The sequence below is a fragment of the Gordonia jacobaea genome (genome assembly GCF_965344965.1).
Lineage (GTDB): Bacteria > Actinomycetota > Actinomycetes > Mycobacteriales > Mycobacteriaceae > Gordonia > Gordonia jacobaea.
Genome location: NZ_CBDRLS010000008.1, coordinates 115,344 through 173,014, shown reverse-complemented (window position 1 = coordinate 173,014; position 57,671 = coordinate 115,344). Strand labels below are relative to the sequence as shown.

The 57,671-nt window shown below is 65.2% G+C and carries 51 protein-coding genes and 3 tRNA genes (2 of these 54 cut by a window edge); 19 read left to right on the top strand and 35 right to left on the bottom strand.

Features of this window, described 5'->3' with window-relative positions:
- On the bottom strand, positions 1-449 hold the 5' portion of the coding sequence (gene coaD, locus ACRVY7_RS22215) for a pantetheine-phosphate adenylyltransferase (RefSeq protein ID WP_049697062.1). Its footprint begins 40 nt before the window's first position; only the first 449 of its 489 coding nucleotides appear in the window; the start codon lies at positions 447-449; the stop codon falls past the left edge of the window.
- Positions 446-1,009, bottom strand: a complete 564-nt coding sequence (gene rsmD / locus ACRVY7_RS22210; RefSeq protein WP_431818668.1) for a 16S rRNA (guanine(966)-N(2))-methyltransferase RsmD — start codon at positions 1,007-1,009, stop codon at positions 446-448. The genes coaD and rsmD overlap by 4 nt, the downstream gene beginning before the upstream one ends.
- A 187-nt stretch (positions 1,010-1,196) precedes the next feature.
- Between rsmD and ectA the strand changes: the two genes are divergently transcribed.
- The 4 genes from ectA to ACRVY7_RS22190 all read left to right on the top strand — a co-directional run bounded on the left by ectA (position 1,197) and on the right by ACRVY7_RS22190 (position 4,710).
- On the top strand, positions 1,197-1,724 hold the full coding sequence (ectA, locus tag ACRVY7_RS22205; protein ID WP_064869826.1) for a diaminobutyrate acetyltransferase: 528 nt from the start codon (positions 1,197-1,199) through the stop codon (positions 1,722-1,724).
- A 267-nt stretch (positions 1,725-1,991) separates the two neighbouring features.
- Positions 1,992-3,263, top strand: coding sequence for a diaminobutyrate--2-oxoglutarate transaminase (gene ectB, locus ACRVY7_RS22200; RefSeq protein ID WP_431818667.1), 1,272 nt, complete (start codon positions 1,992-1,994; stop codon positions 3,261-3,263).
- Entirely contained in the window at positions 3,260-3,685 is a 426-nt protein-coding gene (locus ACRVY7_RS22195) for an ectoine synthase (protein WP_049697058.1), read from the top strand. Before ectB ends, ACRVY7_RS22195 begins: the two co-directional genes overlap by 4 nt.
- A gap of 140 nt (positions 3,686-3,825) precedes the next feature.
- Entirely contained in the window at positions 3,826-4,710 is an 885-nt protein-coding gene (locus ACRVY7_RS22190; protein WP_431818666.1) for a Sir2 family NAD-dependent protein deacetylase, read from the top strand.
- A gap of 30 nt (positions 4,711-4,740) precedes the next feature.
- On the opposite strand, the gene proB is transcribed toward ACRVY7_RS22190, so the two are convergent.
- The 17 genes from proB to ACRVY7_RS22105 form a co-directional block, all read right to left on the bottom strand.
- Complete coding sequence (gene proB / locus ACRVY7_RS22185; RefSeq protein ID WP_431818665.1) at positions 4,741-5,856, bottom strand: glutamate 5-kinase; 1,116 nt, start codon at positions 5,854-5,856, stop codon at positions 4,741-4,743.
- Positions 5,849-7,306, bottom strand: coding sequence for a GTPase ObgE (obgE, locus tag ACRVY7_RS22180; protein WP_431818664.1), 1,458 nt, complete (start codon positions 7,304-7,306; stop codon positions 5,849-5,851). Before obgE ends, proB begins: the two co-directional genes overlap by 8 nt.
- A gap of 152 nt (positions 7,307-7,458) precedes the next feature.
- Positions 7,459-7,722, bottom strand: a complete 264-nt coding sequence (rpmA, locus tag ACRVY7_RS22175; protein WP_005205054.1) for a 50S ribosomal protein L27 — start codon at positions 7,720-7,722, stop codon at positions 7,459-7,461.
- A gap of 64 nt (positions 7,723-7,786) precedes the next feature.
- Complete coding sequence (rplU, locus tag ACRVY7_RS22170) at positions 7,787-8,098, bottom strand: 50S ribosomal protein L21 (RefSeq protein ID WP_431818663.1); 312 nt, start codon at positions 8,096-8,098, stop codon at positions 7,787-7,789.
- 279 nt (positions 8,099-8,377) lie between these two features.
- Positions 8,378-11,851: a translation initiation factor IF-2 N-terminal domain-containing protein gene (locus tag ACRVY7_RS22165; protein WP_431818662.1), complete on the bottom strand. Its 3,474-nt coding sequence runs from the start codon at positions 11,849-11,851 to the stop codon at positions 8,378-8,380.
- A 450-nt stretch (positions 11,852-12,301) separates the two neighbouring features.
- Positions 12,302-12,718, bottom strand: a complete 417-nt coding sequence (gene ndk / locus ACRVY7_RS22160) for a nucleoside-diphosphate kinase (protein ID WP_049697450.1) — start codon at positions 12,716-12,718, stop codon at positions 12,302-12,304.
- A gap of 97 nt (positions 12,719-12,815) precedes the next feature.
- Positions 12,816-13,367 carry a hypothetical protein gene (locus ACRVY7_RS22155; RefSeq protein ID WP_431818661.1) on the bottom strand — a complete coding sequence of 184 codons (552 nt, stop codon included), beginning with the start codon at positions 13,365-13,367 and terminating at the stop codon, positions 12,816-12,818.
- Between the two features lie 268 nt (positions 13,368-13,635).
- Entirely contained in the window at positions 13,636-14,529 is an 894-nt protein-coding gene (locus ACRVY7_RS22150) for an undecaprenyl-diphosphate phosphatase (RefSeq protein WP_431818660.1), read from the bottom strand.
- Between the two features lie 101 nt (positions 14,530-14,630).
- Positions 14,631-15,062 carry a DUF4233 domain-containing protein gene (locus tag ACRVY7_RS22145; RefSeq protein ID WP_431818659.1) on the bottom strand — a complete coding sequence of 144 codons (432 nt, stop codon included), beginning with the start codon at positions 15,060-15,062 and terminating at the stop codon, positions 14,631-14,633.
- Positions 15,059-16,606: a bifunctional tetrahydrofolate synthase/dihydrofolate synthase gene (gene folC, locus ACRVY7_RS22140; protein WP_431818681.1), complete on the bottom strand. Its 1,548-nt coding sequence runs from the start codon at positions 16,604-16,606 to the stop codon at positions 15,059-15,061. The genes ACRVY7_RS22145 and folC overlap by 4 nt, the downstream gene beginning before the upstream one ends.
- A gap of 56 nt (positions 16,607-16,662) precedes the next feature.
- Entirely contained in the window at positions 16,663-19,311 is a 2,649-nt protein-coding gene (locus ACRVY7_RS22135) for a valine--tRNA ligase (RefSeq protein ID WP_431818658.1), read from the bottom strand.
- Positions 19,312-19,389: 78 nt separating this feature from the next.
- Complete coding sequence (mobA, locus tag ACRVY7_RS22130; RefSeq protein WP_049697049.1) at positions 19,390-20,025, bottom strand: molybdenum cofactor guanylyltransferase; 636 nt, start codon at positions 20,023-20,025, stop codon at positions 19,390-19,392.
- 103 nt (positions 20,026-20,128) lie between these two features.
- Positions 20,129-21,409: an ATP-dependent Clp protease ATP-binding subunit ClpX gene (clpX, locus tag ACRVY7_RS22125; RefSeq protein WP_049697048.1), complete on the bottom strand. Its 1,281-nt coding sequence runs from the start codon at positions 21,407-21,409 to the stop codon at positions 20,129-20,131.
- A 358-nt stretch (positions 21,410-21,767) separates the two neighbouring features.
- Complete coding sequence (locus ACRVY7_RS22120; RefSeq protein ID WP_005207743.1) at positions 21,768-22,457, bottom strand: ATP-dependent Clp protease proteolytic subunit; 690 nt, start codon at positions 22,455-22,457, stop codon at positions 21,768-21,770.
- A 60-nt stretch (positions 22,458-22,517) separates the two neighbouring features.
- On the bottom strand, positions 22,518-23,123 hold the full coding sequence (locus ACRVY7_RS22115; RefSeq protein ID WP_049697448.1) for an ATP-dependent Clp protease proteolytic subunit: 606 nt from the start codon (positions 23,121-23,123) through the stop codon (positions 22,518-22,520).
- A 272-nt stretch (positions 23,124-23,395) separates the two neighbouring features.
- Positions 23,396-24,790 carry a trigger factor gene (tig, locus tag ACRVY7_RS22110; protein WP_431818657.1) on the bottom strand — a complete coding sequence of 465 codons (1,395 nt, stop codon included), beginning with the start codon at positions 24,788-24,790 and terminating at the stop codon, positions 23,396-23,398.
- A 42-nt stretch (positions 24,791-24,832) separates the two neighbouring features.
- Positions 24,833-24,906 (bottom strand) — tRNA-Pro (locus tag ACRVY7_RS22105).
- Between the two features lie 271 nt (positions 24,907-25,177).
- Between ACRVY7_RS22105 and ACRVY7_RS22100 the strand changes: the two genes are divergently transcribed.
- The 3 genes from ACRVY7_RS22100 (at position 25,178) to ACRVY7_RS22090 (ending at position 26,543) form a co-directional block, all read left to right on the top strand.
- Positions 25,178-25,248, top strand: a tRNA-Gly gene (locus ACRVY7_RS22100).
- A 142-nt stretch (positions 25,249-25,390) separates the two neighbouring features.
- The gene (locus tag ACRVY7_RS22095) at positions 25,391-25,588 is read left to right on the top strand and encodes a hypothetical protein (protein ID WP_049697046.1); all 198 of its coding nucleotides are present in this window, start codon (positions 25,391-25,393) and stop codon (positions 25,586-25,588) included.
- A gap of 247 nt (positions 25,589-25,835) precedes the next feature.
- Positions 25,836-26,543, top strand: coding sequence for a L,D-transpeptidase (locus tag ACRVY7_RS22090; RefSeq protein ID WP_049697045.1), 708 nt, complete (start codon positions 25,836-25,838; stop codon positions 26,541-26,543).
- 78 nt (positions 26,544-26,621) lie between these two features.
- Here ACRVY7_RS22090 and sthA read toward each other — a convergent pair whose 3' ends face one another.
- Positions 26,622-28,082, bottom strand: a complete 1,461-nt coding sequence (gene sthA / locus ACRVY7_RS22085; RefSeq protein WP_049697044.1) for a Si-specific NAD(P)(+) transhydrogenase — start codon at positions 28,080-28,082, stop codon at positions 26,622-26,624.
- A gap of 52 nt (positions 28,083-28,134) precedes the next feature.
- Positions 28,135-29,112 (bottom strand): PE-PPE domain-containing protein, encoded by a 978-nt coding sequence (locus tag ACRVY7_RS22080; protein WP_431818656.1) that lies wholly within the window; start codon positions 29,110-29,112, stop codon positions 28,135-28,137.
- Between the two features lie 257 nt (positions 29,113-29,369).
- Between ACRVY7_RS22080 and ACRVY7_RS22075 the strand changes: the two genes are divergently transcribed.
- On the top strand, positions 29,370-29,513 hold the full coding sequence (locus tag ACRVY7_RS22075) for a hypothetical protein (protein ID WP_200903183.1): 144 nt from the start codon (positions 29,370-29,372) through the stop codon (positions 29,511-29,513).
- 120 nt (positions 29,514-29,633) lie between these two features.
- Here the strand turns inward: ACRVY7_RS22075 and ACRVY7_RS22070 are convergent, their stop codons facing one another.
- Both ACRVY7_RS22070 and ACRVY7_RS22065 read right to left on the bottom strand, forming a co-directional pair.
- Positions 29,634-30,437: an Fpg/Nei family DNA glycosylase gene (locus tag ACRVY7_RS22070; RefSeq protein WP_431818655.1), complete on the bottom strand. Its 804-nt coding sequence runs from the start codon at positions 30,435-30,437 to the stop codon at positions 29,634-29,636.
- An 83-nt stretch (positions 30,438-30,520) separates the two neighbouring features.
- Complete coding sequence (locus tag ACRVY7_RS22065; RefSeq protein ID WP_049697042.1) at positions 30,521-30,994, bottom strand: ribose-5-phosphate isomerase; 474 nt, start codon at positions 30,992-30,994, stop codon at positions 30,521-30,523.
- On the opposite strand from ACRVY7_RS22065, the gene ACRVY7_RS22060 reads away from it, so the two are divergent.
- Positions 30,968-32,023 carry a M48 family metallopeptidase gene (locus ACRVY7_RS22060; protein ID WP_200903182.1) on the top strand — a complete coding sequence of 352 codons (1,056 nt, stop codon included), beginning with the start codon at positions 30,968-30,970 and terminating at the stop codon, positions 32,021-32,023. The genes ACRVY7_RS22065 and ACRVY7_RS22060 overlap by 27 nt on opposite strands.
- A 59-nt stretch (positions 32,024-32,082) precedes the next feature.
- Here the strand turns inward: ACRVY7_RS22060 and ACRVY7_RS22055 are convergent, their stop codons facing one another.
- Positions 32,083-32,691, bottom strand: a complete 609-nt coding sequence (locus ACRVY7_RS22055; RefSeq protein ID WP_431818654.1) for a mycothiol-dependent nitroreductase Rv2466c family protein — start codon at positions 32,689-32,691, stop codon at positions 32,083-32,085.
- Between the two features lie 154 nt (positions 32,692-32,845).
- Between ACRVY7_RS22055 and pepN the strand changes: the two genes are divergently transcribed.
- The gene (gene pepN / locus ACRVY7_RS22050; protein WP_431818653.1) at positions 32,846-35,419 is read left to right on the top strand and encodes an aminopeptidase N; all 2,574 of its coding nucleotides are present in this window, start codon (positions 32,846-32,848) and stop codon (positions 35,417-35,419) included.
- Between the two features lie 22 nt (positions 35,420-35,441).
- On the opposite strand, the gene ACRVY7_RS22045 is transcribed toward pepN, so the two are convergent.
- Both ACRVY7_RS22045 and ACRVY7_RS22040 read right to left on the bottom strand, forming a co-directional pair.
- A complete protein-coding gene (locus ACRVY7_RS22045; RefSeq protein WP_049697038.1) occupies positions 35,442-36,134 on the bottom strand; it encodes a response regulator in 693 nt (230 codons plus the stop codon).
- A 5-nt stretch (positions 36,135-36,139) separates the two neighbouring features.
- Entirely contained in the window at positions 36,140-37,696 is a 1,557-nt protein-coding gene (locus tag ACRVY7_RS22040) for a sensor histidine kinase (RefSeq protein ID WP_387316114.1), read from the bottom strand.
- 172 nt (positions 37,697-37,868) lie between these two features.
- Here ACRVY7_RS22040 and ACRVY7_RS22035 point away from each other — a divergent pair, with 172 nt between their 5' ends.
- Positions 37,869-39,335, top strand: coding sequence for a cation:dicarboxylate symporter family transporter (locus ACRVY7_RS22035; protein ID WP_431818680.1), 1,467 nt, complete (start codon positions 37,869-37,871; stop codon positions 39,333-39,335).
- Positions 39,336-39,448: 113 nt separating this feature from the next.
- On the opposite strand, the gene ACRVY7_RS22030 is transcribed toward ACRVY7_RS22035, so the two are convergent.
- Together ACRVY7_RS22030 and ctaJ are read right to left on the bottom strand one after the other, a co-directional pair.
- Positions 39,449-39,949 carry a DUF5130 domain-containing protein gene (locus ACRVY7_RS22030; RefSeq protein ID WP_049697037.1) on the bottom strand — a complete coding sequence of 167 codons (501 nt, stop codon included), beginning with the start codon at positions 39,947-39,949 and terminating at the stop codon, positions 39,449-39,451.
- Complete coding sequence (gene ctaJ / locus ACRVY7_RS22025) at positions 39,936-40,184, bottom strand: aa3-type cytochrome oxidase subunit CtaJ (protein ID WP_049697036.1); 249 nt, start codon at positions 40,182-40,184, stop codon at positions 39,936-39,938. The genes ACRVY7_RS22030 and ctaJ overlap by 14 nt, the downstream gene beginning before the upstream one ends.
- A 204-nt stretch (positions 40,185-40,388) precedes the next feature.
- Between ctaJ and ACRVY7_RS22020 the strand changes: the two genes are divergently transcribed.
- Together ACRVY7_RS22020 and ACRVY7_RS22015 are read left to right on the top strand one after the other, a co-directional pair.
- Entirely contained in the window at positions 40,389-40,829 is a 441-nt protein-coding gene (locus ACRVY7_RS22020; RefSeq protein WP_049697035.1) for a globin, read from the top strand.
- A 91-nt stretch (positions 40,830-40,920) separates the two neighbouring features.
- Positions 40,921-42,921, top strand: a complete 2,001-nt coding sequence (locus tag ACRVY7_RS22015) for a glycoside hydrolase family 13 protein (protein ID WP_431818652.1) — start codon at positions 40,921-40,923, stop codon at positions 42,919-42,921.
- 6 nt (positions 42,922-42,927) lie between these two features.
- Here the strand turns inward: ACRVY7_RS22015 and ACRVY7_RS22010 are convergent, their stop codons facing one another.
- The 4 genes from ACRVY7_RS22010 to ettA form a co-directional block, all read right to left on the bottom strand.
- The gene (locus tag ACRVY7_RS22010) at positions 42,928-43,629 is read right to left on the bottom strand and encodes a DUF8010 domain-containing protein (protein ID WP_431818651.1); all 702 of its coding nucleotides are present in this window, start codon (positions 43,627-43,629) and stop codon (positions 42,928-42,930) included.
- Positions 43,626-44,087 carry an acyl-CoA thioesterase gene (locus ACRVY7_RS22005; protein ID WP_431818650.1) on the bottom strand — a complete coding sequence of 154 codons (462 nt, stop codon included), beginning with the start codon at positions 44,085-44,087 and terminating at the stop codon, positions 43,626-43,628. The genes ACRVY7_RS22010 and ACRVY7_RS22005 overlap by 4 nt, the downstream gene beginning before the upstream one ends.
- Positions 44,088-44,153: 66 nt before the next feature.
- The gene (locus ACRVY7_RS22000) at positions 44,154-48,956 is read right to left on the bottom strand and encodes an NAD-glutamate dehydrogenase (protein ID WP_431818649.1); all 4,803 of its coding nucleotides are present in this window, start codon (positions 48,954-48,956) and stop codon (positions 44,154-44,156) included.
- Between the two features lie 74 nt (positions 48,957-49,030).
- A complete protein-coding gene (gene ettA, locus ACRVY7_RS21995) occupies positions 49,031-50,707 on the bottom strand; it encodes an energy-dependent translational throttle protein EttA (protein ID WP_268760638.1) in 1,677 nt (558 codons plus the stop codon).
- 297 nt (positions 50,708-51,004) lie between these two features.
- On the opposite strand from ettA, the gene ACRVY7_RS21990 reads away from it, so the two are divergent.
- A complete protein-coding gene (locus ACRVY7_RS21990) occupies positions 51,005-51,862 on the top strand; it encodes a formylglycine-generating enzyme family protein (protein ID WP_431818679.1) in 858 nt (285 codons plus the stop codon).
- Positions 51,863-51,917: 55 nt separating this feature from the next.
- On the opposite strand, the gene ssb is transcribed toward ACRVY7_RS21990, so the two are convergent.
- On the bottom strand, positions 51,918-52,358 hold the full coding sequence (ssb, locus tag ACRVY7_RS21985) for a single-stranded DNA-binding protein (protein ID WP_431818648.1): 441 nt from the start codon (positions 52,356-52,358) through the stop codon (positions 51,918-51,920).
- A gap of 201 nt (positions 52,359-52,559) precedes the next feature.
- Between ssb and ACRVY7_RS21980 the strand changes: the two genes are divergently transcribed.
- Positions 52,560-52,636: transfer RNA gene (locus tag ACRVY7_RS21980), tRNA-Arg, on the top strand.
- 133 nt (positions 52,637-52,769) lie between these two features.
- Here ACRVY7_RS21980 and ACRVY7_RS21975 read toward each other — a convergent pair.
- Complete coding sequence (locus ACRVY7_RS21975) at positions 52,770-53,270, bottom strand: hypothetical protein (RefSeq protein WP_431818647.1); 501 nt, start codon at positions 53,268-53,270, stop codon at positions 52,770-52,772.
- A 101-nt stretch (positions 53,271-53,371) separates the two neighbouring features.
- On the opposite strand from ACRVY7_RS21975, the gene ACRVY7_RS21970 reads away from it, so the two are divergent.
- Positions 53,372-53,896: a GNAT family N-acetyltransferase gene (locus tag ACRVY7_RS21970; protein WP_431818646.1), complete on the top strand. Its 525-nt coding sequence runs from the start codon at positions 53,372-53,374 to the stop codon at positions 53,894-53,896.
- A 28-nt stretch (positions 53,897-53,924) separates the two neighbouring features.
- Here the strand turns inward: ACRVY7_RS21970 and ACRVY7_RS21965 are convergent, their stop codons facing one another.
- A complete protein-coding gene (locus ACRVY7_RS21965) occupies positions 53,925-55,172 on the bottom strand; it encodes a uracil-xanthine permease family protein (protein WP_431818678.1) in 1,248 nt (415 codons plus the stop codon).
- A 341-nt stretch (positions 55,173-55,513) separates the two neighbouring features.
- Here ACRVY7_RS21965 and ACRVY7_RS21960 point away from each other — a divergent pair, with 341 nt between their 5' ends.
- The 3 genes from ACRVY7_RS21960 to ACRVY7_RS21950 form a co-directional block, all read left to right on the top strand.
- Entirely contained in the window at positions 55,514-55,651 is a 138-nt protein-coding gene (locus ACRVY7_RS21960) for a hypothetical protein (RefSeq protein ID WP_160318061.1), read from the top strand.
- A 140-nt stretch (positions 55,652-55,791) separates the two neighbouring features.
- Complete coding sequence (locus tag ACRVY7_RS21955; RefSeq protein ID WP_431818645.1) at positions 55,792-57,504, top strand: ABC transporter ATP-binding protein; 1,713 nt, start codon at positions 55,792-55,794, stop codon at positions 57,502-57,504.
- 119 nt (positions 57,505-57,623) lie between these two features.
- Positions 57,624-57,671: the start of a PadR family transcriptional regulator gene (locus tag ACRVY7_RS21950; protein WP_431818644.1), read on the top strand. It continues 537 nt past the right edge of the window; the window shows 48 of its 585 coding nt (coding positions 1-48); it begins with the start codon at positions 57,624-57,626; its stop codon lies off the right edge, out of view.

Here is a 57,671-nt window from a genome sequence, read left to right as displayed (position 1 = left end):
CGGTGGATGTGCGGTGCGAGGTACGGCGACGCGTCGCCACCGAGCTTCGCCACCTCTTTGACCAGCGAACTCGAGACGTGGGCGAAGCGCGGATCGGTGATCATGAAGACCGTCTCGACGTCGGCGAGCTCGCGATTCATCTGTGCCATCGGCAGTTCGTAGTCGAAGTCGACGCCCGAGCGCAGCCCCTTCACCAGGACTCCGATGTTCTTCTCGGTCAGATAGTCGACGAGTAGACCGGTCCATCGGTCGACACGGACGTTGGGCAGATCGGCACAGTCCTCTTCGATCAACGCGATGCGCTCGTCGATGCTGAACAGTCCGTGTTTGTTGGGATTGACCACCACGAGAACCACGATCTCGTCGAAGGCCGACGCGGCGCGTTCGACGATGTACCGATGTCCCCTGGTGAACGGGTCGAAGGAACCTGGAATCACTGCGCTGCTCATGGCGTAAACCTACCGATCTCCACGCGCGTCTCTCCGTAGACCTTCGCCACGATGAGGTCGAACTCGTCGGGCCACGTCGGCGGCGACGATCGCGCATCGCGTTCGACGACGACGAGCGCGTCGGCCGCGAGCCAGCCGTCGGAGCTCAAGCGCTCGAGATCGGCCTCGACGTCTGCGGTGTCCAGCGCGTACGGAGGGTCGGAGAACACCAGGTCGAACGGCTTGCCTGCTCTCGATGCGGCAAGATACGACCCGACCGAGGAGGTCACCACGTCCGAGCGACCGGCCAGATCGAGCGAGCGCAGGTTCGCGGCGATGACCGAGGTGGCCCGCTTTCGACTGTCGACCAGGACGGCCGACGCCGCACCGCGCGAGAGGGCCTCGATCGCAAGCGCCCCCGAGCCCGCATAGAGGTCGAGGACGCGCGCGTCGTCGAAGTCGATGCGCGCGGCGAGCGCACTGAACAGCGCCTCGCGCACCCTGTCGGAGGTCGGGCGGGTGCCGTCGTCGGGCACGGTCAGCCGTCGCCCACCGAGAGCGCCTGCGATGATCCTCGTCATCGTTCGTATTCTGCTCGCGATACCCGCCCGACGAGAACGCCGGGTCTCGGCGTCCGACACCGACAAATCACACAAACGTGACCCCTATCACAATCAGGTGTTGAACAGCGCCGACGCCGGGGTTTCGGTGTCCGATTCCGACAGCAGCATGACTTCGCCGACACACATTGTTAACGTCAGGAACGTTATGAGCCCCTCCTCAACGAGAACGGCCCCATCAACTGTCCTGACGATCGACTATCGGACGCCGACGGTGTCCGACGGAACCAGACTCTGGGAAATTGCCTCGGATTCACAGGTTCTCGACGTCAACTCGAGCTACGCCTATGTGCTGTGGTGCCACGACTACGCCGACACCTCGATCGTCGCCGAAGTCGACGGCCGCGCAGTAGGTTTCGTCACCGGCTATCGACGCCCGGCTGATCCGTCGACCCTCATGGTCTGGCAGGTCGCCGTCGACGACGATTTCCGCGGCCACGGCATCGCAGCAAAGATGCTGCACCAGTTGTTCGATCGTGTCCGGCGCAGTTCGGTGGTGGCCATGCACACCACCATCAGCCCCGACAACGTTGCGTCCCAACGTCTTTTCGCGTCGGTCGCACGAGATCGCGGCTTGGACTTCGTTCGACGCGACCTGTTCGCCGTCGACGATTTCCCGGATGCGCACCAGCCGGAGGATCTCTACATGCTCGAGCCGAAGGTCGGCGAGCCCTAATACTTTTACCGCGGGGTTTTCTCACTGGCGGACGTGTTTCCCGCCGGTACGTTCTCGCTGGTAGCGGCTAACGCCGGCCTTCCGATGAACAGTCTTCGGCGAGACCATCCGCGACGGAGAGCCGTTGCGCCCGAACACAACCCGCACGCGTCGAACAGTGGCGCGCCGCGAGAGTGAACGCGTACATGCGCGTCCCCACAGCACTTCTCGAGAGCTTCGCTCCGAAGTGACTGTGGCACAGAGTTTTCCCACATTGGAGGATGCACGATGCAACTTCTCGACACCACCATCGACGACTCGGTCTTCACCCAGAACGAGTCCGAGGTCCGCAGCTACTGCCGCAACTGGCCGACCGTGTTCGGTCGGGCGCGTGGCTCGTGGATCACCGACACCGAAGGCCGCGAATACCTCGACTTCTTCGCGGGCGCAGGCGCCCTGAACTACGGGCACAACCATCCTGTCCTGAAAGAGGCTCTCCTCGAGTACATCTCGGCGGACGGCATCACCCACGGGCTCGACATGGCTACCGTCGCCAAGGGGCAGTTCCTGGAGACGTTCCACGACAAGATCCTGGCGCCCCGTGACCTCGACTACAAGGTCCAGTTCCCCGGACCGACCGGCACCAACGCCGTCGAGTCGGCACTGAAGCTGGCTCGCAAGGTCACCGGCCGCGAGTCGATCGTCAGCTTCACCAATGCTTTTCACGGCATGACGCTGGGATCGCTCTCAGTGACCGGCAACTCGATGAAGCGCGCAGGCGCGGGCATCCCGCTGGTGCACGCCACGCCGATGCCCTTCGACAACTACCTCGACGGCACCGTCGAGGACTTCAGTTGGTTCGAGCGTGTGCTCGAGGACTCCGGCAGTGGCTTGAACACCCCGGCCGCCGTCATCGTCGAGACGGTCCAGGGTGAGGGCGGCGTCAACGTCGCGCGCGCCGAGTGGCTGCGTGGGCTCGCCGAGTTGTGCAAGCGCCGCGACATCCTGCTCATCGTCGACGACGTCCAGATGGGCTGCGGGCGTACGGGTGAGTTCTTCTCGTTTGAGGAGGCGGGCATCAAGCCCGACATCGTCACCATGTCGAAGTCGATCAGCGGTTACGGACTGCCGATGGCGCTCGTGCTGATCCGTCGGGACCTCGACGTCTGGGCGCCCGGCGAGCACAACGGCACGTTCCGCGGCAACAACCCCGCGTTCATCACGGCCACCAAGTCCATCAACGAGTTCTGGTCCGACGACCAGCTCACTCGCGACGTCCACCGCAAGGGACGCCAGATCGATGAGGTCTTCTCGACGCTGTCGGAACGCCACGAAGGCTTGTCGACGCGAGGACGCGGCATGGTGCGCGGCCTCGTCTTCGACGAGCCGACGCTCGCGGCCAAGGCATGTGCGCGGGCCTTCGGCTCCGGACTGCTCGCCGAGACGTCGGGACCGTCGGATGAGGTTGTGAAACTTCTTCCGCCACTTACCATTTCCACTGAAGAACTTGACCGCGGACTCGGCATTCTCGTCGATTCCGTGGAGGAGGTGATCGCATGATCGTACGTACCACCAACGAAATCACCGGGACCGAGCGCGAGGTCGCCGACCCCAAGGGCAATTGGGTGTCCAAGCGCATCGTCCTCGGCGGCGACGGCGTCGGGTTCTCGTTTCACGAGACCACCATCAACGCCGGCAGCGTCAACGAGTTCCACTACGCCAACCACATCGAAGCGGTGTGGCTGGTGGAGGGAGAGGGAACCCTGCTCGATCGCGAGACCGGGCAGACCTATCCCCTGGCCGCCGGGTCGATGTACCTGCTCAACGGACACGAGCGCCACACGGTGACCGCCGAGACGCAGATGCGCATGCTCTGCGTGTTCAACCCTCCGGTCGTCGGCACCGAGGTGCATGACGAGAACGGCATCTACCCGCTCGTCACCGTCCCGGAGCAACCGAACGGCAAGCACGCGAACGCCTGATCGCGCAGCAACACTTCGCCTGCGGGCCCCGCACTCCCCACCGGGAGGCCGGGGCCCGCAGGCGTCTGTGCCGTCCGGTCTGTGCCTTCCGGAGCCTCGTCTGGAACCGCCGGTCGACGAAACGGCGCTAGCCTGGATGTATGCGCACTCGGTTACAGATCGGCTGGACGCCGGCCGAACCGACACCTCTCGACGACGACCTCGACGCCCGCGTCGACCAGATGCGCCGACTGCTCGACGGCCGACGCGTCGTCGCGCTGACCGGCGCGGGAATCTCCACCGACTCGGGCATCCCCGACTACCGCAGCCCTGGCGCGCCGGTCCGGACGCCGATGACGCTGGAGATGTTCCTGTCGTCACCGGACTTCCGACGCCACTATTGGGCGCGCAACCATCTGGGCTGGCGCCATATGGACGCCGCGCGGCCCAACGCGTCGCATCGCGCGCTCACCGACCTCCAACGTCGCGGCACACTGACGACGGTCATCACGCAGAACGTCGACATGCTGCACACCAAGGCCGGTACACGCGGGGTGATCGAACTACACGGCTGCTACGGGCGTGTGCGTTGCCTCGACTGCGGCGAGACCATTTCTCGACGACGCCTCGCCGCCACCCTCGAATCGCTCAATCCCGGATTCGTCGATCGTGTCTCCGGCCGCGGCGCGATCGAGGTGGCGCCGGACGCCGACGTGACACTCGACGACACGAGCGACTTCGTCGTCGCCGACTGCTCGTCGTGCGGTGGAACCCTCAAGCCCGACATCGTCTACTTCGGCGAGAACGCGTCGAAAAACACCGTGCAACAAGCATTTTCGGCGGTCGACGATGCCGACGCGATGATCGTCATCGGCTCGTCGCTCACCGTGATGTCTGGATTACGATTCGCTCGGCACGCACACCGCACCGGTAAACCTCTCGTGGTGATCAACCGCGGCGTCACGCGCGCCGACGACATCGCCGATCTCAAGATCGATCACTACTGCGCGGAGGTGCTGGCCGAACTCACCCCGCTGGCGGCCTGATGGCCGGATAGACCCGACTGCCTGATCAGCTCAGACTGCGACCAGGTCGTCGGCGTGAATCACGGGGCGGTGCAACTCATTCGGTAGTTCCGACGTCGACCGGCCGACCATCCGAGCGACGTCGTCGGAGTCATAGCTGCTGACGCCGCGTGCGCGCACAGTGCCTGCGGTGTCGACCAATTCGACGACATCGCCGTCGTAGAAGCGCCCGCGCACCCCGACGACCCCCGCACCGAGCAGCGAACGTCGCTTGCGTGCGACAGCCGCGACGGCGCCGTCGTCGAGCACGATCTGTCCGCGCGCGTCCGCGGCGTGCCTGACCCAGAAACGCCTGGCGGACAAGCGTTCCGGCCTCGCCGCGAACACTGTGCCGACCGATCCGTCGCCGAGCGCGCGGTCGGCGTCAGCGGCGGCGGCCAGCAGGACCGGAACGCCCGCGTCGGCCGACAGTCGCGCCGCGGCCAGCTTCGACGCCATGCCGCCGGTGCCCAGCGTGCCACCGGAGCCCGCGATCACACCGTCGAGATCCTCGGGCCCGTTGACCTCGTCGATGAAGCGCGCACGCTCACCGTCGGGTCCGACCTTGCGCGGATCGCCGTCGTAGAGCCCGTCGACATCGGAGAGAAGCATGAGGGCATCGGCGCCCGCGAGGTGCGCTACGAGCGCGGCCAGACGGTCGTTGTCTCCGAAGCGAATCTCGTTGGTGGCCACCGTGTCGTTCTCGTTGACGACGGCGACGGCGTGCAGCGTGCGCAGGCGGTTGAGCGTCCGTTGCGCATTCGCGTGATGGGCGCGGTTGGAGATGTCGTCGGCAGTCAGCAGCACCTGACCGACCGTCCGGCCGTAGCGGTGAAACGACGTGCCCCACGCGTGCGCCAACGCCAACTGGCCGACGCTTGCCGCGGCCTGTTTGGTGGCGAGGTCAGTCGGTCGCTTCTTCAAGCCGAGGGGCGCAATGCCCGCGCCGATGGCGCCCGACGACACCACGATGACGTCCGAGCCCGCTCGCATCCGCGCTTCGAGCGCATCGGTGAGTTTGTCGAGCCGGTCTCGGTCGAGACCGCTGTCGAGGTCGGTGATCGCTGACGATCCGATCTTCACGACGATGCTGCGAGCCGCAGCGATCGATTCGCGGACGTCACTCACCGTCGGTCTCATCTTGCAGCCCACGACGCAGACGTCGCGCTTCCTTACGCTCGGCAGCGCCGACACGCTCCGACCGATCAAGCCGAATGTCGGTGCCGCGCCCCGTGATCGGCACATCGTCGCCCATCGGGGTCGTCGGCTCCCAGTCGAAGCTGACGTCGCCGATGGTGACCGGCGCGCCCGGTTCTGCACCGAGACGGACCAGTTCGTCCTCGACGCCGAGACGGTTGAGACGGTCGGCGAGGTAGCCGACGGCTTCGTCGTTGTCGAACTGTGTCTGCGCGATCCACCGCTCCGGCCGCGTACCGCGCACGATGAAGCCACCGGGCGTCGCGGGATCGGCGACGACCGTGAAGCCACTGTCGTCGATGGCCTTCGGACGGATCACGGCGCGGCGTGCAACAGGCTTCGGATGCGCCTCGCGGTACTCGTCGACCATCGCGGCGAGCGCGTCGGTCAGTTCCTTGAGCCCCTGATGCGCGACCGCGGAGATCCGGAAGACGGGCCAACCGCGTTCTGCGAGTTCGGGTTCGACGAGATCGGCCAGTTCGTTGGCCTCGGGCACGTCGGTCTTGTTCAGGATCACCACGCGCGGGCGCTCGGCGAGGTCGCCGAGGCCGTGGTCGGTGTGCAGCGCAGGTTCGTACGCCGCGAGCTCGGCTTCGAGCGCGTCGATATCGGAGATCGGATCACGGCCCGGTTCCAGCGTGGCGAGGTCGACGACGTGCGCAAGCACAGCGCAGCGTTCGAGATGCCGTAGGAATTCCAGCCCGAGTCCCCGGCCACTCGATGCGCCCGGAATCAGCCCCGGGACGTCGGCGATGGTGAACACACCACCGGCGGTCTGCACGACGCCGAGGTTGGGTTGCAGTGTGGTGAACGGGTAGTCGGCGATCTTCGGCTTGGCCGCGGAGAGCACCGACACCAGCGACGACTTGCCCGCCGACGGGAAGCCCACGAGTCCGACGTCGGCGACGGACTTCAGTTCGAGAACGAGATCACGGTGCTGCCCCTCCTCACCGAGGAGTGCGAATCCCGGCGCCTTGCGCGCCTTGGATGCCAACGCCGCGTTGCCGAGTCCGCCTCGTCCGCCCGATGCGGCGTCGAACGTCGTCCCCTCCCCGACCAGGTCGGCAAGGATCGTCCCGTTTTCGTCGAGCACGACGGTGCCGTCCGGCACGTGGAGGACAAGATCATCGCCATTGGCGCCGCTACGGTGATCGCCCATGCCGGGCGTCCCGTTACCCGCCTTGGCGTGCGGCCGGAAGTGGAAATCGAGCAGCGTGTGCACCTGCGGGTCGACGACGAGCGTCACGGAACCACCGTTGCCCCCGTTGCCACCGTCTGGGCCGCCGAGCGGCTTAAACTTCTCCCGATGCACCGACGAACAGCCGTGGCCACCATTGCCCGCAGCGACGTGAATCGTCACCCGGTCGACGAACCGCGACATGACGTCCTTTCTCGTTCGTGGGCCGAAAGCGCGGGGCGCGCTGTCTGGCCGTCGAACCTGATCTTCTCGTTGTAGAAATACAACAGGGCGGGCCGGGTGCATATGCCCCTGGCCCGCCCTGTCGTTGAGAGCTGTGCTCGAAAACCGCTAGGTCAGGCCTGTGCGGTCTCCGGAACGATGTTCACGGTCTTGCGTCCGCGCTTGGTGCCGAACTGCACCGCGCCCGACTCGAGAGCGAACAGGGTGTCGTCGCCACCGCGACCGACGTTGACGCCCGGGTGGAACTTGGTGCCGCGCTGGCGGATCAGGATCTCGCCGGCGCTGACCTGCTGGCCACCGAAGCGCTTCACGCCGAGGCGCTGCGCGTTGGAATCGCGACCGTTGCGCGAACTGGACGCGCCCTTCTTGTGTGCCATTTTCTCGTCCTCCTGGCTACCTGAGTGTGTTGCAGTGTGGGGATCAGGGGCTGGGCCCCGGAAATTACTTGATACCGGTGACCTTGAGGACCGTCAGCTTCTGACGGTGGCCCTGGCGCTTGTGGTAGCCGGTCTTGTTCTTGAACTTGTGGATGCGGATCTTGGGGCCCTTGACGTGCTCGACCACCTCGCCGGTGACCGAGATCTTCGCGAGCTTGTCCGCGTCGGTGGTCAGGGTCGAGCCGTCGACGACAAGCGCCACGGGCAGGCTCACGCAGCTGCCGGGCTCGCTGTCGATCTTCTCGACCTTCACAATGTCGCCCTCAGCGACCTTGTACTGCTTACCGCCGGTCTTGACGATCGCGTACGTTGCCATCGAAGCTGTCCTCTTACTCATCATCGGGCTCGCTGCGCGTCCGTCGCGCACGAGCGTTGTGGGTGTGTGCGTCCCGGTGCGGGCCGCACGGCATCAGGCATTGCTGCCCAGGATGCTCACGGATCACACCAGAGGGCCTGTCCGCGGGTCTCGTCAGCAGTGCTTATCGCATGACCGGCACAGCTCGAACCCTCCGCGGAAGGCGACCAATCAAGATTACGGGACCGGTCACCGCTGGGTCAAACTCGCCATACCATGCCGGGCCTGCCGACATGGTGGTCAGTCCTCCACGGGCGGTCCAGCCGGACGTCCGGCCGTGCGTCTGCGTGGTCGACGCCGCACCGCGACGGTCGTCGGCGCCGACGAGACCGGGCCGAACGTGGTCAACGGCGCACTCGTGGGCGCGTCATCGGCGAGAACCACCGGCTCGGCCGCTCCGGTCGGCGACGCCGCCCGACGAACCGCACGGCGACGACGCTTCGGCGCCTCGACTCCGTTGGTCGACTGGGCGCTCTCTCCCGTCGACTGGGCGCTCTCTCCCGCCGACTGTGCGCTCTCTCCCGCCGACTGGGCGTCCTGTCCCGCGGACTGGGCGTCCTGTCCCGCCGACTGTGCGTCCTGTCCCGCCGACTGGGCGCTCTCTCCCGCCGACTGGGCGTCCTGTCCCGCCGACTGGGCGTCTGCCGTGGTATCCGACGACGACTCGTCATCCACGACGACTGCCTCGACGTCGATGACCTCGCCGTCCTCGTCGTGCGTGTGAGCGGCCATCGCGCGGAACATCGGGTGCTCCGCCGGGTTGTGAGCAGGCTTCTGCTCGACCGGCTCCGCCTTCTTCTTGCTGCGCCGCGAGCGCTTCGAGCCGGTGTTCTCCGACTTTCCGCCGTCGTCGGACGTCACCTCGACAGGACTCGAATGCACGATGATCCCGCGGCCGCCGCACGTCGTGCAGGTTGTGGAGAACGCTTCGAGCAGTCCGGTACCGAGTCGCTTACGCGTCATCTGCACGAGGCCCAGCGACGTCACCTCGGACACCTGGTGGCGCGTGCGATCACGCGACAAGGCCTCCGTGAGTCGACGCAGCACCAGGTCGCGGTTGGATTCGAGCACCATGTCGATGAAGTCGACGATGATCATGCCGCCGATATCGCGCAGACGCATCTGCCGCACGATCTCTTCGGCTGCCTCGAGGTTGTTGCGGGTCACCGTCTCCTCGAGGTTGCCCCCGGAGCCGGTGAACTTGCCCGTATTGACGTCGACGACGGTCATCGCCTCGGTGTGCTCGATGATCAGCGTGCCGCCCGACGGCAGCCACACCTTGCGATCGAGTGCCTTGGCGAGCTGCTCATCGATGCGGTGCACGACGAAGGAGTCCGGTGCGTCGGCGCGCGGACGCTCGAAGCGCTCCACCCGATCCATGAGGTCGGGCGCGACCGAACTGACGTATCCCTCGACCAGGTTCCACGCCTTGTCGCCTTCGACGACGAGCTTCTTGAAGTCCTCGTTGAACAGGTCGCGAACGACGCGGACCAGCAGGTCCGGCTCCTCGTACAGCGCGCGCGGCGACACAGATCCCTTGTTGGCCTTGCCGAACGCCTCGTCGATCGACTTCCACTGCTTCTCGAGTCGCTCGATGTCGGCAGCGAGGTCGTCGGCGCTGACACCCTCCGACGCGGTGCGGATGATGACGCCGGCATCGTCGGGGACGAGCTTGGCGAGGATCTGCTTGAGCCGCTTGCGCTCGACGTCGGGAAGCTTGCGGCTGATGCCGGTCGACGTTCCGCCCGGCACGTAGACCAGATAGCGACCTGCCAGCGAGATCTGCGTGGTCAAGCGAGCACCCTTGTGCCCGACAGGGTCCTTGCTGACCTGCACGAGCACCGGATCGCCCGGCTTGAGGGCCTGTTCGATCTTGCGTGACCCGCCATCGAGTCCGGCAGCGTCCCAGTTGACCTCACCCGCGTAGAGCACGCCGTTGCGACCGCGACCGATGTCGACGAACGCGGCTTCCATGCCCGGCAGCACGTTCTGCACGCGCCCGATGTAGATGTTGCCGACCATCGACGACGACGTCTCCGTGGTGACGAAGTGCTCGACGAGCACACCGTCTTCGAGCACGGCGACCTGCGTGTAGTCCTCGACGGGAGTGACGTGATCATGCTCGTCGGACTGCGAGAGTCGAACGTTGGCGCTGCGCTCACGCACGACCATCACGCGGTCGACGGCCTCGCGGCGCGCGAGGAACTCCGACTCGCTCAGAATCGGTGGTCGACGACGCCCCGCGTCCCGACCGTCGCGACGTCGCTGGCGCTTGGCCTCGAGGCGCGTCGACCCCGAAATTCCCTGCACCTCGTCGCGCGCGCGCTTGCTGCGCGGCTCCCGCTCGTGGACGACGGTGTTCGGCGGATCGTCGGGCGACGATGAGTCGTCGGATTCTGCTCCACCCTTACGGCGACGGCGGCGCCTGCGGCGCTTGGTCGACGATCCGTCTCCGGATTCGGCATCGTCCGAGTCGTCGGCGTTGCCGTCGGCCTGGTTGTCGCCCTTGTCGGCGGAATCGTCCGCGGCGTTGGAATCGTCTGCCGAGCCCGGGCCCTGCCCGCGCCCGTCAGCCTGACTCTCGCCCTCACCGCTGGTGCCGGCTGCGTTCTTGCCCTCTGCTGGCTTGCCCTTGCCGGACTTCTTCCGCTTCTTGCCCGCGGGTCGATCGTTGTCCGACTGCGAGTCGGAATGATCGGAATCGGAATCGGAAGGATCGGAATCGGACCGATCAGAATCAGACTGGTCGGAATCGTCCGTCGAGTCGGTGTCCTCGTTCTGGTCACGCTCGTTCTGGTCGCCGCGACCGCGGCCACGACCACGCCTGCCACGACGACGTCGGCGATTACGGCCACCATCGTCGCCGGAGCTCCCGTTGTCGGAGCCTTCGCTGTCGTCGGAGCCGTCGTTGTTGCCGGAGTCCGAGGAGTCCTCGGCACTCTCGTCGGTCGCATTCGGCGTGGAACGCTCAGACGTCGGCCGACCACTCTTGGCGCCACGCTGCGAACCATCCGACGCAGAGTCGTCACTGCTCTTGCGGTGTCGGCCGCTGGGTGCGTCAGACGCGGCGGCGGGCTGCGGGGGAAGGAAGAGCGGGCTGGCGGCGATCTCCTCGGCAGGCGCCGCGACGTGCGGCTTCTCGGTCTCGATCGCCGAGAAGAGCGAGAGAGTATGCGGAGCATGCGCCTGTGCGCTCGGCTCGACGTCGGCCGCCTCGGGCGCAGCGTCGGCGGGTGCGGACAACTCAGACACCGTGACGTCTGCTGCGTCGCGGTCCGGTGCGGCGTCGACGGGCGCCTCGTCTACGGGCGCAGCGTTACCTGCGGCGCCGGCACTCTCCGCGCCGGCACCTTCCGCGTCGACGGCCTCCGGCGCGCTCGCAGGTTCGCCCTGGTCAGAGGCATCGGCGGGCCTGGTTGGTTCCTCCGTCTGGGGTGCCTGCTCCGATGCGGGCTCAGCCGCCTCGACGGGTACCGCGGCGTCGTCGACCTCGACGTCGTTGCGTACACGGTCGGCGACGGCTTGCGCCATGCTGCGCTCGACGCTCGACTGAGCACTCCGGCTGGGCCAGCCCAGCTCCGTGAGGTGCGCAAGCACCTGCCTACTCGTGAGGCCGAGCGTGCGCGCCAGCGCGTGCACCCGAAGCTTGCTGGGAAAATCCTCCGCCGAGCCTGACGCAGCGTTCGCGTCGATCGGCGACCCGTTGTCGGTCACTGATGTCTCCTTGAACCCCCGGGCGCGACATTGTCGGCGGCCACGCGGGGGTCTCTCGTGTGTCCCGGTCCTGTGCGGACCGGTGTTATATGGTCTCCGCGCTCCTGGTGTTCCGTTGTCCGGACTCCGCAGGTTGCGCTCTTGCTGGGTGATGAGATCCGTCATGCTTTCCACGCCATGCGTGGCGGCCTGGGCCGCCCGTCGAGTCTGTTCTCGACGTCGATGGGGAAAGCGATCTGCCGAACGGGCGCTGTGCGGATTGCCGCCATGGGCAACAATCTCCACTGCTGTGTCCGACGCCGAACGCCATCGTCGTCATCACGAGCAGAGTGTGTTCGCGATAACCAAGCAAGTATCCCACACGGTGCGACGTATCCCGCAAACTATGCGATAAAGCGCGCGTCAGCGGCTTGACAACCGCCGACGCGCGCTGGGTACGCGGGTTCTTGCTCAGTCGTTCAGTGCGGGAAACCAGAGCGCGATCTCACGCTCCGCCGACTCCGGCGAGTCCGATCCGTGGACGAGGTTGTACTGGGTGCTGAGCGCATAATCGCCGCGGATCGTGCCTGGTACGGCCTTCTCCACGGGGTCGGTTCCGCCCGCGATCTGACGGAACGCGGCAACAGCACGCGGCCCCTCGAGCACGGCCGCGACCAGCGGACCCGACGTGATGAATTCGACCAGCGACGGATAGAAGGGCTTGCCCTCGTGCTCCGCGTAGTGCTTGGCCGCGAGGTCGTCGCTGACGTTTTTGAGCTCGAGTGCCGCGAAGGTCAGGCCTTTGCGCTCGATGCGGGCGAGGATGTCGCCGACGAGCGAACGCGAAACGCCGTCGGGCTTGATGAGTACCAGAGTCCGTTCAGTCACGAGCACACTGTAGCGACCCGACGCCCGCACGCCACCCCGACCTCGTGATTCGCAGCCGGCCGGGCACTACTAATCGGTCAGGGGCAGTACTTGTCCGTCAGGGGCAGTATTTGGGCTCGATCGGGAAGAATCCGTAGTCGAAGAGATTGCCCGCTGCGGTGTGCGAGTTGATGATCACCTGGACGCATCCGCCCGGCGAGGCGAGTGCCGCGGTCACCGCCCTGTCGAACTGGCCGGCGAAGGCCAGGTTCGCGGGCCGATAGGAATCCGGCACCGGCAGTGCTGCGACAGCCTGCGGCAGGTTCATCGAGTCCATGCGCTTGGTGAGGTCATGTGTCGCGAGGTAGCCGAACGCCTCACCCGGGACAGGCATCGGCGGTCCCGGCGTCGGAAGCGGAATGTCGGAGTCCGCCGCACGGCCCGGCGCGGAGGGCGCCACCGATTGAGGTGTCGCCGACTGTGGACTGGCGGACTGGGGAGCGACGGACTGGGGCGTCGGCTTCTCGGGAGCGGCCACTGCCTCCGGCGCGCTGATCACACCCAGTGGTACCAGCGCCATCGAGGCTGCTGTCGCCGCGGCGAGACGAAGGTTTCGCGATGTCTTCGCTGCGGTGTGGTTGATACGGGTGGTCGGTGCGCTAAAGGTCACGCGACTCCTCTCGGTGTGATGACGTGTTCGACGTCGTATGGGACACCTCGTTGCCGGCGGCTACCAGGCGTCATCGGTTCTTCGTGGGGCTTGAGGATCGTCGACCACTCCCCCGGCGCTTGCGCCTCGCCATTGCCCCCGGCGCTTGCGCCCCGTCATTGTCCCCAGGCGCTTGCGCCCCGTCATTGTCACAGAGCACACACAGAATGCAAAGATGCATACATCACATTTCTGGCCTGCTTCGGCGCCAAAGGTACGTCGACGCTGCTCAGGCGAAGTGCACGATGCTGATCGCGCCCGCCGCGAGGCAATAGACCACGAACGGATACAGCGTTCTCGTGTGGAAGTACTTTGCCAGAAATGCGACGGCCGCGAACGCCGCGACAAACGCGCACACCGACCCGACGAGTACCTGGCCCCCGATGCCCTGGCCGTCCGGCCCGAAGAGCTCGGGGATCTTGAGCACCCCGGCGGCAAGGATGACGGGCGTGGCGAGCAGGAACGCGAAGTGGGCGGCGTCCTCGTGATCGAGGCCTCGCAGGAGGCCCGCTGAAATCGTCGATCCCGAGCGCGAGATCCCCGGGAACAGCGCGAGTATCTGAGCCGACCCGATCGCCGTACCTTCTTTCATCGACAGCGACGTGACCGACCGGGCCGGCGCCTGCCGGGCCACGGCGTGTCGCCCGATTCGACCACGACGCCTGCGCAAAAGCTCGGTGGTGAGCAGCACCAGTCCGTTGAGGAAGAGCAGGATCGCTGCCGCCAGTGGGGTCGCGAACAGCACGCGCAGCGGCTTCTCCGCGATCAACCCGACGACACCGACCGGAATCGTGCCCGCGATGAGCAGCCACGCCAGGCGGGCGTCGCTGTCGTCGTCGACGCTTCGGTGACGCAACGATCGGATGAAGCCCGCGACGATGCGCACCCAGTCGCGCCAGTAGAACAGGATCAGGGCCAGTGCGGTCGCGACGTGCAGTGCGACGACGAAGGCCAGAAACGGGGTGTGTCCCGAACTCTTGGACTCCGTGACCAGTTTCGCCCAATCGCCACCGAGCCACGCGGGCACGAGGATCGAATGCCCGAGGCTCGACACCGGAAACAGTTCGGTGACGCCCTGCAGGAGGCCGAGGATCGCCGCTTGCGGATAGGTCAGGTCAGTCACGGCAGCGCCCCCTCAGCGTCGACAAGTTCTTGTCTTCCGGGACGCCACAGTAGCGAAATCCGTTGTGCCGCGCGCTAATCGGACAATTGCGGCGGGGCGCTTCAGCTCTCGATCGGCTCCTGGCCGTAGAGCAAACCGCGGTCGATTCGACGCTGCACGTCGCCCTTGATGTAGCGGATATAGAGCCAGACGCAACCGAAGATCACGCCGATCACCGCGATCGACCAGTGAAAGACACCGCCGATTATCACGAGTACCTGCAGCGCCAGGTTGATGTTGAGCGCTTGTGGTCGCTTCTGCATTCCGACTGCGAGCACCATCAACAGCGTCACCACACCCAGATACGTCCCCGACACCCAGGTCAGGCCGTTGCCCACCCGCGCAACGATCGGGAACGTCAGAATCATGACGATCACCTCGAGCACCATGGTGCCCGCCATCACGCCACGCAGACCCTTCCACGGGTCGTTCGTCGGTGGCGTGAACTTGGGCGTGGCCGCGGATTCCGGTGTGTTGCCGGATGATTCGCTCATGCGGGCTCCTTCCCGAACAGCGTTCGTCCGGCGCCTGCCGTCACTACCGAACCGGTGATGACCACCCCGGCACCCGACACCGGTTCGCCGTCGGATTCCTCCGCGAGTCCGATCGCTGCTTCGACGGCGTCGGGCAGGAAGGGTTCGACGTGCACCCGCTCCTCCCCGAAGACCTCGCGCGCGGTCTCGGCGAGTGTCTCGGCGTCGACCGCTCTCGGCGAGCCGTTATTGGTGATGACCACCGCGTCGAGGACCGGTTCGAGTTCGGTGAGAAAGCCCGCGGCATCCTTGTCGCCGAGCATGCCGATCACTCCGACGAGCCGTCGGAAGTCGAACTCCTCGGTGAGTGCGTGCGCGAGTGCATGTGCCCCGTGCGGATTGTGCGCGGCGTCGACGAAGACGGTCGGCGCACTGCGGACACGTTCGAGCCTGCCGGGACTGCTGACCGCCGCGAACCCCGCTCGCACGGCGTCGATGTCGAGTTGGCGGCCCGGTCCCGCACCGAAGAACGCCTCGACAGCGGCGAGCGCGATCGACGCGTTGGCTGCCTGATGCTCGCCGTGCAGCGGCAGGAACACCTCGTCGTAGACGCCGCCGAGGCCTTGCAGGCGCAGCAGTTGCCCGCCGACAGCCGTGACGGACTCGAGGACTGCGAACTCGGAATTCTGCCGTGCGACGACGGTGTCTTGTGCGACGGCCTCGCGCAACAGCACGTCCATCACTTCCGGCTGCTGCGGCGCGATCACGGTCACCGGATCGGTCACGACCAGATCGTCTTTGGCGGGCTTGATGATCCCGGCCTTCTCCCCCGCGATCGCCGCGAGCGAATCGCCGAGGTAGTCGGCGTGATCCATCGCGATCGGGGTGATGACAGCGACCGTCGCGTCGACGACGTTGGTCGCGTCCCATCGCCCGCCCATCCCGGTCTCGACGACGGCGACGTCGACCGGCGCCTCGGCAAAGTATGCGAACGCGATGGCCGTGAGCACCTCGAACTTGCTCATGCGCGGACCGTCGGCCGCGGTCGACGAATCGTCGACCATCGTGACGTACGGCTCGATGTCGCGGTAGGTGTCGATGAAGTCGCGCGCTGGAATCGGGCGGCCGTCGACGGCGATTCGTTCTGTGACGCGCTGTAGGTGCGGGCTGGTGTACCGACCGGATCGACGATGCAGCGCGACCATGAGCGAGTCGATCATCCGGGTGACCGACGTCTTCCCGTTGGTGCCGGCGATGTGGATCGCCGGATAGGCGTGCTGAGGTGAACCAAGCAGATCCATCAACGCCGCGATACGGGTGAGCGACGGCTCGATCCGCGTTTCCGGCCACCGCGTGTCGAGTTCGTTCTCCAACTCGGCGAGCTCGGCCAGATCGGACGGGCTGTCGACGACGATGATCGGGGTGTCGTCGAGGTCGTCGCCGAGGAGCGAACCGAGATTCATCGGATCGGGCTCGACGTCGCCATCCTCGTAACCGGCGAAATCTGCCGACGTGAAGATCGGGTCCCCGTCATCTTCCACGTAGTCCCCGTCTGAGGAGTCCATGTCCGACGGGTCGGGCGAGTAATCGTCTCCCCGACCTGACCGATCGTCGCGCGAACTCATGACCCGCCCAGCGATGCCAGTTTCGCCCCGAGCCGCTCGACTTCTTCGGTCGCGACCTGCTGTCGTTCCCGGATCTTGGCGACGACGTTGTCGGGAGCCTTCGCGAGGAACTGCTCGTTTCCGAGCTTGGCCGTCGTCTGTGCGAGTTCCTTCTCAGCGGCGGCGAGGTCTTTGGCCGCACGTTTGCGTTCGGCTTCGATGTCGACGGTCCCGGACGTGTCGATCCGGACGGTGACGGTCGCCGCCGACAGCCGGACGTCGACCGTGGCGGTCGCGGAGAAGTCGTCGCCGGCACCGTCGAGACGGGCGAGCGAGTCGAGGTAGGGCCGCACGTCGGACAGGCCCGCGGCGTCGAGGCCGTCGATCTCGGCCGCGACCCGTTGCCCGGGACGGAGTCCCTGGTCGCTGCGGAAGCGTCGAACCTCGGTGATCAGTCGCTGGAGGTCGTCGACTTCGGTTGCCGCGGCGGCGTCGACCGGACGCCCCGAACGCGTCGGCCACGACGCGATCACCACGGACTCTCCACCGGTCAACGTCTTCCACAACACCTCGGTGACGAACGGCATGACCGGAGACAACGCACGCAGCAGCGGGTCGAGGACAGCGCCGAGCACCAGCGCCGTCGACCGCGAACGTTGCGGATCATCTTGTGCGAACTGCACTTTCGCGAGCTCGAGGTACCAGTCGCAGACCTCGTCCCACGCGAAGTGATACAGCGCCTCGCATGCCTTGGAGAACTCGTACGAGTCGAATCCGGCGTCGACCTCGGCGAGAACCTCGTCGAGGCGCCCGAGAATCCAGCGGTCGGCGACGGTCAGGTCGGCGGCATCGGGCAACTCGCCGTCCGCAGGCACCTGCGCACCGTTCATCAGAGCGAACTTGGTGGCGTTGTACAGCTTGGTCGCGAAGTTGCGCGATGACTGTGCGTGGTCCTCGCCGACAGAGATGTCCGATCCGGGATTCGCGCCACGGGCAAGTGTGAACCGCAGCGCGTCGGCGCCGAAGCGGTCGACCCAATCGAGGGGATCGATGCCGTTGCCGCGTGACTTCGACATCTTGCGGCCGTGCTCGTCGCGCACGAGTCCGTGCAGGAACAGGTTGTGGAACGGCACCTTCTTGTCGGCGTCGAAATCCTTGCCGACGTAGGTACCGAACATCATCATCCGGGCGACCCAGAAGAACAGGATGTCGTAGCCCGTGACGAGCACCGAGTTGGGATAGAACTTCTCGAAGTCGGGGGTATCGTCCGGCCAGCCGAGCGTCGAGAACGGCCACAATCCCGACGAGAACCAGGTGTCGAGCACGTCGGTCTCCTGGACGTAGCCCTCGGGCGCCTGCTCGTCCGGTCCGACGCAGACCACCTCGCCGTCGGGTCCGTACCAGATCGGGATGCGGTGACCCCACCAGAGCTGACGCGAGATGCACCAGTCGTGCATGTCGTCGACCCACGCGAACCAGCGCGGCTCCATCGTCTTCGGATGGATGACCGTCGATCCGTCACGCACGGCGTCGCCTGCGGCCTTTGCCAGCGACTCGACGGCGACCCACCACTGCATCGACAGCCGCGGCTCGATCGGTTCACCGGTCCGTTCGGAGTGTCCGACGCTGTGCAGGTACGGCCGAACCTCTTTCACGATGCGGCCCTGCGCAGCCAGGGCCTCGCGGATCTTGACCCGCGCCTCGAAGCGGTCCATGCCGTCGAACTGCGTTCCGGTGTCGGCGATGCGGGCTTCTTCGTCCATGATCGTCGGCATCGGCAGATCATGTCGGGCGCCGACCGCGAAGTCGTTCGGGTCGTGCGCGGGGGTGATCTTGACGGCGCCGGTGCCGAATTCGGGGTCGACATAGTCGTCGGCGATGACCGGGATCTTGCGGTCGAGGAAGGGATGCTCGAGTTCGGTTCCGACGAGGGCGGCATAGCGTTCGTCGTCGGGATGCACAGCGATCGCGGTATCGCCGAGCATCGTCTCCATTCGAGTTGTCGCGACGACGATGTGCGGCTCGGCATCGTCGAGCGATCCGTAGCGGAAGCTGACGAGCTCGCCCTCGACGTCGGCGTAGCTGACCTCGATGTCGCTGACCGCGGTCTTGAGCACCGGCGACCAGTTGACGAGACGCTCTGCCTGATAGATCAGGCCGTCGTCGTACATCTTCTTGAATACGGTCTGGACCGCCCGGGACAGGCCCTCGTCCATGGTGAAGCGTTCGCGGGTCCAGTCGACGCCGTCGCCGAGTCGGCGCATCTGCTCGCCGATGTTGCCGCTGATCTCGGCCTTTTCCTGCCAGACGCGTTCGATGAAGGCGTCGCGACCCAGATCGTCGCGGGTGAGTCCCTCGGCAGCGAGTTTGCGCTCGACCATGGTCTGCATGGCAATGGCGGCGTGATCCATGCCGGGCAGCCACAGCGTCTCGAAGCCCTGCATGCGTGCGCGGCGGGTCAAGGCGTCCATCAGGACGTGCTCGTAGGCGTGCCCCATGTGCAGCGACCCGTTGACGTTGGGCGGCGGGATGACGATGGAGTACGCGGGCTTGTCGCTGGAAGCATCCGGCGTGAAATACCCGGCATCGACCCAGCCCTGGTAGAGATTCGACTCGTGGTCGGCGGGGTCCCAGGATTTCGGCAGTGCAGGCGTCGAGTCGGTCACCCTTCAATCTTAGGGAACGCCGTCAGCGCTATTCACACCGTCTCCACACGGGCCGCTTCTACCGTGTCGAGCGGCTGCTCAGCCGATCGCTTCGGCACGCGCGGCGTCGGCCGAAACCCGCACGCGGTGGACATCCTCCGGAGAGTTCACGTTGGTCAGCCACAGCGGGTCCGAGACGGTGACCCGGTAGGTGGCAAGGGCGTCGAGAGCCGCGGTCATTCGACGTTCCCCCGTCGCGACGAGCTGGCCGATCACGTCGGCAGCATCGGTGCGGTAGATCGCCGCCATGGGATGGTCGCGCTCGGCGTCGTGCGCGACGACAACGCCCGCGGTGTCGGTCACCGCCCGACTCAGTTCGTCGATGAGGCCCGGCTCGATGAGCGGCATGTCGGTCGCGGACACGAACGCGTACGAGCGACCGGCGTCGCGCGCTGCCGCAAGCCCGACGGCGAGGCCTGCCAACGGACCGGCACCGGGCTGCTCGTCGGTCACCCACACCGCTTCCGGACCGCCGGTCCCGTGCAGCAGCCGGTAGGCCGCCGAGTCCTCAGGGGCCACCACGAACACCGGTTCGCACCGTTGCGAGATCACCCGCACGACACCTGCGAGCATGGGTTCGCCGTTCCAGTCGAGGGCCGCCTTGTCGCTGCCCATGCGGCGTGAACGGCCACCCGCCAATACGATTCCCGCGATCTGGTCTTCGGTGAGTGTCATCTGACCAGTCTGTACCACCCCCGGCGTCACCGTCCCCAAGACGACGAAACGCGGGCCCCGTCTCGTGAGACGGAGCCCGCGTGTCAGAGAGTTCGGTGCGGTGTCAGGCGCTCTTGTCGCGACGCTCGGCCGACGTGTCGGACCGCGGCACGATCGTCGGCAAAACGTTGTCGTTGACCGTCTCAGCGGTCACGACAACCTTCTCGACGTCGTCGCGACTCGGGATGTCGTACATGACCGGAAGCAGGACTTCTTCCATGATGGCGCGGAGCCCGCGTGCACCGGTGCCGCGGTGGATTGCCTGGTCGGCGACGGCCTCCAGAGCATCCTGCGTGAACTCCAACTCGACGTCGTCCATGTCGAAGAGTTTGGTGTACTGCTTCACCAGCGCGTTCTTCGGCTCCGACAGGATCGAGACGAGAGATTCCTTGTCGAGGTTGGTCACCGACGCGATCATCGGCAGACGTCCGATGAACTCCGGGATCAGACCGAACTTGATCAGGTCCTCCGGCATGACCTCGGCGAAATGATCGCTCGTGTCGACCTCGGCCCTGCTCGCAACCTCGTTGCCAAAACCGATGCCGCGCTTGCCGATTCGCTCCGAAATGATCTTCTCGAGTCCCGCGAAAGCACCCGCGACGATGAACAACACGTTGGTCGTGTCGATCTGGATGAACTCTTGGTGCGGATGCTTGCGTCCGCCCTGCGGCGGCACCGATGCCTGCGTGCCCTCGAGAATCTTGAGAAGCGCCTGCTGCACACCTTCGCCGGAGACGTCACGGGTGATCGACGGGTTCTCGCTCTTACGGGCGATCTTGTCGACCTCGTCGATGTAGATGATGCCGGTCTCGGCGCGCTTGACGTCGTAGTCGGCGGCCTGGATCAGCTTGAGAAGAATGTTCTCGACGTCTTCACCGACGTAACCGGCCTCGGTGAGCGCGGTGGCATCGGCGATGGCGAACGGCACGTTGAGCATCTTGGCGAGCGTCTGGGCGAGGTAGGTCTTACCGCACCCGGTAGGCCCGAGCATCAGGATGTTGGACTTCGCGAGTTCGACGACCTCGCCGGTCCGCGAGTCCTTCTTCTCCCCCGCCTGAATGCGCTTGTAGTGGTTGTACACAGCCACCGCGAGCGTGCGCTTGGCAGTGTCCTGGCCGATGACGTAGTTCTCGAGGAAGTCGCGGATCTCTGCGGGCTTGGGTAGCTCGTCGAGCTTCACGTCGCCGTTCTCGGCGAGCTCTTCCTCGATGATCTCGTTGCACAGGTCGATGCACTCGTCGCAGATGTACACGCCGGGGCCGGCAATGAGCTTCTTGACCTGCTTCTGGCTCTTCCCACAGAACGAGCACTTCAGCAGATCGCCACCGTCTCCGATTCGTGCCATCTCGCGCCGTACCTACTTCCCTTGCTTGCCGTGCTGCCGTGTCGTCGTATGAATCGTGTCGGCCTGATCGTTGTGGTCTGGATCGATGTCGTTTGGATCGCTGTCGTCTGGATCGTTGCGGGGTGGAACCTTGACTGTCGTCGCAGACCTCGTACTTGGGGCAGTCGGATGCGGACCATCGCTAGTCAGGATCGCCCGATATCACGACGGTACCCGCGTGTCGACATAACTTCGACCGATAAGAGCAAATGTCGCGATCGAAATCCGCCGATCCGCCGACTCGTCGCCCCCAACGGTGCGGCACTCAAGCATGCACCCTGTGCCGCACCGTTATCGGGGAACCCCGAGGGGTGTGTCGCTACTTCTTCATCGACTTCTTGCGGTACTCGAACACCTCGTCCACGATGCCGTATTCCTTCGCCTGGTCGGCGGTGAGGATGTTGTCGCGGTCGGTGTCCTTGCGGATCTTCTCCTTGGACTGACCGGTGTGGCCGGCGAGGATCTCGTCGAGACGGTTGCGGATGCGCTCGATCTCGGCGGCCTGGATCTCGAGGTCTGACACCTGGCCCTGGAATGCTCCACCCGTACGGGGCTGGTGGATCAGGATGGTCGCATTCGGCAACGCCGCACGCTTGCCGGGGCTACCGCCCGCGAGCAGAATCGCCGCGGCCGACGCAGCCTCTCCGAGGCAGACGGTCACGATGTCGCAGTGGACGTACTGCATCGTGTCGTAGATCGCGAGCATGTCCGGCACGCTGCCGCCCGGCGAGTTGATGTACATGGTGATGTCGCGGTCGGGGTCCTGCGATTCGAGAACCAGCAACTGCGCCATCACGTCGTTTGCGACGGTCTGATCGATCGGCGTTCCGACGAACACGATGCGCTCTTCGAACAGCTTCGCGTACGGGTCGTACTGGCGCTGCCCGTTGGGGGTGTGCTCGATGAACTGCGGGAGGATGTAGCGCATTTCGATGTTCTTCAGCGCGAGGGCCGAAGCGGGAATCCCTGCGGCGACGTCGGCCGGCAGCGAGTCGTACATGTTGGTCATGGTCTGCTCCGTGAAGTGTGAGGTGACGGGTGAAGTCGACTGTGGTTGATCGCTTGAGATCTACGACGCCTGGCTGGCGCGCGAAATCACGTGGTCGACGAGGCCGTAGTCCTTGGCCGCCCCTGCGGTGAACCACTTGTCGCGATCGGCGTCTGCCTCGATCTGCTCCACCGTCTGACCGGTGTGCTCGGCGTTCAGCTCGTTCATCTGCTTCTTGGTCGTGGCGAACTGCTCGGCCTGAATCGCGATGTCGGCCGCCGTACCGCCGATACCTGCGGACGGCTGGTGCATCATGATGCGGGCGTGCGGAAGGGCGTAGCGCTTTCCCTTGGCGCCGGCGGTGAGCAGGAACTGACCCATCGAGGCCGCGAGGCCCATCGCGTAGGTGGCGATGTCGCACTCGGCGAGTTCCATCGTGTCGAAGATCGCCATGCCCGCGGTCACCGAGCCACCGGGGGAGTTGATGTACATGTGGATGTCTCGCGTGGGGTCCTCGGCGGCGAGCAGCAGAATCTGCGCGCACAGCCTGTTGGCGATGTCATCGTCGACCTGAGTACCCAGGAAGATGATTCGCTCACGCAGCAGCCGCTCGAACACCGAGTCGCTCAGGTTCAGCCCGGCGACCCCTGAACTCATCGAGGGTGTGTAAATGGTCGGCTTGCTCACGGTTCCCACCTTGTCTGTCGTTTGTGGTCTGTCTCGATCCGCGCCCCGGCTGACCCGGGGCCCGTGTGCTTGTTGATCTCGAGTGCATTGATGACGGGGCGCGGCCTGTCGATGGCATGCCCTGTCGATCTCGCTTATTCGGGATCGTCCTCACCGACAGTAGTCAATCGACGGTGCCCGACACCGCCCATGACGCCCCTATTCGCTGAGAGCAGAACAGCCGGACACGGGCATGGCCCAGTATCCGGCTGTCACGTCCTGCTGTGGAAAAGTCAGGCGTCGGAATCCTTCTTGTCCGTATCCGACTCGTCAGCGGCCGATTCGTCAGCAGCGTCGTCGGCATCGGTGCCGCCGCCGAAGAACTCTGCGGTGTCGACGGTGTTGCCGTCGGAGTCGGTCACGGTGACCTCGTCGACGATGCCGGCGAGCGCCTTGCCGCGGCGAACGTCGGCGTAGACGGCGCCGACCTGGTTTGCCTGGGTGAGCTGCTGGATGAACTCCTGCGGAGCCATCCCGTAACGCTGCGCCTGGAACAGGATCTGCTGGGTCAGCTCGTCCTGGCTGACCTCGGTCTCCTGCTGCTCGGCGATGGCGTCGAGGAGGAGCTGCGTGCGGACCGACTTCTCGGCCGACTCGCGAGCGTTCTTCTCGAACTCCTCACGCGTGGTGCCCTGTGCCTCGAGCAACTGCTCGAAGATCGCGTCATCATGGCCGATGCTGTGCAGCACCTGCTCGAGCTGTCCGTCGACCTCGGCCTGCACGACGTTCTCCGGCAGCGGGATCTCGACGGTCTCGAGGAGCTTGTCGAGCACGGCGTCACGAACAGCGTTGGCCTGGTCGAACCGCTTCGACTGCTCAACGCGCTCGACGATCGACTCGCGCAGCTCATCGACGGTGTCGAACTCGGACGCCATCTGAGCGAACTCGTCGTCGAGTTCTGGCAGTTCGCGCTCCTTGACCGAGTTCACCGTGACGGTGACCTCGGCGTCGGCGCCTGCATGTTCTCCCGCGACGAGCTTGGTGGTGAAGGTCTTCGACTCGCCGGACTTCAGACCGACGAGCGCCTCGTCGAGTCCGTCGATCAACTGACCCGAACCGACCTCGTGTGAGAGTCCCTCGGTCGACGCGTCTTCGACGTTCTCGCCGTCGACGGTCGCCGACAGGTCGATCGAGACGTGGTCGCCATTCTCGACGGCGCGGTCGACTCCCTTGAGCGTGCCGAACCGGCCGCGCAGCCCTTCGAGCTGCTCGTTGACCGCGTCCTCGTCGTCGGCGACGGCGTCGACCTCGACGGACAGCGTCGAGTAGTCGGGAAGCTCGATCTCCGGGCGAACGTCGACCTCAGCGGTGAAGCTGATGCTCTCGCCGTACTTCAGCTCGGACAGATCGATCTCGGGCTGGCCGATGGCCTTGGTCTCGGTCTCCGCCACTGCCTCCGAGTACTTGCCCGGCAGCGCGTCGTTGACGACCTGAGCGAGGATCGAGTCGCGACCGACTCGAGCTTCGATCAGCTTGGCCGGCGCCTTTCCCGGACGGAAGCCCGGAATACGGATCTGCTGTGCCAGCGAACGGTATGCCCGGTCGAAGTCGCCCGAGAGTTCCTCGAACGGTACTTCGACATTGAGCTTCACTCGGGTCGGGCTCAGTTGCTCGACGGTGCTCTTCACGCCTCAATGCTCCTTATGTGTACGTGCGTACGTCCTGATCTGTCGGGATGACAGGATTCGAACCTGCGACCCTCCGCTCCCAAAGCGGATGCGCTACCAAGCTGCGCCACATCCCGGTGGCCTCGATACACCTCACCGCGGCCCCGATGGCCCCTTGTGCGGACCCATCAATTCCCTGACGAGCAGGGCCAACAGAAGATAGTACGTGGCCCCAGTTGAGTAACCGAATCCGGTCCTCGACGACGTGCGTGTGACGAGCCGCAGACTTGTGAATGCGGAACCACTCGGCCCCCGGAAGCTCCCGCGTGACACGTGGACGTCCAGGCGATTTCGAATCCGACGCATTCATTGGGTACAGTCACATGCGCTGCCGCTGGGCGACAGCACGCGGGTGTAGCTCAATGGTAGAGCCCTAGTCTTCCAAACTAGCTACGCGGGTTCGATTCCCGTCACCCGCTCAGACGAGGTCAGAGGGTTTTCCCTCTGACCTCTTTCTTTTGTATCGGCCCCGTGTTCCGTCGCCTTCTTCGGCTTGCACCTGCGACACACCACCACGATGACGAGTGTGATCCACGCCACATTCGGGTGTAACCTTGCAGCATGTCCTCCAGTTACTCCAAGACCCCGCGCAAGTGCTCTACCTGCGGCGCACCGCTGTTCTTCCGCCGCGACGTGACGACGTCCGAGAGTGGCACGCCACGCGTCGACGCCATGCTCGTCTGCCGCAACGAGGGATGCTCCGAACCCGCGCTGCATCTCAAGACCGAACACCCGGATACCCAGAGCCAGCCGGCGTAATGCGCGGCGCCGCAGCCTTTTCGAGACCTTCGAGTTGACGATTCGGAAAAATGTGATGGGTGTCACACAGTGCGGCAGCCTATCCACCGACCTCCCCTTTTACGTTCGCGAAGCACCGATCCGACACCTCAATGGGGCGTTGCACGCGTTTGCCTTTGAAGGAAAGACAACGGTTGTGTAACGATGGTCGCGGCGCCTCGGGGGGGTGCGCCCGTACTGTCCCGAGAGCGAAGGTTTGCGAACTCCCGTGTTGAACACAACGTCGTCCCATCGTCGCCGGAAGAGCGTCGTCCGTGGACTCCTTGCAGCGGTCATCGGCGTCATCGCCGTTGCACTGGCCGCACCGGGCCTCGCCCAGGCCACGCCAGTCACCGTCGTGCCGGGCCTTCCGCCTGTCGAGATCCCTGACAACATTCCGGGACTGCCGACTCCGCCCAAGCCGTCGACTCCTGCGCCGGCTCCCAAGACCACCACGCCTCCTCCTACGACCACGCAGGAGACCCCGAACGTCCCCGCGATCCCCAACGTGAAGACCTCGACCGGTTGGATCGCGCTGGCAACCGATGGTGACCACACCATCTACTGGTGGAAGGACGGCAAGTTCGTCAAGAAGATGCCGATCTCCATGGGATCCAACGCGCATCCGACCCCGAACGGCGTCTACCACACCCGTGAGAAGTACCAGCACATCGTGATGGACTCCTCGACCTACGGCGTTCCGGTCGACTCACCCGAGGGCTACCGCACCGACGTGAACTGGGCGACCCGCATGTCGGGTGACGGCATCTTCATCCACGCCGCACCCTGGTCGGTCGCACAGCAGGGCAACAGCAACGTCAGCCACGGTTGCATCAACATCAGCACCGAGAACGGCAAGTGGGTCTACGACACCATCCCGCAGGGCACCCCGATCGTGGTCCGCGGAACCGTCGGCGGCCAGTACGACGGCAACTGATCTGCCTATCTGAATCATTCAAGACACGAAAGAGGCTCCCGGTCGACGACCGGGAGCCTCTTTCGTGTTGCCTAGACCTCAGACGAGGGTTCCCGCGTCGACCGTCCCGACGTCGAGGTCCATCCGATTACCCTCGGCCCGCACCTGCGCGATCGCGCGCATCTTGTTCGACGCATCGAGCGCGGCAACCTTGTAGCCCTCGGCCAGGGTCGGGTAATTGAAGACGGCATCGACGAGGTAGTCGATCTTGCCGCCGAGACCCATCACCGTCTGGCCGATATGGACGAGTTCGGCGGCATTGCTACCGAATGCGTGCACGCCGAGAAGCGTTCGCTCCTCGGCGTGCACGAGTAACTTGAGCAGGCCGTAGGAGTCGCCCATGATGGCCCCTCGTGCGAGTTCGCGATACCGCGCGACGCCCACTTCGAACGGCACATTCGCTGCCGTCAGCTGATCTTCGGTCTGACCGACAAAGCTGATCTCCGGGATGGCGTAGATCCCGATCGGCTGCAGGTTGTCGTCCGTGGCGCCGACCGGCTCGTCGAACGCGTGATACGTCGCGCGCCTGCCCTGCTCCATCGACGTCGCAGCCAACGCGGGGAACCCGATGATGTCACCAACCGCGTAGATGTGGTCGACCGCGGTCCGAAAGTCGGAGTCGACGGTGAGCCTGCCGCGCTTGTCTGCGGTCAGGCCCGCTGCCTCCACCCTCAACTCGTCGGAAACACCCTGACGGCCCGCGGAGTAGAGCACGGTGTCCGCGGGGATCTTCTTGCCCGACGCCAGGATCGTCAGCGTTCCGGATGGATGCGTCTCGACGGTTTGTACCTGCTCACCGAACCGGAAGGTCACACCTCGCTCGCGCAGTTGGTACTGCAGCGCTTCGACGATCTCACGGTCGCAGAAGTCGAGCATGGTGGGCCGTTGCTCGATCACGGTGACCTTGGTGCCCAGGGCCGCGAACATCGACGCGTACTCGATGCCGATGACACCCGCTCCGACGACGACCATCGATCGCGGAACCCGATCGAGTGCCAGGATCTGGTCGGAGTCGACGACGGTGGTGCCGTCGAAGTCGACCGAGGGTGGGCGCGCGGGCCGCGTACCGACGGCGATGACGAACTTGTCGGCGCTCACGTGTTTGAGATCGCCGGTGGCGTCCTCGACCGCTATTTCGTGAGGACTCGTGAAGTACGCACTGCCGAGCAGCATGGTCACACCATTGCGAGCGAGCTGGCTCTGAATGACGTCGATTTCTTTCCCGACGACATGCATGGTGCGGGCCGAAAGATCCGTGACCGTTATATCCGATTTCAACCGATATGATTCGCCGTACATTTCACGTTGGTTGAGGCCGGTCAAATACAACACCGCCTCGCGCAACGTCTTGGATGGAATCGTGCCGGTGTTGATGCACACACCGCCAACCATGTTGCGCCGCTCCACAATTGCTGCCCGCTTACCGAGCTTTGCCGCGGCTATGGCCGCTTTCTGACCGGCCGGTCCAGAACCGATGACAACGATGTCGAAATGATCCACGGGTTCGTCTTTCGCTCGTCTGACACCTGACGACCCGTCGCGGGGTCTGTGATCAGTGTCGCTCAGCGATCGGGTTCGCACGACTCGAGGCGCCGACCGGGCCAAAGGTTGCACCCACCTGTAACCACCGGGCCAACTCCTGGCAGCCCGTCGTGTCCGGGTCCGTGACGAGTCGTCGGTACGGCTCACGGCTGTACGCGGTGTGCCTGCCACCGTCACGGTTGGTGATCACCAGGCTGTGCCACACGATGAGAGCCGGAAGGTACCGCCGCACCGCGCGCCACGCGGAGCGGACGCGGCGTACGTCGCGACTCCACTGGGTAGGTCGCATTGAGGTACGTGCGGCATTCTGAAAAGCGTTGTCTCGCAGGATCGCAAGCATGTCGAGAATCCATCGGAACGGCCGCCGTAGTTCGAGGGTCGAAGTCAGATCGGCGATGTCGCGGATCAACGAATCCGGTTCGGCGTTACAGATCATGTCGGTGGGCGCCCCGACCCACCACGCGGGAATCTGATCGGGCAGCCGCGGGCCCTCCCCCGCGACTCCCCATCCGGAACACCCGGTGACGGCGCCGGGCGGTTGGTGCGGATCGGCGACGAATCCGAGACCCAGAACACGATTCATCACCGGATCACCGTCGCGGTGCAGTTCATGCATACAGCGTCGGACGACGACGGCGCCCTGCGAGTAGCCGACGATCATCACCGGTCCGCCGGTCTGCGCGAGCTGTCGCCGCAGCGACCGGACGCCCTGAGCCACACTGTCCGCGTAGCTCATGCCGTCCCTGCCGTTCGCCGGCCCGTAGCTTGCCGGGTATCCCACCCACCGCGACACGAAACGAGCGTCGAGATCGTCGACGACCGCAGCCAGCAACCCGGTGACCGCTGTCCGCGAATCCCCCTGGTACGACTCACCCGTTCCCCCGACCGCGAGCACCGTGATGCGATCCGCCGTCGACGCCCGAGCCATGAGGTCACCGCCGGCTACCTCATGCGCGTCTGCCGGCCGCAAGGAATCTGTGCACTCCATGTAGCCCATGGTCGGCGCAGCCGATGAGAGTAATGCCCAACGACACTGAACTTTCTCTGTGAGGCTTTCGCTGTGAGCCCGCGCGTTCGGTGAGACCGCAGGTCAGAGTCGCGCAAATCACGTCGGATCAGGTTGATTTACACAGAATTAACGCGAACACTGGATGGTGCGGTTCGTCAGGCGACCATCTCGGTGGTCGAACGAGCGCACTGCACCACCGAACAAGACGCCCGATACCAAAGAAAGCAGCGTTTCCAATGTCTTTCGCACGATTCCGTGCACAGCTCCACAATTCGTCCGACCGTCGCAGGCTCTACGACCGGATCAACCGGGTCGCCGCCGATTCTCAACGCGACGAACTGCTGATCATGGCGCAGCGCGCCGAACAGCGCTCCCACTGAGCCACACATTCTGCGCCCGTAGTCACTGACTGCGGGCGCTTTCGTGTTGATACCCGCTCTTCTTGCCGGCCCCGGATGAGTCCTGCCCCACTCTGCCGAGCCGCGTTGTCCGGAAGCCGATCACGACTGACAGACCGGGCACCAGAACAGGTTTCGACCTTCCAGTTCGCTGTGTGCGATCGGCGTCCCGCAGATCCTGCACTCTTCTCCCGCGCGCCGGTACACGTAGGTGCGCGGGCGATTCTTTGCATATGACGGGGCACCGTGATCATCCTCCGCGCGCACCACGTGAATACGGCCACGACGAACGCCGACCTTCATCAACCCGACGAGATCGGTCCACACGGCATCGAACTCGTCCGCTGTGATCGACGTCCCCGGCCTCATCGGATCGATTCCGTTGCGGAACAACACTTCTGCGCGGTACACGTTGCCCACTCCCGCGATGACCTTCTGATCCATCAGGAGCGCGCCGATCGGTCGACGCGATCGGGCGATCGCCGCGTACGCCCGCGACGGGTCGGCGTCGGACCGCAGTGGGTCGGGGCCGAGCCGTGCGACCAGTGCGTCGAGGTCGGCCGGCGTATACAGCTCGCACGCGGTGGGGCCCCGGAGGTCGACGCCGGTCGACTCCCCGACGATCCGCATCCGCACCTGTCCGACGGGCTCACCCATCGGGACCGGCAACTCGGTGAACGCGCCGTAGAGCCCGAGGTGTACGTGCAGCAGTTGCTCACGTCGACCGTCGCGATAACGCTGCACGAGGTGTTTGCCCCACGCCTGAGCGTCGTCGAAAACCATGCCGTCGACGACGGTGGCACCTTCGGCGAACCGGCCCTGTGGCGAACTGACCGCAACGCGCTGGCCGTCGAACAGCTTTCGTTGGCGCCGCGCGATGCGGTGCAGGGTATGGCCCTCAGGCACGGCGCCCTCGTGGACAGATAGTCCCTCGCCGACCGGTCATCGCCTTACGACCGGTCATCGCTGCCAGCGAGGAGTCTCGACGATCAGGACTCGGGCAGAGCCGGTGCGATGCCGGTCTCCTCGTACTCGCTGAGGATGTCGATCCGACGCTGATGGCGCGGCTCCTCGGAGAACGGCGTGTCGACGAAGGCGTCGACGATCGCGAGCGCCTCCTCGGTGGTGTGCATACGGCCGCCGATACCGATGAGCTGTGCGTTGTTGTGCTGGCGGGCAAGTTGGGCGATCTCGACATTCCAGGCGAGTGCGCACCGCGCACCCTTGACCTTGTTCGCCGCGATCTGCTCACCGTTGCCGCTACCGCCGAGCACGATGCCGAGGCTGCCCGGATCGTCGACGGTCTTCTGTGCGGTGGCGATGCAGAATGCGGGGTAGTCGTCCTGCGCGTCGTACTCGTGAGCGCCGGAATCGATCACTTCGTGCCCGTTCGCCTTGAGGTGTTCGGAGATCTTGGCTTTGAGTTCGAATCCGGCATGGTCGCCACCGACGTATACGCGCATAGCGACCACTATAGATTGAAGGCCGTGGACGACTCATCGCCTATTCCCAATGTGCCAGGACTTGCCGATCCTGCGCCGACGACGGCCCACTACGACCCCAACCGACGTTGGCTGACGCCTGCCAAGTACGCGGCGCAGCCGCGACTGCATCCTTGGGAGATCCCGACGCTTGTCGTGCTGATCCTGCTGTCGGTGGTCGGCTACGCGATCACGGTGGTGTTGGTGATGTTCGGTGTGTTCAATCAGCTCGCCCTGCTGGCACTCGCGCTGCCGTTGCTGTTGTTCCTCATCCGAGGCATCACCTACGCCACTCCCCGCGCGAACGGCGTTCAGATGACGCCGACGCAATTCGTCGAGGGATACCGGATGGTCGTCGAGGCGGCCGCCCGCTACGGACTCGAGTACGTCCCCGACGCCTACGTCGTGCTGGGCAACGGGCAGATCAACGCGTTCGCGTCGGGCCACGGTTTCCGGCGCTATGTGGTCGTCTACTCCGACCTCTTCGAGATCGGCGGCAGAGCCCGTGATCCGGAGGCGCTGCGATTCATCATCGGCCACGAGGTCGGTCACATCGCCGCAGGGCACACGTCCTACTGGCGACAACTCGCGACGAGCATCGGCATGCAGATCCCCATACTCGGCTCGCTGCTGTCTCGGGCCCAGGAGTATTCGGCCGACAACTTCGGCTACTACACGCAACCCGACGGCGCGCCGCGGGCAATGGGCGTGCTCTCGGCGGGCAAGTACATGCTGCGCGCCGTCGACTTCGATCAACTGGCCGACAGGGCAACACACGAGAAGGGCTTCTTCATCTTCCTCGTGAATCTGCTCGCGTCGCACCCCGTCCTGACGTGGCGCGCAGCCGCACTGCGTGATCGGACACGCCCGGGCGCCATTTTGTTCCGCCCGAGAACCATCGTTCGCGGCGTCGGCAGCGGCAACGCAGTACCCGTCACGCCCCCGCCCCACCCCGCCGCCGTGGCCGAGGGGTCGCTGCCCAACGGGCTCGAGGCCCCACCCAAGTTCTAGCGACGACCCGAGCTCTAGAGACAAAGCCCGAGTTCTGGCGACAGGCCACGAGAGCCAGTTCAGTCGAACTGCGGATCCTCATTGCGGCTGCGCTTGAGCTCGAAGAAGTGCGGGTACGACGCGAGGGCGACAGCGCCGTCCCAGACGGTTCCCGCCGTCTCACCGCGCGGTATCCGGGACAGGACAGGACCGAAGAACGCGACCCCGTTGACGTGGATGGTCGGCGTCCCGACATCGTCGCCCACCTTGTCCATGCCCTCGTGATGGCTGGTGCGAATCCAGTCGTCGTACTCGGTGGAGTCCGCGGCCTTCGCGAGCTCGGGATCGAGGCCCAGTTCATCGAGCGTCTCGGCGATCACGACGTCGAAATCCTTGTTGCCCTGGTTGTGGATTCGGGTGCCCATGGCCGTGTAGATCGGCGCGAGGATGTCGTCGCCCTTCGCCGCAACTGCCGCGGCTATCACGCGCACCGGCCGCCAGGCGTTCTTGAGCGCTTCGCGGTAGTCGTCGGGGATGTCGCGGCCCTCGTTGAGGACGGCGAGGCTCATCAGGTGGAAGTTCACGTCGACGTCGCGCACCTTCTCCACCTCGAGAATCCACCGCGAGGTGATCCAGCACCACGGGCACAGTGGGTCGAACCAGAAATCAATACGATCCTTTTGCGACATCTGCAAACATTCCCTTCGACATGGCCGACGCGTATCGGTCGTTCACACCCGACAGGTCATTGAATAACCATCAGGTCTTTGAACCAGCAGCACTTTCAACCAACGACCATCCGCAACGATTCCACGCCGACGTTACGCGGCTAAGCTGGCGATTGTGACTGCCCCGAATCTGACCCGAGACCAGGCGCGAGAACGCGCCACCACCATCGACGTATCCCACTACGACGTAGAACTCGACCTCACCGACGGCAGCGGCAAGCCCGGAGAGAAGACGTTCCGCTCGACGAGCACCGTCACCTTCACCGCAACACCCGGCTCTCAGACCTTCATCGATCTGGTTGCACCGACGCTCATCTCGGCGACGCTCAACGGAAAAGAACTCGACGTCAGCGGATTCGACGAGTCTGTGGGACTGACACTCCCCGATCTCGCCGCCGACAATGAGCTCGTCGTCGTCGCCGACTGCGCATACTCGCACACCGGTGAGGGACTGCACCGTTTCGTCGATCCCACCGACGATTCCGTCTACCTCTACTCGCAGTTCGAGACCGCAGACGCCAAGCGGATGTTCGCCTGCTTCGATCAACCCGATCTCAAGGCGACCTACACGATCACCGTGACCGCTCCCGAGGACTGGAAAGTCATCTCGAACGCGCTGACCGAGTCGATCGACGGCGGAGTGCACCGATTCGCGCAAACCCCTGTGATGAGCACCTACCTGGTCGCGTTGATCGCAGGGCCGTACGCGGAGTGGACAGACACCTACACCGACGACCACGGTTCGATCCCACTGGGAATCTACTGCAGGGCGTCCCTCGCCGAGTTCATGGACGAGGAGCGACTGTTCACCGAGACCAAACAGGGATTCTCCTTCTACCACAAGAACTTTGGCATCCCCTACGCCTTCGGCAAGTACGACCAGCTCTTCGTACCCGAGTTCAACGCGGGCGCAATGGAGAACGCGGGTGCCGTCACCTTCCTCGAGGATTACGTCTTCCGGTCGCGCGTGACCAACTACAACTACGAGCGGCGTGCCGAGACCGTCCTGCACGAGATGGCACATATGTGGTTCGGCGACCTGGTCACCATGAAGTGGTGGGACGACCTGTGGCTCAACGAATCCTTCGCCACATTCGCATCGGTGCTGTGCCAGTCGGAGGCAACCGAGTACACCAGCGCATGGACGACGTTCGCCAACGTCGAGAAGTCGTGGGCCTATCGCCAGGATCAGTTGCCCTCGACGCATCCGGTTGCCGCCGACATCCCCGACATCGCCGCCGTCGAGGTCAACTTCGACGGCATCACGTATGCCAAGGGCGCATCCGTGCTCAAGCAGTTGGTCGCCTATGTCGGAGTCGACGACTTCCTCGCGGGTCTACGCGACTACTTCACCTCACATAAGTTCGGCAATGCGACGTTCTCGGATCTGCTTGCCGCGCTGGAGAAGTCGTCGGGTCGCGATCTCTCCGACTGGGGCAGCCAGTGGCTCAAGACCACCGGCATCAACGTCATTCGACCCGACTTCGAGGTCGACGACTCGGGCGCGTTCACCCGCTTCGCCATCGTCCAGGACGGCGCTGCTCCCGGCGCGGGCGAGACACGCGTGCATCGCATGCGCGTCGGCATCTACGACGACACCGCGTCCGGAGCTCTCGAACGCGTCCAGAGCGTCGAACTCGACGTCGAGGGCTCGGTCACCGAGGTCGCCGATCTCGTTGGCGTCCCGCGCGGAAAACTGATCCTGCTCAACGACGACGACCTCACGTACGCGTCGGTGCGCCTCGACCCCGAATCGCTCGAGACCGCCACCGCACGCATCGGTGACATCACCGACTCGATGCCGCGCACGCTGGTGTGGTCGGCCGCCTGGGAGATGACCCGTCAGGCGGAGATGAAGGCCCGCGACTTTGTCGCGCTCGTCGAGCACGGCATCGCCGCCGAGACCGAAATCGGTGTGGTACAGCGTGTTCTGCTGCAGGCGACAACCGCGATCGAGTCGTACGCCGACCCGGAGTGGGCCACAACCGTCGGCTGGCCGCGTTTCAGCTCCCGACTCCTCGAACTCGCCCGCGCGGCCGAGTCGGGCTCCGACCATCAGCTCGCGTTCGTCAACACCCTGCTGTCCGGAAAGCTGTTCGACGAACAGATCGCCGTGGTCCGAGCGCTCCTCGACGGCGACGATCCCGCCGACCACGGTCTCGCCGGCCTGACCATCGACACCGATCTGCGTTGGAAGCTGGTGCTCGCACTGGCGACTGCCGGCGCCATCGACAGCGACCCGTCGAATACACCTGTCATCGACGCGGAGGCCAAGCGCGACAACACCTCTGCGGGTACGCGTCAGGCTGCCACTGCGCGAGCCGCGCGTCCGCTTGCGGAGGCGAAGGCCGACGCGTGGTCGCAGGCGATCGACGACGACACGCTCTCCAACATCTACACGCGAGCCGTCGTGGCAGGTTTCGACCGTCCGGGCCAGGCGGAGTTGTTGTCGCCGTACGTCGACAAGTACTTCGCCGCGGTTCCGGAGATCTGGAGCCGTCGATCGAGCGAGGTTGCGCAGACCGTCGTCAACGGTCTGTATCCGTCGTGGGAGATCACTTCCGAGGCGCTGGCGAAGGCCGACGAGTTCCTCTCCAACGATCACCCGACAGCACTCAAGCGGTTGATCATCGAGGGTCGCGCCGGTGTCGAGCGCTCGCTTCGCGCGCGAGGTTTCGACGCCGAGTGACAGTTCACAACCGAGTGACAGGTCACCTCGTCCAGGTGTAGCGAATCTGGGGTCGGCCCGCCCCGCCGTACTCGGTGACCCTGCGCACCGTGCCGGCGTCGGCGAGCCGCTCCAGGTATCGCCACGCGGTGACTCGCGAACTGCCCACCTGCGCAGCGACTTCCGATGCGGTCAGCCCGTCGGGCGCATCGCGGACCGCCCTTCCGACGGCGTCGGTGGTGTCCGGTGCCATGCCCTTGGGCGCGCCGCGTCGGGGGTCGGCGGTGCGCAGCGCGGCAAGCGCACGGTCGACGTCTCGCTGGCTGACGGCGTCGCCGTCGCCCGCGACGGTTTCGCGGTAGCGCAGGTAGTGCTCGATCTTTTCGGCGAAAGCCGCGTACGAGAACGGTTTGAGCAGATACAGCAGTGCGCCGTGCGCCACCGCTCGGCGAACTGTCGGTAGATCGCGTGCCGCCGTGATGGCGATGATGTCGGGATCGGGCCGAAGTCCCGACAGCGCGGACGCGAGGTCGATACCGCTCGCGTCCGGCAGGCCCAGATCGAGCAGCACGAGTTCGACAGGCGCCCCCGCCGCCACGGCCGCGTTCGCCGCGCGGTGCGCATCCTGCGCGGTGCCCGCCGTCGCCACCACCTCGAACCCGCCGATCCGGGCGAGATAGTCGCGGTGCGCTTGCACGAGCAGCGGCTCGTCGTCGACGATCATCACGCGTATCACGATGGCTATTCTCCGCTCGGGATCTCGACAGTGACGACCGAACCGTATGTGTGCTCGGATCGCAGGGTGCCGCCGTGACGGTTGACCACGTGACTCACCAGGGCAAGGCCGAGTCCCCTGCCCTGCGCATCGCCACCGGACTTCGTCGAATATCCTCTGCTGCAAGCTCTTTCGAATTCATCATCGGTCATACCCGGACCACTGTCGGCAACGACGATCCGCAGGAATCCGTCCGCCGATGCCACTGTGACCTCCACCCACGGGTCATCCGGATCGCAGGCGTCCAACGCGTTGTCGATCAGGTTTCCGACGATGGTGATCATCTCGTCGGTGGTCAACGGGGAGGTCTCGACCGAGTCCAGAGCGGACTCCTCCGTCAACGTCATCGAGATCCCGCGTTCTGCTGCCTGGGCCGACTTGCCGAGCAACAACGCACTGAGGGTGGGATCGCTGATCGTGTCCGAGACGCGATCGACCAGTCGCTGCGAGAGGGCGAGATCGGCGGTGGCGAGATCGGCGGCGCGCTCCGAGTGGCCGGTCTCGATCAGCGCGACCATCGTGTGCAGCCGGTTGGCCGATTCATGCGCCTGCGACCGAAGCGCTTCGGCGAAACGCGAGAGCGAATCCAATTCGCCTATGGCAGCCGACAATTCGGTCCTGTCCCGGATCGTGACGACGGTCGAACCGGGGCGCGTCGACACGGGGGCCCGATTGACCACGAGCACCCGGCCCTGATCGACGTACAGCACGTCGGTGAGAGGCTCTGTGCCGAGCAGGAATTCGGGCATCTCGTCGAGTTCAGCGACATCACCGCCACGGTCGCCTGCGAGCAACCGACGCGCCTCGTCGTTGCACAACGCGATCGTGCCGTCGTCGATCACCACGAGCCCCTCCTTGACCGAATGGAGCACCGCGTCGTGATGGTCGTACATGACGCGTAGTTCTCCCGGCGCCAGACCACCTGTGAGCCGCAACAGCCGCCGTCGGATGAGCCAGAGTCCGCCGAGGGCGGCGACGATAGCCACCAGACCGATCGACGCGATCAACGGCAGTTGGTCCAGCCACTCGTCGGTGAGCGTGGCCTGCGTGATCCCGACAGCAACCATCCCGACGATCACGCCCTCGTCGTTGCGTACCGGTGCGATCGAACGGATCGACGGGCCCAGCGTCCCGGTATAGGTCTCGGTGTAGACCTCGCCACGAAGCGCCTGGCTGGTGGAACCCAGGTATCGCTGCCCGATGAGCGCAGGCCTGGTGTGCGTATAGCGCACACCCTCGGTGTTCATGATCGTGATGAACGACAGCCCGGTGACCGAGCGGATCTCCTCCGTCACCGGCTGCAGGCTCGCGGTCGGGTCGGGAGACGCCAGCGCGCGGGCCGTCGAAGGGGCGTCGGCAATGCTCACCGCCACCGAAGTGACCTGTTCACGCGCGGCGCGCACCCCGTCGAGCCGGGCATCGAGCAGGGCGAGGGCCGCCGCTGCCACCACGATCACGACGACGACAGCCAACTGCAGCGCCACAGCCTGACCGGCGAGTGTCCGGGGACGCCACTGCAGCATGTTCGCACCATCCTTCCGCGACCGCCCATACGGCAATCGCCATCGAGTTCACCACGGTGATCGCCTGAACGAAATGAACTCAATGGTGACCCACATCACGGTGTTGCCCAACAATCTTCCACAGCGGGTGCGCTTCGAAGACGTCGACCTGCATCACAGGAAGGACAGCACGATGAATCTGAGACGACGACACCCAGACGGCGCGGTGGCGACCGACGAGTTGCCGGCAACGCCCCCCAAGAAGCGCGACAAGACGCATTGGCTGTACGTGGCGGTCATCGTCGCTGTCGTCGGAGGCGTGGCGGTGGGCATCATCGCTCCCGGTGTCGGCAAAGACCTCGGGGTGCTCGGCACCATGTTCGTCAGCCTCATCAAGATGATGATCGCGCCGGTCATCTTCTGCACCATCGTGCTCGGCATCGGCTCGGTCAGAAAGGCCGCGACGGTCGGCAAGGTCGGCGGCCTCGCCTTCGTCTACTTCCTGGTGATGTCGACCATCGCACTCGCGATCGGGCTCGTCGTCGGAAACCTGATCAAGCCCGGCGACGGCCTCAACATCACGGCGACCGCGGACAAGGGTTCGGCATTGGCCGACAAGGCCCACGAATCCGGCGGACTCATGGCATTCATCCAGGGGATCATCCCGGAGTCACTCCTGTCGGCACTCACCTCGGGCAACGTCTTGCAGGCACTGTTCGTCGCGCTGCTCGTCGGCTTTGCACTGCAGGCCATGGGCCCCAGCGGTGAACCGATCCTCGCCGCTGTCGCCTACATCCAGAAGCTCGTGTTCAAGATCCTCAGCATGATCCTGTGGCTCGCCCCGATCGGTGCATTCGGCGCGATCGCCAACGTTGTGGGCCAGACCGGCTGGGCCGCGGTCGGACAGCTGATGATCCTGATGATCGCCTTCTACGTGACATGCGTCGTGTTCGTCTTCGGCGTCCTCGGAGTGATCCTGCGGTCGGTCGCAGGCGTCTCGATCTTCCGACTCGTCCGCTACCTTGCCCGCGAGTATCTGCTGATCTTTGCCACCTCGTCCTCCGAATCGGCGCTGCCTCGACTGATCGCCAAGATGGAGCACCTCGGTGTCGACAAGTCCACCGTCGGCGTCGTGGTTCCGACCGGCTACTCCTTCAATCTCGACGGAACAGCCATCTACCTGACGATGGCGTCGATCTTCATCGCAGATGCGATGGGTGCACCGCTCTCGATCGGAGCACAGATCAGCCTGCTGGTCTTCATGATCATCGCCTCGAAGGGTGCCGCAGGCGTCAGCGGTGCAGGACTGGCAACTCTCGCCGGCGGCCTGCAGGCCCACCAACCGGCCATGCTGGACGGAGTCGGACTGATCGTGGGCATCGACCGCTTCATGTCCGAGGCTCGCGCGGTCACCAACTTCTCGGGCAACGCGGTCGCGACAATCCTCGTCGGATCGTGGACGGGGACCATCGACAAGAATCGGGTCGACGACGTGCTGTCCGGCCGCGATCCGTTCGACGAGAACGACATGGTCGACGACCATCTGGGAAGCTCCCCCACGCGACCCGATGCGACGAATGAGGACTCGACCACAGCCGTACCGGCTGAGAAGGTGTCCACGGAGAAGGCACCGGCCACCAGGGACCTGGTCGCACAGTAGGAACCGCAGCAACAACATACGAGAATGGCCCGGGATTGCTCCCGGGCCATTCTCGTTGGTTATTCGGTGCGGCTGAAGTTCTTCGGGCCGCTGAAGTCCTTCGGTGCTGCAGCTCAGATGGGTGCTGCTGCGGTCGCCATCACGTGCAGCGCGGAGATGAGTCCGTCGATGAGCTCGTTCTGCCGGAAGCTGCCGATCGCGGCGGTCACGCCCAGGTCGGCGACGCGATCGTTGACGCGGTCGGCGACCTCACTGCCCGACACCACCACGACGTCGTGCGTGTTGGGCGAGACCGCGAGCAGCGCGCCGTACGCGGGCTCGGGGGCTGCCTTGAGCAGCACGTTGCGTGCATCGGCCACCGGGTCGGTTCCGAGCTCTCCGATGTACACGGAGAAGCGCACAAGCGCCTTCTCGGTTGCGGCGTGGATCGCGTCGTCGAGTGCGATCAGTTCGTCGCGCGAGAACGGAGGGGTCGTCGCGGTCTGACCGGGAAAGCGGGTGGACGAAACGCGCCCGCTGTTGGTGATGACCGTGCCGACGGGCAACGCGGGGGCCGCGATGACCTCTGACGTTCCTTCGGAGCTTGTCGTCTGCGAAATCTCACCACTTGGCACTGGCCGAGCCTCCATCCACATCGTTCGGTTCCGCGTGACGCGGCAACGCAATAGATTCGATCTCCGTTGCGGAGAACAGCAGCGGTCCGCGGTCCCACTTCTGGTCGAGCGTGTATTCCTGCTGCTCGGGATACTTGACGCCACTCGAGAATGCCATCGAGACCACGCACGCCAGGGCGAAGATAACCACCAGGACCGTGACCGGCACTCCGATGTAGGCGATCCAGTTGTCCATGAGACCCTTCCGATCGATAAACCCTCTTGCGCACGGCCGGTGAGCGCGCGATGCACGCTCACGCCGCACAGGTCGTGTGATCAATTTAGCCCACACGACAGCCGTTCGGGCACCGACCCCTACGGTCTGTCGTAGACGCGTGCAGAGTGCTGCCGTGGCCGCCTTCTCACAGCAATGTTGAGACCACAGCGCACGGTGGGGACAATGGGTCGGGTGAGCGGCAACATCCCTGCCGGCGGCCAGCCGGCGAACACCCAGGTTCATCGTTCGTTCTACGACGAGGTCGGTGGCCATGAGACCTTCGAGAAGCTGACCAGCGTCTTCTATCGAGAGGTCGCCGCAGACGAGATCCTTCGGCCGATGTACCCCGAGGAAGACCTCGGGCCGGCCGAGCGTCGACTCCGCATGTTCCTCGAACAGTACTGGGGAGGCCCGCGAACCTACTCCGAAGAACGTGGCCACCCCCGCCTGCGCATGCGCCATCAGCCGTTCACCATCGGTCCGATCGAGCGCGACGCCTGGCTGCGCTGCATGCACACCGCGATCGCGTCGATCGACGACGACACCCTCGACCCACCCCACCGCCAGGCGCTCGTCGACTACATGGAGATGGCCGCCCAGTCGATGGTCAATTCACCCTTCTGATCTGCCCGGCACCAATCCGACAGATCGGACACGACGCGCCGATGCCACCTGGTCTTCTACCGGAAAACACAGGTAGGGCAGAATTGTCGCGGTGAGCGACGAGACACCGGACGACCTCAACGACGACGCGTCGGGCGTCGACGACCAGCACGCCACCGAGGCGGACGGCGTCCATGAGGCAGACGGGGTCATCGAAGCAGACGGCGTGGACGAAGCAGACGGCGTTATCGAAGCAGAAGGGGTCGACGAAGCAGACGGGTTCGCCGCAGTTGCAACCCAGCTCGACCCAGCCGACGACACCTGGTGGCGTTCGGCCATCTTCTATCAGATCTATCCCCGGTCGTTCTCCGACCTCGACGGCGACGGCATCGGCGACCTCGCAGGCGTCATCGACAAGCTCGGCTACCTCGAACTCCTCGGCGTCGACGCGTTGTGGTTGAGCCCGATCATGCGCTCCCCCATGGCAGATCACGGGTACGACGTCTCGGATCCGCGCGACATCGATCCCCTCTTCGGCGATCTCGCGACCTTCGATGAGCTGATCGCCGAAGCGCACGACCGCGAGATCCGCGTGACGATGGATCTCGTCCCCAACCACACCAGCGACCAGCACCAATGGTTCATCGACGCGCTGGCGGCTGGCCCGGGTAGTCCCGAACGTGCGCGGTACATCTTCCGCGACGGGCGAGGAGAGAACGGCGACGAACCGCCGAACAACTGGGTCAGCATCTTCGGCGGCCCCGCGTGGGACCGCGTCACCGAAGCCGACGGCAAGCCCGGCCAGTGGTACCTGCACATCTTCGCGCGCGAACAACCGGATCTGAACTGGGAGAACCCCGAGGTCTTCGACGACCTCGAGAAGACGTTGCGCTTCTGGCTCGACCGCGGCGTCGACGGCTTCCGCATCGACGTCGCACACGGTATGGCCAAGCCCGCCGACCTTCCCGACATGGACGTCGAGGCCGCAGGACTCCTGGTCAACCGCGACGACGACCCGAGGTTCAACAACTACGCGGTGCACGACATCCATCGAAAGATCCGCGCCGTCATCGACGACTACCCCGGCGCCGCGAACGTCGGTGAGATCTGGGTCGACGACAACGAGCGATTCGCGGAGTACCTGCGCCCGGACGAACTGCATCTGGGTTTCAACTTCAGACTCGCCAAGGCGCCGTTCGACGCCGACTCCATCCGCGACGCCATCGAGAACTCTCTCGACGCGGTGCAGAGCGTCGGCGGAACACCGACCTGGACGCTCTCGAATCACGACGTCGACCGCGAAGTGACGCGCTATGGTGCCGCCGTCGTGACGTCCGACAGCGAGACTCCGGACACCGACACCGTCGACAGCGAGACCCCCGATAGCGAGACTCCAGACGCCGAGGCTCAAGACACCGAGACTTCGGCCGGCGAGACACTTGACGACGAGACTCCAGACGCCGAGACTCCCGACGCCGAGACTTCGGTCAGCGAGACACTCGACGACGAGACTCCAGACACCGAGACAGAACGAGCCGAGCAGACGCCCCACGTCGACGTCGAGCTGGGGACTGCACGGGCGCGGGCGATGGCGCTCGTCGAGTTCGCGCTCCCCGGTTCGATATTCATCTACAACGGCGCAGAACTCGGCCTCCCCAATGCCGACCTTCCCGACGACGCACTGCAGGATCCGGTGTGGGAACGCTCCGGGCACACCGAACGCGGGCGGGACGCATCCCGGGTACCACTGCCGTGGGAAGGCTCCGAGCCGCCGTTCGGTTTCTCGACGAATCCGCAGACGTGGCTTCCGATTCCGGAATCGTGGGCGGAGTACACCGTCGAGGCCGAGCTCGAAGACATGAACTCGACGCTGTCGCTGTACCGCACGGCCATCGAATTGCGTTATGAGCGTGACGAATTCGCAGGCGATGGCATCGAATGGTATGGCGCACCCACGGGATGCCTGGCGTTCCGACGCTCCGAGGGACACCTGGTGTGCGCGCTGAACACCACGAGCGAACCGGTCGGGCTCCCCCCGGGAGATCTGATTCTGACGAGCGCACCACTCGTCGACGGCATGTTGGCACCCAACGCCGCCGCATGGCTCGTCTGAGGGCCGCTAGATAACCGTGACGTCGAGGTCGCGGTGCCTGCGCTGGTACACCGAACCGTAGCGCGCGTCGATCCGAATCCACGCTGCCGAAATGCGCACGCGCACAGGCTCGGTGGCGCCGATGGCGTCGATCGGAGACGTCTCGGTCACCTCGTGGCCGTCGGCATCGCGCACGAAACCCATTGCGGTGAGCGCGAACAACGATCGCAGTGAGACCGTGGCGTTCAGTGCCCCGTCGGCGGACGAGACGTCGAGTACGCCTTGGTCGAGGAGGCCGGTAGCGGGCCCGAAGTTGCTGCCCTCCTCGCGGGCAAGGCGTGCTCCCTCGCGCGTCAACTCGACGACCGTCCGCGCGGGGACATCGTCGAGGTGCCGGTAGCCGCTGCGCAGTGGCAGCGCACCACGCCACGCGGAGTCGAGTGACATTCCCGGCTCGACCGGCACGCCCGCCGTACCGTCGCTCAGCCGACTGCGGAGTGTGTCGGCGTCGACGACGATGTCCGACGGTGCCACGCTGCCGAAGATCGACCTCGTGACCAGTACGTCGAAACCGGTATGGGCCCACAGCGCCAGTAGCCCATCGGACCGTTGCACCACTCTGATCACCGCGGCCTCGTCGAGGCGTATGGCGCGCGACAGGAAGGCCAATGCGTCCCCGCGGTCGTCGGGACTCGCCGCGACGACGAACCGCTCGGGTAACTCCGTCACGCGCCGGTGCCCGACGTGCGGCGAAAACTCTCCAGGTACTCGCGCTCGTCCGGGGTGAGTCGTCGCAGCCGCTGCTCGTCGACGTCGAAGGCGACGAGTTGGGTGGTCGCGGTGACAGCGGGTTTGTCGGTGGGCGACGCGGCATCTGGACGCACCTCGTATCCGACGACGAAGTCGACGGCACGCACCTTCTCCACGAACATGGTCACGACGATCGGCCCCTCGTCGTGCCGAACCTGTTGGCGGTATTTGACGTGCAGGTCCGCGACGACACAACCACGACGCAGGTCTGCGGTGGGTCGCCCGTCGTAGAAGAGCCAGGGAATCCGAGCCTCTTCGATGAGTGTCACCATGCGCGCGTGGTTGATGTGCGCGAACACATCCATGTCCGACCAGCGGACGGGAACCTTGACCACGTAACCGGCGTCGGTCCTGACTCCCTCGTCCTCGTAGAGCACGACTGTCCTTTCGTTCGCGACACCTCCCCGAGAAGAGGGCCGATGGTCGTCAACTGAAGAGGTTCGTCACCTGATGAGGCTGCGCAACTGCCGCGCGGCAACCGACAGCGTCGCGAGGTCGAGTTCGGGACCCTGCTCGATGTCGGCAAGCATCGTGCGCACCCGCGACAGCCGCGACGAATGCGACGACTCCCACTCGGAGATCTTCTCCGCCGCGCTCTCGTCGGGTTCGCTGCTCTGCAGGATCGTGAGCGTGAGGGCGCGCAGCGCACCGTGCATGTCGTCGCGAAGAGCCAAGCGCGCCAACGCATGCCAGCGGTCGCCGTATTCGAGGGTGGAGACCGCGGTGAGCAGTTCCTCGAGTCCGAAGTGCTCCATGATCGCGAAGTACAGTTCGCCGACCTCGACGGGATCGCGGTCGGCGATCTCCGCGGCGTCGACGATGTCGAGCAGGCAGAACCGGTGGAGGCTGATCGCGACGTCGTGGGCGAGGTCGGTCTCCACACCGAGCGCGCGGTAGTGCTCGACGCGCCGCTCGACGTCGGCGGCCGACTGCGCACCGAACCAACTGTCGATCAGTGCGGTGAGTTCAGCCACCTGCTCGGTGTAACGGGTGATCTCCGCCGCCATGGCGAGCGGCTGCGGACGAAACGCCAGCAGCCATCTCGACGCCCGGAACAGCAGCCGCCGCTCGTAGAGCATCATCTCGTCGATGGCTTCCACCGGAGCGTCGGCATGCAGGATGCGCGCGAAGAGGTCCGACAGACCGAAGACCCTGTCGGCCACCACGTAGGCCCGCACGGCCTCCTCGGTTGTCGAGCCCGTCGATTCTCCGAGCCGGAACAGGTGCGTGATGCCCGCCCGGTCGACGACCTCGTTGACGAGGACGGTCGTGACGATCTCGCGATGCAGTCGGTGCGCGCGTATCCCGTCCGCGAATCGTTCGCGCAGCGGAAGCGGGAAGTACTCGGCGAGCAGACCCTCGAACACATCGTTCTCGGGTAGGTCACCTCCCAGGAGGTCGTCCTTGGCGATCAGCTTCACGTGCGACATCAGCGTCGCGAGTTCCGGCGAGGTGAGCCCGCGGTGTACATCCGAATGCAGGCGTTTGATCAACTGCTGCGGTGTCGGCAACGCCTCCAGAGTCAAATCGACTCCGTGCGAGGCGATCTCGTGGAGCAGGCGTGCGTGCACATCGACGCGATCGAGCGAGTAGGCGCGACAGAAACCGAGCTCGGAGTTCTGTGACACATTGTCGGCCAGCACGAGATCGCCGACCTCGTCGGTCATCGACTCGAGCAGTGGATCACGGTCGGCAGCCACGAGTTGCCCGGTCGAGACCGCAGAGTCGAGCAGGATCTTGATGTTGACCTCGTGGTCGGAACAGTCGACGCCCGCCGAGTTGTCCATCGCGTCGGTGTTGATGCGTCCACCTGCGAGGTCGAATTCGATGCGACCGCGTTCGGTCACGCCGAGGTTGCCGCCTTCGCCGACGACCTTGGCGCGCAACTGATCTCCGTCGACGCGGATCGCGTCGTTGGCCTTGTCTCCCACCTGCGCGTCGGATTCGGAGGACGACTTGATGTACGTGCCGATGCCGCCGTTCCACAGCAGGTCGACCGGTGCGAGCAGGATCGCGTGTATCAGTTCCGGTGGCGACAACGCATCGACGCCCACCTCGAGTGCGAGTGCCGTGCGCATCTGTTCGCTGATCGGGATCGACTTGGTCTCCCTCGACCAGACACCGCCACCCTCACTGATCAGCGCGGTGTCGTAGTCGGCCCATGACGAGCGCGGCAACGAGAAGAGCCGTGCGCGTTCGGTATACGACGACGCAGCGTCCGGATTCGGATCGACGAACACGTGCCGGTGATCGAACGCCGCGACGAGACGGATGTGCTGCGACAACAGCATGCCGTTTCCGAACACGTCGCCGCTCATGTCGCCGATACCCGCGACGGTGAAGTCCTGCGACTGTGTGTCGACGCCCATCTCCCGGAAATGACGCTTCACCGATTCCCACGCGCCTCGCGCGGTGATGCCCATCGCCTTGTGGTCGTAGCCGGCCGAGCCACCCGAGGCGAACGCATCCCCGAGCCAGAAATCGTACTGGGCTGCAACATCATTGGCGATATCGGAGAAGGTGGCTGTGCCCTTGTCGGCAGCGACGACGAGATAGGTGTCGTCGCCGTCCCTGCGAACCACTGACTTCGCGGGGATGACCGCACCGGTGTGGCGGTCGAGATTGTCTGTGACGTCGAGCAGGCCGGAGATGAAGTCTCGGTACCGCGCAATGCCTTCCGCGCGCGTGGCATCGCGGTCTGCTGCGGTGTCGCCTGTCGGCGCCGGCGGCCGCTTCACCACGAAACCGCCCTTGGCGCCGACGGGAACGATCACCGCGTTCTTGACGGCTTGCGCCTTGACCAGACCCAGGATCTCGGTGCGGAAGTCCTCGCGTCGATCAGACCACCGCAGCCCGCCGCGGGCAACGGCACCGAAACGCAGGTGCACCCCTTCGACACGCGGCGAGTACACGAAGATCTCGTGCAGTGGCCGCGGTTCGGGCGTTTGCGGAATCTCTCTGGGTCGCAACTTGAACGACATCACCGGTCGGTCACCGTCGTCGTCGCGGACGTAGAAATTCGTGCGCGACGTCGCTCCGATGACGGCCGAGAACGCCGAAACGATGCGGTCGGCTTCGAGTCCGAGGACCTTGCCGATGTCGTCGCGCAGCGCAGCTGCCGCACGGTCACGGTGCTGTTCGTCGGCGTGATCGGGGTCGAACGACGCCTCGAACAGCGCCACCAGTCCCCGCGTGACGTCGCGATACTCACCGAGCGTGTGCGCAACCAGAGTGTTGCTGTAGGAGAAGCCACACTGGCGTAGGTACCGGCCGTACGCGCGGAGCATCGCCGCGGAGCGCCACTCGAGACCACACCTGATGATCAGTTCGTTGTAGGCGTCGACCTCCGCGCGCTGCCGCCAGATCTGGACGAACGCGTCGGTGAACCGGTCGTCGAGGTCGTCGGCCGAGTCGAGATCCAACGACATCCCATCGGCCAACGCGACACTGAATTCGTAGACGTGGCAGACCTGCCCGTCCGGCCGCACCAGACGGTACGGATGCTCGTCGACGACATCGAGGCCGAGGCTGTGAAGCACCGGCAGCACGTCGGTCAATGTGGCTGCGACGCCGCACAGATACAACGTGAACTTCCACGGTGCCCCGGGCTCGGTGGCGGTCTGCCCCAGCGTGACGGCGATGTCCCCGACGTCGAGATCGGCGACTCGGATGAGGTCGGCGACGGCGTCCGACGGTTCGCGCTGGTCCTTGTACTCCTCGGGCAGCGCGGGAAGTAGTCGCAGCACGGCGTCGACGCCCCCGACGGGAAGTCGGGCCGACGACGCGTCGAGTCCGCCTGCCGCCTCCCGAAACCGCTCGTCCCACGTCCGGATGGCCCGTGCGAGTTCGTGCTGGATCGCGCTCTGTTCGGGAGTTCCGATGTCGAAGGACCCGCGTAGCGCAGCGTCCGATTCGTCGACGCGGACCATCACCTGTAGTTGCGCGAGGGGCATCTCGCTGACCCGCGCCGAGTACTCGAGCGCCGTGCCTTGCAGTTGCTCTGAGACGACGTTCTGCAGCGCCAACCGGTTCTGCGTGTTGTATCTGTCGCGAGGTAGATAGATGAGCGCGGTCGCGGTACTGCCCTGCGGATTCACGCGGACGAACGCGCGCAGGGTTCGCGTGGCGACGGCGTCGAGCATCTCGGCGATCCGTCGGCTCAACTCGGCATCCGACGACGCGAACATCTCCACGAGCGGATAGTTCTGCAGCAGTTCGATCATCGACTGACCGGCGAACGAATCCTCGTCGACGCCTGCCCGGCGGATCACCTCGTGCACTTTGCCACGCAGTACGGGCACGTCGAGGATCGTCTGGTGCAGGCCCGAGGACGTGAAGGTGCCGAGGAAGCGATGTTCGCCCACATGCGTTCCGGCGGCGTCGAATTCGGGAATCTGGATCAGGATCGGATAGTTCGAACGCTGCACGCCCGTTTCGAGATAGACCCGCGAGACCCGCGGCAGCAGCGGCCGCTGCGTGAGCACTCCGAAGTCGCGCGCCCCGGTGAGGTCGAGGAGTGAGTCGCCTCGCCACAGACCCCGCCCGTCGGAGACCGCGCCGTCGACGCCCACCCTGCGGTAACCGAGTGGCACGAAGTGGTTACCCGCGAACCAGTCGAGTAGGCGCGAATACTCGTAGCGGTCGACCGCGGCGATACCCGACTCCGCGGTGGTCGGGGCGACGGCGCAATCGGCACCGCATGTCGACAGGCGTCCGCGCATATCCACCGCGTCGCGGTCGATGTCGGCGACCCGCGCGATGACGTCGGCGAGTTCGGTACGCAACGCCTCGGTGTCGACCTCACCCTTCGTCGACATCGCGACGACGTAGATCCACGACTCCGTTGTCCGGTCGGGTCCGGCGCCGATGTCGCTGAGCGTGCCCGCCTCGTCACGCGCCACCGCCATCACCGGATGGTCGATACGGCTCACGCTCAGTCCGTGCGCCTCGACGACGGTCAGCACCGCCTCGACGAGCAGCGGCATGTCGTCGTTGACGACCACGATCTCGGTTCCGGCCGGTCCCGTGCTCACGTCGACCAGACACTGCCCCGCTGACCGGGTCGACGCCAATCCGACGTGTCGGCGAACGCGGTCCAGATCGGCGTCGTCGATCGCGTCGAGGCTGGTTGCGTCGGTGAGGCCACCACCCGAACCTGTTGTCGGGTGGTGCGCGTCGCCCGGAGGGTTGCTCGCGTTGAGATAGCAGCTGACCGCCGCAGGCAACAGAGCACTCACTTCAGACAACTCACTCACCTTCACTTCAGGAGATTGGGAACTGATCTCCGATTCGAGCCCTACCGCGATGGTAGTGACGCGATTCAGTCGCGAGTGAGTTTCCGGTGAGTAACCCGATGCGGACGCGCGGCGTCGGGTCCGAGCCGGTCGACCTTGTTGGCCTCATATGCCTCGAAGTTGCCCTCGAACCAGAACCATTGTCCCTCTTCGACATTGCCCTCCCACGCGAGAATGTGGGTACAGGTGCGGTCGAGGAACCACCGGTCGTGGCTGATCACCACGGCACAGCCGGGGAACGACTCCAGAGCGTTCTCGAGCGAGCCCAGGGTTTCGACGTCGAGGTCGTTGGTCGGCTCGTCGAGCAGGATCAGGTTGCCGCCCTCTTTGAGGGTCAACGCCAGGTTGAGACGGTTACGCTCACCACCGGAGAGCACCTCGGCCCGCTTCTGCTGGTCGGGACCCTTGAACCCGAATGCGCTGACGTAGGCACGCGAGGGCATCTCGTTCTGGCCGACCTCGATGTAGTCGTTGCCGTCGGAGACGACCTCCCACACGTTCTTCTTGGGGTCGATGTTGGTGCGATTCTGGTCGACGTAGCTGAGCTTGACCGTATCGCCGACCTTGACCGAACCCGAGTCGGGCTCCTCGAGTCCGACGATCGTCTTGAACAGCGTCGTCTTACCGACACCGTTGGGTCCGATGACACCGACGATTCCGTTGCGCGGCAACGTGAATGACAGATCCTTGATCAGCACGCGACCGTCGAAGCCCTTGTCGAGGTTGGCGACCTCGACCACCACATCACCCAGACGCGGTGGCGTCGGGATCTGGATCTCCTCGAAATCGAGCTTGCGCGTCTTCTCGGCCTCCGCCGCCATCTCCTCGTACCGCGAGAGGCGTGCCTTGTTCTTCGTCTGACGGGCCTTGGCACCCGAACGGACCCACGCGAGCTCTTCCTTCAGGCGCTTCTGCAGCTTCTGGTCCTTCTTGCCCTGGACCTCGAGGCGCTCGGCCTTCTTCTCCAGGTAAGTGGAGTAGTTGCCCTCGTACGGGTGCAGCTTGCCGCGGTCGACCTCGCAGATCCATTCGGCGACGTGGTCGAGGAAGTAGCGGTCGTGTGTCACCGCGAGGACTGCGCCGGGGTACGACGCCAGGAACTGCTCGAGCCACAGCACGCTCTCGGCGTCGAGGTGGTTGGTCGGCTCGTCGAGCAGTAGCAGGTCGGGCTTGGACAGCAGCAGCTTGCACAACGCGACGCGGCGGCGCTCACCACCGGACAGGTGGGTGACGGGCGAATCGCCGGGAGGGCAGCGCAGTGCGTCCATGGCCTGGTCGATCTGCGAGTCGAGATCCCAGGCGTCGGCGTTGTCGAGGTCCTCCTGGAGCTTGCCCATCTCCTCCATGAGTTCGTCGGAGTAGTCGGTGGCGAGCAGCTCGGCGATCTCGTTGAAGCGGTCGAGCTTCTGCTTGATCTCGCCCATCCCCTCCTCGACGTTCTGCTTGACCGTCTTCTCCTCGTTGAGGGGCGGCTCCTGCAACAGAATGCCGACGGTGGCCTCCGGGTCGAGGAATGCCTCGCCGTTGGACGGCTGGTCGATCCCCGCCATGATCTTGAGGATCGACGACTTACCGGCACCGTTGGGTCCGACGACGCCGATCTTGGCGCCCGGGTAGAAGGACATGGTGACGTCGTCGAGAATGACCTTGTCACCGTGCGCCTTGCGCACCTTCTTCATCGTGTAAATAAACTCGCCAGCCACGTAATGTCCTCACCTGCGGTTTTGTGGTCACCTGCGCTCGAGCTCCGATACCGGAGAGTGCATGCGGGGTGTCGCACTCCGGCGACACGGCAGGCTCTCGGCGCAACGTCGCGTACCACTCTATCGACGTGGCGCGACACTCTCCCACATGGCCGCGATCGAGTCGGCGCCGCCCGCCCGCAGACCTGGCGCCGCGGTCCTCGCAGACGTGCGAACGCGATCACTGGCACCATCGAGAGTGTGACCGCCCCCGCGCCGCTGACCGAGCTCGTCGAGCTCACCGGCGGCGTCTTCTGTATGGGTTCGGATCGCTTCTACCCCGAGGAACGTCCCGCACATGAGCGTCGCATCGGCGCTTTCGCGATCGAACGCCACCCGGTGACCAATGCGCAGTTCGCGGCGTTCGTCAGCGCCACCGGGTACGTGACCGTCGCCGAACGCGAGATCGACCCTGCCGACTTCCCCGGCGCCGACCCGGCGATGCTCGTTCCGGGTGCGCTTGTCTTCACCCCGACGGCCGGTCCGGTCGACCTCAACGACTGGCGAGCGTGGTGGCGATGGCAGCCGGGAGCGTCGTGGCGTCACCCGCTTGGGCCCGCGACCGACGTCGTCGGGCACGACGACCACCCCGTCACCCAGATCGCCTACGCCGACGCTGTGGCCTACGCCGCGTGGGCGGGGCGTCGGCTCCCCACCGAGGCCGAGTGGGAGTACGCCGCGCGTGGGGGACTCGACGGACACGAGTACGCATGGGGCGACGAGTTGCATCCCGAGGGTGAGATTCTCGCCAACACGTGGATCGGCGACTTCCCCTACGCGAGCGACGGCTGGAGCGGAACGTCGAGGATCGGGAGTTATCCGCCCAACGGTTTCGGGCTTCTCGACATGATCGGCAACGTGTGGGAGCGCACGTCGGACGTCTTCACTGCGCGCCACGTCCCGCCCGATCTTGCGACCGTCTCCCCCGACGGTCGGCCGGACCTCTTGGCGCCCACCACATCTCCACAGGTCACGCGTGTCACGAAGGGCGGTTCGCACCTGTGCTCACCGCAGTACTGCCGACGCTACCGACCCGCCGCCCGTTCTCCGCAATCCGACGACTCTGCCACGTCGCACCTCGGATTCCGTTGCGCCGCAGACGTTATTGCCACATGACGGGTCCCGCCACGGTGAACGCACCCCTCCGGCGTTCACCGTGGCGGGAGGTCGGTCACGCCGCAGCGCCTGTGGCGTCGCCCGGGGCGTCGACGCCTGCCGCTGGTGCATCCGCTGGCCGGGGCGCCGGGGAATCGGCACGACCGCGATACTCGACGACGCAGCGTGCGAGATCGAGGCCGACGGAGTCGGCGATCATCTCCAACTCCGTGCGCGATTCGCCGTCGCTCGTCGTGTAGGTGTTCGTGTGTATCGCCCCGTGCACGATCACGGGCCGACCCTTCTCGATCGCGGACGCGACGCCCGCCACCAGCCGCCGCCAGCATGAGACGGTCAGGAACAGACTGTTCCCGTCGATCCACTCGCCCGTTGCGCGATCCCGTCGACGCGTGTTGCTGGCCATGCGGAACGAGATCACCTCATCGCCGTTTGCCATGCGGTTGCGCCGGGGGTCGGAGATCACTCGCCCCACGATCGTCGAATAGGTTTCGTACATTGCTCCGCTCCTGCCGTGAGGTGCCATCGGAGTGCAGACACCGAGTTCGCAACTCGGGCTGAGATGGCTGCCCGTGAGCATTCCGCAGAACACGCCCCCTTACAGCGAGCGCGAGACCAAGCTGTGGACAGGACCCCGCCTGTGGATACGGGCACCGTCAAGACACCCGGCCCCCTGCCGTACACTCTGCGTGTCGGTTTCGCCTCCGTAGCTCAGGTGGATAGAGCAAGGGCCTTCTAATCCCTAGGTCGCAGGTTCGAGTCCTGCCGGGGGCACCAGTAACATCCCTGCCGGCCTCCGGCCGGTGTGCGACATCCCTGTCGGCCTCCGGCCGGTGTGCGACATCCTTGCCGACCTCCGGCCGGTATGCGCCCACTGTGTGGTTTGAAATTGCGCCGTCGGGCACGGCCATCAGCGAGATTCGAGAGTCCACACCGGGTGCGCGAACAGCGCTGCCGGCAACAACCTGACGGTCTTTGGCGACGCCTTCAGCATCACGAGTTGCCCGCCGACCGGCGTCACCGATCGAATGCTGTCGCGCCGCAACAACACCGTCGACGCCGGTGAGTCGACGCGCAGAAACTCATCGTCGGCGCCTGCTCCCCACTTGGCTCCCGGGGCGAGCATCCTGCGGTTCTGGAAGTAGGCAGCGATCAGCGCAGCGCCGATCCACGCAACCGAGCACACGAGGAACACGCTCACACCGATCAGCAGGCCCAAGGACCACCCACTACCAGTCGCAATACACACCGCCGCAAAGATCGTCGCGAAAACCGCGGCGATTCCGACAGTGCGCGCCCAGAGGCGAGGTGTTGCGAGCGACGTCAATGTGGCGCGCCGGGCATCGCCTTGCCGCGCGGTCCATTCGATCTGAATCGGAGGCAGAGTGCCTGCACCATTTGTCGTACTCATCCGACGAGCTTGCCATGGCACCGATGTCGGTATCGACAACGCTGCCGACCGGCATGAAATTCAATTGCACCGCGACGCAACGCTGATAACGTCGTCGACTGATGTCTGAGCAGAGCCCCGCCACCAAATGGCACACCCGTACCGAAACACCGGCCGACGTGCCGATCGTCCGCGAGATCACCCTCGCCGCGTTTCCCACCGCGGAGGAAGCCGAGATCCTCGACGGCCTACGGCGTGACCCCGCGTGGATCGACGGACTGTCGATTGTCGTCACCGACGGGTCGGGACGCGTCGTGGGGCACGGCGTCGCGACCCGCGGCTACGTCGACGACTCTCCGGTCCTGGGATTGGGGCCGGTGTCGGTGCTTCCGCAGTTCCAGAACCGCGGCGCGGGCAGCGCAGTCAACCGTGCACTTCTCGAAGCCGCACAGCAGATGGGCGAACCACATGTCGTCGTGCTCGGGCACGCCGACTATTACCCGCGGTTCGGGTTCGAACGCGCATCGACACACGGGATCACCGTGCCGTTCGACGCTCCCGACGACGCCGTCATGGCGATGACACTCGACGAGGGCAAGCCACTTCCGACCGGAGTCATGCACTACGCCGCGCCGTTCGGCGTGTGAATCATTCAGGCGGACAACACCTTTTCGACTAGGCGCCGCGCGCTCCCGCGGTTCCTCGCCACCCGCCGATGAGGTGAATGGTGTGATAGATGAGCAGCGCGCACACCGCGCCGATCGCGATGCCACCGAAGCTCACGTCGCCGATGGTCCAACTGAAGTCTGCGATGGCGATGATCAGCGGAATCGCGGCGGTGAACTGGTTGATCGGTCGGGAGAAGTCGACGCGGTTGGTCACCCAGATGTGCACACCGATGATCGCGACAAGGCCATAGAGCGCAGTGGTGATGCCTCCGAGGACCCCGGAGGGAACCGACGCGATCACGGCACCGATCTTCGGGCACAGTCCCAAGATGATCGCCGCGGCTGCGGCGACCCAGTACGCCGCCGTCGAATACACCTTGGTCGCAGCCATGACACCGATGTTCTCGGCGTATGTCGTGGTCGCCGACCCTCCGCCCGAGCCGGCGATCATCGTCGACAGTCCGTCGGCGAACAACGCCCTGCCCATCCGGTCGTCGAAGTTCGCTCCGGTCATCATCGCGACGGACTTCACGTGCCCGATGTTCTCGACCACCAGCACGAGGACCACGGGTAAGAACGTCGGGATCACCGAGAGGTGGAACGTCGGAGTGTGAAACTCGGGCAGGCCGATCCAACTCGCGGTATGGATGGCGCTGGTGTCCACCTCGTTGCGAATCAACGCCACCACGTAGCCGATCATTACGCTCAACACGATGGCGAGCCGTCCGAGCAGTCCACGCAACAACGCGATCGACAAGACCAGTAGCACCAGGACGATCGTCGCGGTCACGGGCTGCTTCTCGAAGTTCGCCTTTGCCGACGGCGCGAGGTTGAGGCCGATCAACGCCACGATCGTTCCGGTGACGATCGGCGGCATCACGAGGTCGATCCAGCGGACACCCGCGAAGTGCACGATGACGCCGATCAAGGCGAGCAACGCACCCACCACGACGATCCCGCCGAGCGCCGACGATTGCCCATTCGACGCCGTGGCCGCGAGTACCGGCGCGATGATCGCGAAGCTCGAGCCGAGATAGCTCGGCAACCGGTTGCCCGTGATGATCAGGAACAGTGCGGTACCGATGCCCGAGAACAACAGTGTTGTGGCGGGCGGGAATCCGGTGAGCACCGGGACGAGGAACGTCGAACCGAACATCGCGACGACATGCTGCAGGCCGATACTCACCGTCTTCGGCCACGACAGCCGCTCCCCCGGTGAGACCACGTCGTCGACATCGACGCGCGTCCATCCCATGTGGTCGGCCAGTCGTCGCGACGTCGTGGTGGCGCCAGAGCTGCCGCTCGCGCTCCCTCTGTCGTTGTCGCCCCTTCCGCTATCGCCACCGCCGTCAGGAGTTTCGTCGTTACGCACGAGGATCAGTCTGCGCGATCACAGAGCGCGACGCCGGGTTTACACGCATACCGGGACCGGCGACCGCACCTATCCGGGCACCGAGCAGACCGGTAACCCACTGTCGGACAGCACCTTTGCGTTGACAGCCGCCTCCCAGCGTCGCCGCAGGGCGCGGTCAGCGAAGCTCCATAGTGTTCTCCTCGTCGGCAACGCCGCCGGCAGGAAGTCACGAAGGAGATCCCATGCCTATCAATAACGGGCCGCAGCAGAACAACAACGGCCCGCGACAGGCCCCTGCCCCGCAGCCGCCGCGTCGCCGTCGTCGGCAGCGCTTCTGGAATCCGCGCGCACACCGCTGGGACTGGCGCTGGGTCTACTGACCTTCCGGCCCCCACGGGAGCCGACACGGACGTCCGACGCCGCCAGGCGTGTCACCGACGCCCGCGTCGGCTCCTGTTCTCATGCCCGCTGACTACCGTGCCCGCCGATTCCCATGCCTACCGATACAGAAGGACGTTCGATGAACGCGCGACAAGCTTTTCGACGCTTCTCTCCCGCAGTACGGGGCGAGGCCAGACGATTCGCGCTCGCGGGAACTCTGCTCGGCATCGCCGCGGCATGCGAGGTGGTTGCCGTCTTCGTGCTCGCCGACGTCATCGACGGCGCGCTCGACTCCAACAGCGTCACAACGTTCGCGCGCCTTGCGCTCATCTGGCTCCTCATCACTGCAATCTCCTGCGGCGGAGACTATTTCGGCCAGGTCGTGTCCGTTGGCATCTCCGAGCGGGTGGTGCTGCGGCTGCGTGACCAGCTCTTCGACCATGTGCAACGCCTTCATTCTGTGCAGCACCGACGGCTGGGCCTTGGCAACCTCGTCACCCGACACACCGGCGATCTCGAAGCAGTCGAGTACCTGATCGGGACGGGCGTGATGCAGTTCGTGATCGCGCTGGCCCACACCATCGGGCTGGTCGTCGCGGCGCTCCTCATGAGCTGGCAGGTCGCGCTCGTCGCGCTGGCAGCGGTACCGGCGCTATGGGGTCTGTCGGCGTTCTTCGCGCGTCGGCAAGAACGCGTCACCCGTGACGAACGCGGCGCCAACAGCGACATCGCCGACTCCGTCGAAACCGCACTCCTCGGCCACGAGACGGCCGTCGCCTACAACCAGCAGGGACGTGAACACGCTCGACTCCACCGGCACGGAGTCACCTGGATGAGCGCCCGCCTGGCGCAGACGCGCGTCGAGGCCGGACTCGGCGGCATCTTGAGCTTCGGGCAGGTCGTCGTCACGCTTGCCATCGCGATCGTGGGCGTCTGGCAGGTACGTCAGGGCCAGCTCAGCGTCGGCGGCCTACTCGCCCTCACCGGCTACCTCGGGATGCTCTATCCCAAGATGCAAGAGCTCGCCGATATCCGGATCGCCATCGCATCGGCGGTGATCAGCGCCGAGCGAGTTGCCGAAGTCCTCGACATCGCACCCGTCGAACGCGTCGAAACCCCCACGGCCCGCACGTCGGTCCGAACTCCACTACGTCCGACGACTCCGGTCGGTATCGCACTGCGCGACGTCACCCTGGCGCGCGAACACCAGACGGTCCTCGATGCCGTGGACCTCGTCCTCGCGCCGGGCACCATCACCGCACTGATCGGACCGAGCGGCGTCGGGAAGTCGACGCTGGCGTCGCTGCTGTGCCGATTCGAACATCCCGACTCCGGGCACTTGAGCATTGGCGACGTCGACTACGACCACCTGACCGGCGCTTGGATTCGCGATCACATCACGCTGCTTCCGCAGCAGCCGATCATCAAGGGCGCCAACATCTCCGACAACATCGCCTACGGGCGGCCGGACGCGACGCGAGAAGACATCATCGCCGCCGCGGTGGCCGCCGACGCCGACGAGTTCATCCGCAGGCTTCCCGAGGGCTACGACGCCCGGCTCGACGACGGCGGCCTCACGCTCTCCGGTGGTCAGCGGCAACGTATCGCGATCGCCCGTGCGATGCTCCGCAATACCCCCGCGCTCATCCTCGACGAACCGACGTCGGGTCTCGACGCCGCGACCACGAGCCGGATTCTGGACCCGCTCCGGCGGCTCGCTGACGGCCGCACGACGCTGCTCATCACGCACGACACTCGGGTCACCGCGATCGCCGACCGCATCGTCGAACTCCGTGACGGGCATCTGTACGACCTGAGCCGGTGGATGGAACCGGAGAACGCACCAGCGTGACGCGATAGTGCACCTGCATCCGACCTGTATGTATGCGGGAGATACACCCGGCCGGCTGTGCAACAACAACCCTATGCACACTATTGCATAGTGCGTAGGTGCATTGGTACGGTCGAGTCGTGGCACTCGAACACGCGATCATGGTGTCGCTCTCCGAACGCCCGGGC

Coding starts and splice junctions, on each gene's coding strand:
- ACRVY7_RS21975 (WP_431818647.1), bottom strand. CDS start 53,270: ATGAGTACGACAAATGGTGCAGGCACTCTGCCTCCGATTCAGATCGAA.
- ACRVY7_RS22080 (WP_431818656.1), bottom strand. CDS start 29,112: ATGGAGTGCACAGATTCCTTGCGGCCGGCAGACGCGCATGAGGTAGCC.
- ssb (WP_431818648.1), bottom strand. CDS start 52,358: ATGTACGAAACCTATTCGACGATCGTGGGGCGAGTGATCTCCGACCCC.
- ACRVY7_RS22020 (WP_049697035.1), top strand. CDS start 40,389: ATGGGTCGGGTGAGCGGCAACATCCCTGCCGGCGGCCAGCCGGCGAAC.
- rplU (WP_431818663.1), bottom strand. CDS start 8,098: ATGGCAACGTACGCGATCGTCAAGACCGGCGGTAAGCAGTACAAGGTC.
- rpmA (WP_005205054.1), bottom strand. CDS start 7,722: ATGGCACACAAGAAGGGCGCGTCCAGTTCGCGCAACGGTCGCGATTCC.
- ACRVY7_RS22040 (WP_387316114.1), bottom strand. CDS start 37,696: ATGCTGCAGTGGCGTCCCCGGACACTCGCCGGTCAGGCTGTGGCGCTG.
- ACRVY7_RS22145 (WP_431818659.1), bottom strand. CDS start 15,062: ATGAGCGAATCATCCGGCAACACACCGGAATCCGCGGCCACGCCCAAG.
- mobA (WP_049697049.1), bottom strand. CDS start 20,025: ATGACACTCACCGAAGACCAGATCGCGGGAATCGTATTGGCGGGTGGC.
- rsmD (WP_431818668.1), bottom strand. CDS start 1,009: ATGACGAGGATCATCGCAGGCGCTCTCGGTGGGCGACGGCTGACCGTG.
- ACRVY7_RS21970 (WP_431818646.1), top strand. CDS start 53,372: ATGTCTGAGCAGAGCCCCGCCACCAAATGGCACACCCGTACCGAAACA.
- ctaJ (WP_049697036.1), bottom strand. CDS start 40,184: ATGGACAACTGGATCGCCTACATCGGAGTGCCGGTCACGGTCCTGGTG.
- ACRVY7_RS22065 (WP_049697042.1), bottom strand. CDS start 30,994: ATGCGCGTATACGTCGGTGGCGACCATGCCGGATTCGAACTCAAAGCC.
- ACRVY7_RS21990 (WP_431818679.1), top strand. CDS start 51,005: ATGGGTTCGGATCGCTTCTACCCCGAGGAACGTCCCGCACATGAGCGT.
- ACRVY7_RS22060 (WP_200903182.1), top strand. CDS start 30,968: ATGGTCGCCACCGACGTATACGCGCATAGCGACCACTATAGATTGAAG.
- ectB (WP_431818667.1), top strand. CDS start 1,992: ATGCAACTTCTCGACACCACCATCGACGACTCGGTCTTCACCCAGAAC.
- obgE (WP_431818664.1), bottom strand. CDS start 7,306: ATGTCGCGGTTCGTCGACCGGGTGACGATTCACGTCGCTGCGGGCAAT.
- clpX (WP_049697048.1), bottom strand. CDS start 21,409: ATGGCACGAATCGGAGACGGTGGCGATCTGCTGAAGTGCTCGTTCTGT.
- ACRVY7_RS22120 (WP_005207743.1), bottom strand. CDS start 22,457: ATGACCAACATGTACGACTCGCTGCCGGCCGACGTCGCCGCAGGGATT.
- ACRVY7_RS22190 (WP_431818666.1), top strand. CDS start 3,826: ATGCGCACTCGGTTACAGATCGGCTGGACGCCGGCCGAACCGACACCT.
- ACRVY7_RS22075 (WP_200903183.1), top strand. CDS start 29,370: ATGTCTTTCGCACGATTCCGTGCACAGCTCCACAATTCGTCCGACCGT.
- ACRVY7_RS22095 (WP_049697046.1), top strand. CDS start 25,391: ATGTCCTCCAGTTACTCCAAGACCCCGCGCAAGTGCTCTACCTGCGGC.
- ACRVY7_RS22195 (WP_049697058.1), top strand. CDS start 3,260: ATGATCGTACGTACCACCAACGAAATCACCGGGACCGAGCGCGAGGTC.
- folC (WP_431818681.1), bottom strand. CDS start 16,606: ATGGACTCCTCAGACGGGGACTACGTGGAAGATGACGGGGACCCGATC.
- ectA (WP_064869826.1), top strand. CDS start 1,197: ATGAGCCCCTCCTCAACGAGAACGGCCCCATCAACTGTCCTGACGATC.
- ACRVY7_RS21955 (WP_431818645.1), top strand. CDS start 55,792: ATGAACGCGCGACAAGCTTTTCGACGCTTCTCTCCCGCAGTACGGGGC.
- ACRVY7_RS21965 (WP_431818678.1), bottom strand. CDS start 55,172: ATGGGATGGACGCGCGTCGATGTCGACGACGTGGTCTCACCGGGGGAG.
- ACRVY7_RS21960 (WP_160318061.1), top strand. CDS start 55,514: ATGCCTATCAATAACGGGCCGCAGCAGAACAACAACGGCCCGCGACAG.
- ACRVY7_RS22055 (WP_431818654.1), bottom strand. CDS start 32,691: ATGTCGCAAAAGGATCGTATTGATTTCTGGTTCGACCCACTGTGCCCG.
- ACRVY7_RS22035 (WP_431818680.1), top strand. CDS start 37,869: ATGAATCTGAGACGACGACACCCAGACGGCGCGGTGGCGACCGACGAG.